The sequence below is a fragment of the Aliidongia sp. genome (genome assembly GCF_035943795.1).
Classification (GTDB): domain Bacteria; phylum Pseudomonadota; class Alphaproteobacteria; order ATCC43930; family CGMCC-115725; genus Aliidongia.
On the sequence record NZ_DASZBY010000027.1, the window covers coordinates 1 to 46178 of the forward strand.

Sequence of the window (46178 nt, forward strand, 5' to 3'; positions counted from 1 at the left end):
TTCGCGATTGTCTCCACTACCAGCATCCCAATCCTGGCCCCCATGATGCTCATGGAAGCCAATGTGGCCCCGACGCCTGCGGGGTCCCGATTGGAAGCCGATCACCCCGAAAACGGGGGCCTTATTCCACGCTTATTCACACCCCATTCCTGGGTCCAGCCATCGGACAGCCTCTAAATAGAAGCTAATTAGACGACAAAAATGCTTGTCGAGCGAGTCGAATCGCGACACACTACATCTTGTGTCTATGTCGTGCAGAATCGCAAAATACCCAAAATGAGTACAATTTGGTGATTTGCGTGATATGAAAAGAAAGAGGGTGCCCTTCGGGGCACCCTCTAGTGTCGCTCCACGTTTCTCCGATCAAGCCCCCTGGCAGGGGGGCTTGGTCAGTTTTCCTCTAGAACCGAGTTCTAGCGGTTAGGCCAGCTCCGGTAGTGCGAGCACACATGCTCCAACTGCCCGAAACGCCAACGAACGTACTCCCGCACATACACGGGTTTCGTATTAAAGTACCGCACTGATATCACCCCCTTCCACCTGATCAGCAAGACTAGATCTTGCTGGTGATGACGCCCTTGCGCGGCGCGCTTAGGCGCCGAAATCGGGTTCAGGTCGTAGAAGCTCTGCCAATGCAGCACCCGATCCATCGTCTATAGATGGATCAGAACATCAGCCTGCCACAAAATATGGGGGATGCAATGCCCTATATGGCGAGATTTTGTCAAAAATCTTCTTGCCAAGTTTGGCGGAGTCGTTCTCGCGGCGGAAACGCCTTGCTTTTCTACATATGGTATTAAGAGTGCGTGAAGCTTACCAGCCGGATGAGCGACTTCATTTTATTTCGACTTAGCCCAACCACACGCCGCATCACTGCGATCTGCGCTGAGCTAAATTTCGTGGTGAGTTTGCTACCTAATACCGAACGCCTCCGCCGGATCGAGCGGCGGCAGCAGGCCGGGCAGGCGCGCCGCCAGCATGGATTTGCCGGAGCCGGGCGGCCCCATCATCAGCAGATGATGCCCGCCGGCCGCCGCCAGCTCCAGGGCGCGCTTGGCCGTCTCCTGGCCTTTGATGTCCTTGAGGTCGGGCGGCGCCGGACCATCTGCCTCCAGCCGGGGTTTCGGCGGCGACAGCACCTGCGTGCCTTTGAAATGATTGATGAGCGCCAGCAGGTTGGCCGGCGCCAGAACCTCGATCGTGCCGGCCCAGGCCGCCTCGCCGCCGCAACCGGCCGGACAGATCAGCCCGCGCTGGCGCTCGGCCGCTCCCATGGCGGCGGGCAGGGCACCCGCGACCGCTGTCAGCGACCCGTCGAGCGCCAACTCGCCGAGGGCCACATAGCCCTCGAGCTCGTCACCGGGCAGGACGCCCATCGCCACCAGCAGACCGGCGGCGATCGGCAGGTCGAAATGCGAGCCTTCCTTCTGCACGTCGGCCGGCGACAGGTTGACCACGATGCGTTTGGGCGGCAGCGCCAGACCGATCGCATTGAGCGCTGCCCGCACCCGCTCCCGCGATTCCGCCACGGCCTTATCGGGCAGGCCGACCACGACGAAGGCGGGAAGCCCGGCGACGATCTGGACCTGGACCTCGATCGGCAGAACCTCGATGCCCTGAAAGGCGACCGTGTGAATGCGCGCGACCATGCCGAGGTTAATGTCCCTTTGGTTAAACCATGAGGCGAGCGTACAGAGGCGTGGGCATGAGCACCAGTACCGCGCCGCTATTCGCCGCAGTCATCATCGCCAAGGCCTTTGACGTTCGCTATGCGAGGGTGATCTAGGCCGCCAGCAATCTCGAATTCGAAGGTTCCGGCGTCATCTGTCCCCATACAAAGCGTCTTCCGATCGCCTTGCGTCATGGCTTTCCAGCTCAAGAGCATGCCCATGTTCGGCGGATAATGCCCGGCCACGGCTTCGGCTCGGGCGGCGTCGACTTTTGCCTGTAAGGCCGCCGCGACCGAGGGTTCGGCGAGGTTCGCCGTCGAGTGGCCGTCCAGTAGCTCGGTGAACAGCGCGTCCACCAGATCAAGCTCGGGAGTCATGCTCCGCTCGCCCAGATCTTGGATGCGATCCGGCAAGATCGCGATGGTCCAATCCACCTGTCGCCCTTCGCAGGAACCGCAGGCATAGAATGATTTGAACCACTGTTTCACGTTAATATGGAGCGTGCTGTCATCTCGCCGAACGAACCACTTCTGGTCATCCATATAGGTATAGAGCTTGACGAACAACGGCACCGATTCTCTGCCGCTCCAGCTCCAGATGGTTAATTGAGCGCCCACGGTGGCACCCATTGCCTGGGCATACGTCCCGATCACGTAGAACCGGCGATTTCCATGTATGTCGTCGGCAAGCTTGCCCAGGTCTGCATACACAGGACCGCATGCGCCGCCGTTCGGGTGGGTTCGGCAATCACTCGTCGCCCGGACCGGCGACCAAGCCCCGAGCGGCTCAAATCCCTTGGGAGCGACCTCACCTGAATCGGCGATTCGCCAGACAGCCTCGAAACCCGCGCCGCGATCGGCCTCCAAGAATACGGTGCCGATTTCCCCTTGGGTCACCGAAACCAAGATGGCTTTATGATCCAGCGCAACGGCGGTGACACCGAATCCATCCGCCACAGCCTTTACGGCTATCTCCAGTTCTGCTGCCGACACGGTGGCATGCGAACGCAAATAACTCGTCGTCCACTGCTCCAGGATTGACCACTCCGCCTTCAAAAGCCTAGTCGATTCCGGCGAACCGTCGATCGAGAACCCGTCCGAATGCTTTGAAAGCTCCACCAGCACATGTTGGAGCGACGCCCTCGTCGATGACGCGGCGTCTTGGGCATGGCTGCCGCCGACCGGAATCACCAGGAAAACCAAGAAGACACCGAGCGATCGTATCAGGCAGCCAGCCGAAATTAGGCGACGTTTAATACTACCGAACATGACGAAGCTCGGCAGCCCCGGCGCCATCTGGACCTGCACCTCGATCGGCAGGACCTCGATGCCCTGGAAAGCGACCGTGTGAATGCGTGCGACCATGCCTGGCAAGGTTCCCCCGATTTAACCGTGGGGCGAGCGTACAGCCGGTTGGTTCGGAGTTCCAGCGCGTCCCGCGCGGGATCGGCGTTTCAGAACAGCATGATGCCGACGACCGCCAGCAGGGCGACCACAACCCAGGAGGCCGCGGTCTCGCGGATCAGCGTGCTGTGGGCGGCGAAGCCTCGCCCTTCGCCCGGATCCGGCGCGACGGGCGTCAGGCCCGGGCGGCGTGGAAAGCGCAGGATGGTGGCGGCGGGTCGGCTCGGGCCGGCGCAGAGCGGCCAGGCGGGCGCGGATGGACTGGTGAAAAGCGGCACTGCGGCCATGGCGATCTCCTCATGCACCATCATGTAGGCCTCCGCGCTTCAGAGGTCTAAGATCGATTGGATAGGAAACTATAGGCAGAACGTCTGATGGAGCTGCGCCATCTGCGCTATTTCCTGGCAGTGGCCGAGGAGCTGAATTTCAGCCGGGCGGCCCTCCGCCTGCACATCGCCCAGCCGGCGTTGAGCCAGCAGATCCGGCAGCTCGAGGATGAGCTGGGCCTGCAGCTGCTCGAACGGGGCACACGGCCGCTGCGCCTGACCGAGGCCGGCCGCTTCTTCCAGACCGAGGCGCTGGCCGTGCTGGCCAAGCTGGACCTGGCGGTGGCTGGCGTACGGCGGATCGGCCGTGGCGAGGTCGGCTGGATCGGTGTCGCCTATGTAACCTCCGCCATGAACCTGCTGCTGCCGCCGATCCTGCGCCGGTTCCATGCCGAGCATCCTGGTGTCGAAGTGCTGCTGTACGAAATCCTGCCGTTCGAGCAGCCGGCGGCATTGCTCGAACGCCGTGTCCATGTCGGGTTCGTGCGCCCCGGCATCGACCATGCCGAGCTGGTCGAGGAGTCGCTCTATGACGAGCCGATCGTGGTGGCATTGCCGTCCGACCACCGTTGGGCGGGTCGGGCCCAGCTCGAGATCGCCGATCTGGTCGACGAGCCGGTGATACTCTTCGGCGGCCGCATGACGCGCGGCGTCGATAGCAGTTTCCTGCGGTCGCTGTTCCGTGCCGCCGGGGTCGAACCCAAGGTGGCGTTCCAAACGCAATATGCCGAATCCGCGCTGGGACTGGTCGCGGCTGGCATGGGCGTGGCGCTGGCTGCCGCCGGGTTCGGCCACGTGCCGCGCGCCGGCGTCAGCTTCATACCGCTCGCCGCCTCCGCGCCCAGCATTCCGATGAAGGTCGCCTATCGCCCGGCCGAACGATCGCCGGTGGTGCAGGCATTCCTGAAGATCACGCGGGAAGTGGCGGCCGGCCTGCCGCCCTGGCGCTGAGGGTCACAGCGCGGCGACGGCCTCGCGGATCGTCGCCGCCCGATGGACCCAGGTGTGGGCGCCCTCGAACCAGGCGCGTCCGGCCTCGGCCATGGCCTGCGCCTTGGCCGGGTCCTGCAGCAACGAGTCCGCCAGCGCCGGCACGTCGCCAAGGTCCGGGCGGGCCTGGGCCAGCACACCGACCGGTGCGGTCACCCCCAGCCAGGCGGTGGCACTGCTGAAGGCCACGGCACCGGCGGCCATGGCCTGGAACAGCCGCTCGTGGCTACCGTGGTAGGGCGTACAGCTGTTGACGACCAGCCTGGTGCGGGCCGTGAGGTCGGCGACCTCGGCAGCCGACTTCTGGCCGAGCAGCCGCGCCCGGACCGGGCCATCGGCCGCCGCGACGACCGCCTCCCAGCCCGGTCCGACCAAGGTCAGTGGCCGGTCGAGCAGTGCCAGGATCATTCGCCAGCGCACCCGGGCGCGCAAATACAGATCCAGCGTCTGGAAATACGGATAGAGCGATTGCGGCGCCGCGAGGGCCGTCACGGGATGGCCGACGCGGGCGATGATGTCAGGCAGCGGCGCGAACGGATCCGCATCATGGGCGTCGAGCATGGCGTTCAGGCGGCCCTCGACCTTCGGCCCGTGTTCGGTCCAGGCGGCGCGCAGGGCGGCCGGGTTGGCCGGTGCGGTGCCGGCATGCAGCAGTTCGATGTCGCGCGCCGCCCACGGCACCGGCGCCCTGCCGGCCGGCAGGGCCGTCGCCGCATGGGGCAGGTGCTTCAGCGGTATCGGCACGCCCAACTTGCCGCGCCAATAATCGAGATCGCCCGGCGCCGTGGTGAAGATCAGCCGGCGCCGGATCGGCGTCGCGACCTGGTTCCAATAGAGCAGCAGCGGGTCGAGGTAGATCGACACCAGCGGCTTCTCCAGGGCGTTGTACAGATTGCCCTCGGCCCGCTGGTCGAGCCCGATGCCGGAAAAGCCCAGGAAGGCATCGACCGGCCCGTCGGTGATCGCCTGTTGCAGCCGGATGATGTAGTCGGGTGCCGTCGCGTCGATGATCGGCGCCGCATCGCCCTGGGCCGTCAGGGCGACGGCCAGGCTGTCCAGCATGCGATCGACGCTGCCGTAAAGACTGCTACCACGGAACAGGATGAAGCGCATGCCGGGCTCGGGCGGAGGAAGTTCGGGCGAGCCTAGCACGCTCCGGCGGCGAGTCTTCCCCCGTGTCGATTCTTTCCGATCAAAATAGCCGGGCGGCCCGAACGATCTCGCCGGTCAGCTCGGCGATCTCGCGTGGCCCGTCGTGCTTTTGCGTGAATACCATGAACTCGACGTCCGGCAGGGCCGGCAGGCCGGCATCGGCACCCAGGGCGTCGAGCTGCGGCGTCAGCAGGCTCCGGTTCAGCGGAGTGACGGCGAACGCGGCGGCGGCGGCGGCGCGCAAACTGGCGACGCTGGGACTGACCACGGCGATACGCCAATCCCGCCCGGCTGCGGCCAGCGACGCCAGGGCCGCGTCACGGTAGGGACACGGCTCGGGGAACAGCGCCAGCGGCAACGCCGGAACGGTTTCGGGCAGGCCGCCTTTGGCATAAGCCCAGACCAGCGGCTCGCGCCACAGCAACTGGCCTGTCTGGTCGCCCCGGCAGCGGCTGCCGACGACCAGGTCGAGTTCGCCTCGTGCCAAGTCCGCCAGCAACAGCCCGGTATTGGCGACACGGACCTCCAGGGACACGCCGACCCGGACGCTCTGGAACTGCCGCAGCAGGCCGGGCAGCCAGCTGCTCATGAAATCGTCCGACGCGCCGATCCGCAGATGGATGCCGTCCGTGACCCCGGACAGGTGCCGCCGTGCATCCTCGTTCAGGCGCAGGATGGCCCGGGCATAGCCCAGCAGCATTTCGCCGGCGGGCGTCAGGGCGACCGACCGGGTGCTGCGAACGAACAGCGGCCGGGCCGCCTGTTCCTCCAGACGGCGCACATGCCCGCTGACCGCGGATTGCGTCAGGTTCAAACGCTCGGCGGCCTTGGTGAAGCTCGCTTCCTGGGCGACCGCCTGAAAGGTCCGAAGCAGCGTTGCGTCGAGCATGGTCATCTCAATCCACACTGAATATGATCATGATATATCGTTTATCAGACTGAACGAAAACTGCTTCGATCCCCTGGCCGTCACCGACCGGCTAGGAGCAGTCATGACCCATATCCTCTATATCGAAGCGTCACCGCGTAAGGCGCGCAGCGCCTCCACCGAGATCGCCCGGCACGCGCTTGCGGCCTGGCGGTCGGAGGACGCGACCGTCACGGTCGATACGCTCGATCTCTGGTCGGAATCGCTGCCGGAATTCGACGGCCCGGCGATGGAAGCGAAATATGCCGGCCTCTCCGGCACGCCGCTGACGGCTGAACAGGCAGCGGCATGGTCGCAGATCCGAGCGCTGGCGGGCCGCTTCCTTGCCGCCGATGCGCTGGTCGTGGCGGCACCGCTGTGGAACTTCTCGATACCCTACAAGCTGAAGCATCTGATCGACGTGGTTTCGCAGAAGGACCTGCTGTTCACGTTCGACGAGAGCGGCTTCGGCGGCTTGCTGCGGGGCCGCAAGGCGCTGGTGATCTGCGCCCGCGGGCTCGACTACAGCCCGAGCGCCGCCACACCGGCGGGCACCTACGATTTTCAGAAGCCGTACTTGGAGACATGGCTCCAGTTCGTCGGCATCTCCGAGATCGTGAGCGTCGTGGCGGAGAAGACGCTGTTCGGACCGGAAATCGACGGCGCTTCCCGCGCCGCCGCCTGCGCAGAAGCGGTGAAGGCCGCGCGGAAGTTCGCGCGGCCTGCCTGACAGGCCCGACTATCCGAGGGTGGGATAGTCGGTGTAGCCGACCGAGGTGCCGCCGTAGAAGGTCGCGGGGTTCGGCGTATTCAGAGCCGCATTGCGCTGCAGCCGCTCGACCAGGTCGGGATTGGCCAGGAACGCGGTGCCGAACGCGACCAGATCAGCGCCGCCGTTCTCGATCGCCGCTTCCGCCTTGGCCCGATCATAGCCGCCGTTGACGATGAAGGTGCCGCCGAATGCCTTGCGCAGCTGGCGCCAGTCGAACGGTTCGGTGCCGGCCTGGAAGACGTGGAGATAAGCCAGGCCCCGGCCGCCCAGCTGCGTGGCGACATAGTCGAAGGTCGCCTGCGGGTTGGAATCCTCTATGTCGTTGAACGGATTGATCGGCGACAGGCGGACGCCGACCCGGCTGGCGCCGAACACGGTCGAGACGACCTCGACCGCCTCGAGCAACAGGCGGGCGCGGTTCTCGACCGAGCCGCCATAGGCATCCGTCCGCTTGTTGGACCCGTCGCGCAGGAACTGGTCCAGCAGATAGCCGTTGGCGCCATGAACCTCGACACCGTCGAAACCGGCTTCCTTGGCATTGATCGCGGCCTGGCGGAAGGACGCGATGATGCCGGGGATTTCCTCCAGCGCCAGCGCTCGGGGCTCGACGAACGGAGCGGGGCCTTCTGCCGTCATCGCGTCGCCGGCCGGCTTGATCGCCGACGGTGCGACCGGCAATTGGCCGCCTTCCTGCATCGACGGATGCGAGATGCGGCCGACGTGCCACAGCTGCAGGAAGATCCGCCCGCCCTTCTTGTGGACCGCGTCGGTCACGAGACGCCAGCCGGCGACCTGATCCGCCGAATGGATGCCGGGGGTGCCGGGGTAGCCCCGGCCCTGGGGCGAGATCTGCGAAGCCTCGGTGATGATCAGGCCGGCAGTCGCCCGCTGGGCGTAGTACTCGGCATTGAGCGGCTGCGGCACGGCGCCGGCGCCGGCCCGGTTGCGCGTCAGCGGCGCCATCACGAGGCGGTTGCCGAGCGTGATCGGGCCGAGTTCGAACGGCTGGAACAGAGTGGGAAGGGTGGACATGGAAGGCTCCGGCAATAAGGACCGATCGGTCCAAAAAGGGTTGGTTCGAGCCAGGATCGTTTCCTGGGAATCCCGAAGGTCAGTGCAGAAGTTTCAGGATGATTTCGACGGTCTCGTCGAGGTGCTGCCGGCCGGTGCGCGCCCGTAACATCACCTGCAGACCGCTGAGGGCGACCGACAGCAGGCGGGCCAGTGTGGCGGCGTCGTGGACACGGCCGATCGAGCCTTCGCGCTGGCCTCGTTCGATCGTCTGGGTCAATTGCGTTTCCACATCGGCGAGTGCGCTGCCCACCTGGGCTTCGACCGCGGGATCCCGCGGCCCGAGTTCGACCGCCTCGTTGCAGGTCATGCAACCGCGGGCCTGTTCGCAGGCGACGACGCCGCGGAACAGGGCCTCGATCGCGGCTCGCGCCGTGGGACCGATGGCGAGGCGCGTTTCGAGCTCCGTCGCCTGCTGGTCCTGGTACTGGGTCAGCGCACGCAGGAACAGAGCGTGCTTGGAGCCGAAGGTTTCGTAGAAACTCGACTTGCTGATCCCCATCGCGTCGAGCAGATCGGCCAGCGACGTCGCCTCATACCCCTGCTGCCAGAACAGGTCGCGCGCCTGGGCCAGTGCTTGGGTCTCGTCGAATTCGCGGGGTCGGGCCATGAACCGTATATGGGGTTCCGGACTGGTTAGTCCAGAACCCTGATCTGAAATTTTTCAGACCCTTGATGCCGTAGTCCCCGCGCAGGCGGGAATGACGGGAAGATGCTACCGCCGGTTCAGTTTCGCTTCGATCGCGTCCCAGATCTTGGCTTCGAGCTTTACTCCGTCGAAGCGGTTGATCTCCTGCAGGCCGGTCGGCGAGGTGACGTTGATCTCAGTGATGTAATCGCCGATCACGTCGATACCGACGAAGATCAGGCCCTGGGCCTTCAGCGCCGGGCCGATCGCGGCACAGATCTCGCGCTCGCGCGTCGTGATGCCGGTTTTTACGGCCGTGCCGCCGACATGCAAGTTGGCGCGCGCCTCACCCTTGGCCGGCACGCGCAGCACGGCGCCGGCCGGTTCGCCGTCGATCAGGATGATGCGCTTGTCGCCCTGGCGCACTTCGGGCACGTAGCGCTGGATCATCAGCGGCTCGTTGCTGATGCTGGCGAACATCTCCAGGAGCGAGCCCAGGTTCTCGTCGCCGTCGCGGATACGGAACACCCCGGCGCCGCCATTGCCGAACAGCGGCTTCACGATGATGTCGTGATATTCAGTCCGGAATGCATCGATCTCACGCCGGTCCGACGTGATCAGGGTCGGTGGCATCAGGCTGGGGAACTGGGTGACGAACAGCTTTTCCGGTGCGTTGCGTACGGCGGCCGGGTCGTTCACCACCAGGGTCTGCGGATGGATCCGTTCCAGCAGGTGGGTCGCCGTGATGTAGGCCATGTCGAACGGCGGATCCTGGCGCATCAGCACTACGTCGACGCCGGCCAGGTCGAGCGACTCCGGTGCGCCCAGGCTGAAATGACTGCCGCGCTCGCGCCGGACCTTCAGCGGCCGTGCCCAGGCATGGACCCGGCCGTTCTTGAACGCCAGGTTCCGCGGGCCGTAGTGATACAGCAGATGGCCGCGCGCCTCCGCCTCCAGAGCTAGAACGAAGGTCGAGTCGGCATCGATATTGATGCTCTCGATCGGGTCCATCTGAATGGCGACGGCGAGACTCATGGCATTATCCCCTGGTGGTTGCCGGCACTATATGGTGACGACACCCCGGCGCCCAAGCCCGACGATGGTCGATGCGAATGGAGCGAATCAGGTGTCGGTATCCATGGATGATTCGCGAAAGGCCCTGTGTCTTACTGGATCGTCATAACCGAAGGAAATCGTCGTGCCTGGATTGGAGAATCGCGTAGCCCTCGTCACGGGCAGCTCGCGCGGCATCGGCAAAGCCATCGCAGTGGCGCTGGCGGAGGCAGGCGCCCTGGTTGCCGTGAATTATCTTACGCACGCGGACGAAGCGAAGGCCGTCGTCGAATCCATTGGCGGGACAGGAGGCCGCGCCGCGGCGTTTGGCGCGGACGTTTCGTTCGGGGCTGAGGCGCAGCGCTTGATCGGCGAGGTGGAAAAGCGCCTCGGCCCGATCGACATACTGGTCAATAATGCCGGCGCGGCGCTGGTGCGCGGCTTGGACGACATCACCGAAGACGATTTCGACCGTACCATCGCAAGCAATCTGAAGTCGGCGTTCCTCTGTACACAAATGGTCTTGTCGGGGATGCGGGCGCGGAAATGGGGGCGGATCGTCAATATTTCCTCGATCGGGGCGCGCATCGGCGCGGGCTCCGTCAGTGTGGCCTATGGCGCTTCCAAGGCCGGGATCGAAGGCCTGACCCGCGCCTATGCGCTACGGCTGGCGCCGGACGGCGTGACGGTCAACGCGGTGGCGCCGGGCCTGGTCGATACCGATATGGGGAAGCCGCTTATCGAAGCGGGCGTGCCGGCGCGCATTCCGGTCGGTCGCGCAGGGACAGGCGACGAGATCGCCCAGGCGGTCCTGCTGCTGGTCGGCAATGGCTACATGACCGGTCAGACGATTTCTGTAAACGGCGGCTCGCTGTTTTCCTGAGCTCGGGAAGCGCCATGCGAACGAGCTTCATCGATCGCCGGCGGGTGCTTTCTAGTTGAGGCGGCCCTTGAGCTGCTGCAGCAGCAGGGCCGCCTCGTGGCGCCACTCGGCCGCGGGATCGAGGCGGATCGCGGTCTCGAGCGCCGCGATGCCGGCGGTCAGCCGGCCGATATGGTTGGCCAGCATGCCGGTCTCGCGCCACAGGTCGGCATGGCCGGGCGCCAGCAGCCGCATGCGGCGCAGCACCTCGAACGCGGCCTCGCTGCCGCCGGCCTGCAGCAGACGCAGCTTGATGTTGTTCTGCAGGCGCAGCAGCACTTCGCGGTCGGCGACCATCCGATAATGCTCGGGCTTCAGCTCGGCCGAGCCCCCGCCATCGCGGCCGCCGCCAAGCAGCTGCATCAGCTTGCGCAGCTGGGCAGCGCTGCGCAGCTCGCCCCCGGCAAACGGGTCGAGGATCGCGCGCTCGCCGCCGGCGTCGATCCGCACCAGGAAATGGCCGGGGAAATTCAGGCCGCCGGCCTGCCAGCCCTGGGCGCGGGCGGCGTGGATATAGAGAATGCCCAGCGCCACCGGCAAGCCGCGTCGCCGGTCGATCACCCGCATCAGGTCGGCGTTGGCCAGGTCGTCGTACGTGGCGCCGTCGCCCTGGTAGCCGTGATTGCCGACCATGACCTGGACCAGGGCGGCGACCCGCTGCTTCAGCGGCGGCGCGCTGACCCCGCCCAATTCGGCCGCCAGCTCGTCGGCCAGCTGGTCCAGATGGGCGCGATAGCCTTCCGGATCGACCTCGGGCCGGTCGAGCCGCGCGAAGGCGAGCGCTGCCTCGGCCAGCGGCAGGATCATTCCGTCCGCCCGGCCCAGTTCGATCAGCAGCGCCTCCGCGCCCTCGCCCATGACTGCGGGTTCCGTCCTATTGCAGCGGGGTAACCTGGATCGGCCCTGACCGCGGTGGACTGTTCAGCGCCGGATCGCGGCTGTCGCCCGATCCGATGCCGCCGCCGGTTGCGCGCTGGCTGACACCCGGCTGGCCCGCATCCGGCGCGCTGAGCGCGCTCGGCTGGGTATTGCCGCCGCTGGTGCCCAACTGGGTGCCGCCATCCTCGCCGATCCCGCTGCGAATGCGGATGTAGTTCTTGACCTGCCGCACGTTCGGGATGTTGCGGGCATAGTTCAGCACGTGGTCCAGCTCGTTCTGGGTGCGCGCGATGCCCAGGATGTAGACCGTGCCGTCGACGCATTGCAGCGAGTAGTTCGGCGTCCGGACCGCGCCGTCGAACACCATGTCGCTGTTGAGCCGCGCCAGGATCCAATTGTCGCTGGCGGCGGTCGAGAAGCTGGCGCCCTGCGCGACCTGGATCTCGTTGATCACTTCCTTGACGCCGCTGGCCTTCCATGCGCCGGCGACCGCCTGGTCGCGGATCTTCGGATCGGGCACGCCACCGGTCAACAGCACGCGACCCTCGAAGATGTTGAGGTCGACGTAGGACGGGATCTGGCCGTTGTCCTTGGCCCAGATCGCGTTGATCTCGGTCTTGATGCCGGTATCGCTGGCGGTGCCGCCGATGCCGCGCTCGTTGCCCATGGTATAGCCGCCCGCACCGGCGGCGGCACCGACCGCCGCGATGAAGCAGCCGCCGAGCGGCAGGGTCGCGCTGGCCAGCGCCGTCAGACTGAGCGCCAGGGAAAGAACGCGCTGATGGGACAAGGTCACTCTTCTGAGCCTCCGGTTGGATCTTTCATTCACGCTATAGAACGGCTGAATTGTGGCGACAACCGGACATCCGTCGGTAAGGGGCCGATCGAACCTCTCAGCCATCGGCACGCCAGGCGTCGGGCAGGTGCCGGGGCCAGGTGCGCCGCACGATCAGCAAGGCGTCGAAACGCTGATCGAGCGCCGCCAGGTCCGGTCGTGCGGCCAGGAACTGGGCAGCCGCCCGGGCGATCCGGTGCCGCTGACGCGGGCTGACCGCGTCGGCGGCCGACCGGAAATCGGCCCGTGCCTTGACCTCGACGAACACCAGCACCCGGCCGCGGCGCACGATCAGGTCGATCTCGCCCGCGGCGGTGCGATAGCGCCGGGCGACGATGCGGTAGCCCTTGAGCCGCAGCCACCAGGCGGCGATGGTTTCCGACCGGTGGCCATGCTTTTCTGCGACCACGCGGTGCTGCCGGGTCATCGCGCCGCCGTTCCGGCCAATTCGAGCGCGCGGGCATAGACGTCGCGCCGCTTCAGGCCGAGCGCCTCGGCGACCTCGCTCGCGGCATCGCGCACCGACAGGTGGGCCAATGCCGCCGTCAGATGGGCATCCAGGTCCTCGGCACTGGCGGCGACGGCCGGCAGCGGCGGACCGACGACGACGACGATCTCGCCTTTAGGCGGCCCGGCTTGCTCGTAATGACGGGACAATTCGCCGAGCGTGCCGTGGCGGACCTCTTCATAGAGCTTGGTCAGCTCGCGCGCGACCGCCGCCGGCCGATCGCCGAGCTCGGCCGCCATGTCGGCGAGCGAGCTGGCGAGCCGCTGAGCAGATTCGAAGAAGATGAGCGTGGCCCGGACCGCACTGAGCTCGGCCAGATCCCGCCGGCGCGCGATCGTCTTGGAATCGAGGAAGCCCGCGAACAGGAACCGGTCGCTCGGCAAGCCGGACAGTACCAGTGCTGCGATCGGCGCCGAGGCGCCCGGCAGCATCTGGATGCGCAGCCCCTCCGCGATCGCCTGGCGGACCAGCTTGAAGCCGGGATCGGACACGAGCGGGGTGCCGGCATCGGAAATCAGCGCCACCGCCTGGCCCTGCGCAACCCGGCCCAGCAACAGCGGCCGCATGCGCTCGGCATTGTGCTCATGGTACGGCAGCAGCGGGGCGTCGATGCCGTGGCGCTGTAGCAATTTTGCGCTCACCCGCGTGTCCTCGCAGGCGATCACGTCGACCTCGGCTAAGATATCCAGGGCTCGAAGCGTGATGTCCGCGATGTTGCCGATCGGCGTGGCGATAATATAGAGCCCGGCCGATGCACGTTTTCGCCCCTCGACGCGTTCATCCGTCGGGGATCTTCCTGGGCCCGGTCGTTCGGGTGCCGATTGTTTTAGCGTGCGTTTACTTGACGCGGGCGCCCGGCTAGTGTCCGGCCGCGCCTCCTCGGTCGCTTCGGAGAATGTGCTTGAACCGTCCGTCTCTCGCGAACCCGGTCTTGCGGCCTTTGGCCCTCGCATCTGTGGTGACCTTCGCTCTGAGCTTGGCTGGCTGCGGAACTCAGACCGTAGCGGTGAAGCCGCCGGTACAGCAACCCCCGGTCGCCGTGCTGACCGGCCCTGTCGTCGAGCCGCTGCTGCCCGTCGTAGCACCACCGAAGCCGACTAATCTGGTCGATGTCGGTGGCCGCAAGGACGTGGCGCTGCTGCTGCCCCTGAGCGGGCCGACGGCGCCGCTCGGCCGCGACATGCTCGATGCCGCCCAGCTGTCGCTCATCGAGCTGGGTGCCGACGACATGGTGCTGACGCCCAAGGATACCAAAGGCACGGCCGACGGTGCCGCCGCCGCGGCCCGGCTCGCCATCGCCGAAGGGGCCCGGCTGATCGTCGGCCCCTTGACCGCGACCGAGGCCGAGGCGGTGAAGCCGATCGCCCAGGCCGCCCACGTCAACGTGCTGGCGTTCTCCAGCATCGCGTCGATCGCCGGCGACGGCCTGTTCGTCATGGGTATCCTGCCGCGCGAGGAGCTGAACCGGATCGCCGGTTACGCCCATTCGACCGGCATCGATCATTTCGCGGCCCTGGTGCCCAACAATACCTATGGCCAGCTCGCGGCCGAGCAGTTCGGCCAGGCAGTCGCGGCGGCGGGCGGCACGCTCGACGACACCGAGGTCTACGAGCCCGGCGGCTCCGACCTGAAATCGGTGATCCGCCACATGGCGGCCAACGGCAAATTCACCTTCACCGCCTTGCTGGTGCCGGAGAGCGGCGCCAAGCTCAAGAATACCGTGGCCCAGCTGCAGCTCGCCGACGTTAACCAGCAGAAAGTCCGGCTGCTCGGCACCGGCATCTGGGACAGTCCCGACCTCGGCAGCGAACCGTCGCTGATCGGCGGCTGGTACGCGGCCCCGCCGCCCGACGCCCGCGCCGGCTTCCAGGACCGGTTCCGCCAGGCCTACGGCCATGCGCCGCAGCGGCTGGCGACGCTCGCCTATGACGCGGTCGGCGTCGCGGCGGTGCTCGATCGCACACCCGGCAGCGAATTTTCGGTGGCGGCCCTGACCAACCCGAACGGCTTCGCCGGCGCCGACGGCATCTTCCGGCTGCGCGACGACGGCACGGCCGAACGCGGTTTGGCCGTGCTGCAGGTCGAACACAGCGGCACCAGCGTGGTCAGCCCGGCGCCGGAAAGCTTCGGCGAGGCCGGGCAGTAAGGGCTGGCGCCCCTCGGCGGATGAAATCGAGCTTCGCCAGATCGATCAATTCCCGCGCCCTGCCGTCCAGCACCGCCTTCGTCATGACCATGCAGAACGGATAGGCCTCGCCCGCCGTCGTCTTCGGCGGCATCGCCGCCGCCCGAATGTGATCCGCTGGCAGCGTCAGCCAGGGAGCGCCCGAGTGGACCAGCAATCTTTCCAGGAAGTGGGCCTTCGCGGCGGCACGGCAGCCGGCCTACATGATCGGATGCGGTTCGAACCGGATCGCAGGCGCAAGGCGCCCTTAGCCCGGCAGGTCCACCGATGAAATTGCAAGAGACGATCGATTGTCGTTCTTGGGCGAAGCTCGCGCTCGTGCTGTGCTGCCTCGCGACCGCGCCGGCGCTTGCGCGGGCGGACGAGCCCAACGCTTCGGCTCGGGACGGTGCGCGCGATTTCGATTTCGATATCGGCGTCTGGCATACCCACATCCGACGGATCCTGGATCCGTTCGCGGGCGGTCAGCATGTCATCGAGCTGGACGGGGTGGTGACGGTAAGCAAGGTGTGGGACGGACGCGCGTCGTTGGAAGAGATCGAGGTGGACGGGCCGACCGGCCATTGGGAAGGGATGAACCTTTTCCTGTACAATCCCGTGGCGCACCAGTGGAGCCAATCCTATAGCAACAGCAAGGTCGGCACGATCGGCGCACCATTCGTCGGCGAATTCAGGAACGGTCGCGGCGAACTCATCTCGCCGGACACTCTGGACAATCGCGCGGTCCTCGTGCGCGCCGTCTGGTCGAACATCGAGACGAACGCGCATGATTACAGCGAGTCCTACTCGGAAGATGGCGGCGCGACGTGGCAGCTTTCCTTCGCCGCGCATCTGATCCGCGCGGCATCGTGAGCGGGGCGGTGGCAGGCGTGCTTTCCGCTAACGCAGCAAGGCTGCCAATACGGCGTTCAGGCGCTGGCGGCCGGCGTCGGTCGCCACCAGCCGCTCGTCGTCGAGCGCCACGAAGCCGCCCTCGGTCAGATGGCGGAGCGCCGTGGCATCGATCAGATCCTCGGGCTCCAGGCCCAGTTCCTCGCGGAACCGCCGGCGCGGAATGCCTTCGGCCAGACGCAGCCCCATCATGACCAGCTCCTCGGCCCGGGCGGTCGGATCGATGGTTTCGGTCTCCTGGGTGCCATGCCCTTGGGCCTCGACCCGGGCCAGCCAGGTCTCGGGCGCCTTGGCCTGGCGGGTCGCAGTCTTTTCGCCGTTTAGGGTCAGGCGGCCATGGGCGCCCGGTCCGACGCCGACATAGTCGCCATAGCGCCAATAGGTCAGGTTGTGCCGGCTCGCCTGTCCCGGCCGCGCATGGTTCGAAATCTCGTAGGACGGCATGCCCGCGCCCGCCAGATGGGCCTGGGTCATCTCGTAAAGCTCGCCGGCGAGCTCGTCGTCCGGCAGCACGAAATCGCCCCGCGCGTGGAGAGTCGCGAAGGCGGTGCCCTGCTCGATCGTCAGCTGGTAGACCGACAGGTGATCGGTGGCAAAGCCCAGCGCGCGATCCAGCTCGGCCGCCCAGGATTTCACGGTTTGTCCCGGCCGTGCATAGATCAGATCGAAACTGTAACGATCGAAATGCCGGGCCGCAAGGTCGATCGCGCCGAGCGCTTCCTCAGCGGAATGCTGGCGGCCCAGGAATTTGAGCGAGGCATCGTCGAGCGCCTGGATGCCGAGCGAGACCCGGTTGACTCCGGCGGTGCGGAAACCCTGGAACTTGTGGGATTCGACCGAGGTCGGATTGGCCTCGAGCGTGATCTCGATATGGGGGTCGAGCGTCCAGCGCCGGCCGATGCGATCGATGACCGCGCCGACGGTCGCCGGCTCCATCAGCGACGGCGTGCCGCCGCCGAAAAAGATCGAGGTGACGACGCGGCCGGCGGTCTGCCCGGCATAATGGTCGAGTTCGGTCAGCAGGGCGGCGCGCCAGCGATCCTGCTCGATCCGGTCGCGCACGTGGCTGTTGAAATCGCAGTAGGGGCATTTCGACAGGCAGAACGGCCAATGGACATAGATCGCGAAGCCCGGGGCGTCGGCCGTCCCGGGCGCCGCCGCTGCCGTCACCAGGCTCATGACGCGAAGCAGGCCTCGACCAGCTGGCTGAACGCTCGGGCGCGGTGGCTGATGCGGTGCTTGGTCGCCTCGTGCATCTCGCCGAACGTCTGGCTCAGGCCGTCGGGAATGAAGATCGGGTCATAGCCGAAGCCCCGGTCGCCGCGCGGGGGAAAGCTCAGGGTCCCGGACACCCGGCCCTCGAAGCTCTCGAAATGGCCGTCGGGCCAGGCGAGCGTCAGGGCGCTGACGAAATGGGCGCGGCGATTGTCGGTGCCGCGCTCGGCCAGCTCGCGTTCGATGCGGGCCATGGCGAAGCCGAAATCCTTCGACGGCCCGGCCCAGCGTGCCGAATAGATGCCGGGTGCGCCGTCGAGCGCATCGACCGACAGGCCGCTGTCGTCCGACAGTGCCGGCACACCGGCGGCCAGCGCCGCGGCCAAGGCCTTCAGTTCGGCATTGGCGAGGAAAGTCGTGCCGGTCTCCTCCGGCTCCGGCAGGCCATGCTCCGCGGCCGAGCTGACATGGATGCCATAGGGCGCCAGCAGCTCGACGATTTCGCGCAGCTTGCCCGGATTGTGCGTGGCCACGATCAGGCCGGTGCCGGTGAAGCGGCGGCGCGGAGTGGCGGCGCACATGGGATCAGAGCCCGCCCAGGCCGACGGCGGCGCGCTGCAGGCGGGCCAATTCCGCGATGCCCTTGCGCGCCAGCTTCATCATCTCGGTATATTGCTCCTCGGGGAAGGGCGCGTCCTCGGCGGTCGCCTGGATCTCGACGATCTTTCCGGTCGCGGTCAGCACGAAATTGGCGTCGGCATCGGCCGCGGAATCCTCGACATATTCCAGGTCGAGCACCGGCACGCCCTTGTAGATGCCGCAGGAAACGGCAGCGACCTGGTCGCGCAGCGGCAGGGCCGGGATCAGCTTGGCATCGACCAGGCCACGCAGCGCTAGATGCAGTGCCACATAGCTGCCGGTGATCGAGGCGGTCCGCGTGCCGCCGTCGGCCTGCAGCACGTCGCAATCGATCTTGACCTGCCGCTCGCCCAGTGCCTTCAGGTCGACGACCGCGCGCAGCGATCGGCCGATCAGCCGCTGGATTTCCTGGGTCCGGCCCGACTGCTTGCCCCGCGCCGCCTCGCGGTCGGTGCGGGTATGGGTCGAGCGCGGCAGCATGCCGTATTCGGCCGTGACCCAGCCGGCGCCGGTGTTGCGCAGGAACGGCGGTACCTTCTCTTCGACCGAGGCCGTGCACAGCACGTGGGTCTCGCCGCATTTCACAAGGCAGGAACCCTCGGCATACTTGGAAAAGCCGGGGGTGAGCGTCACCGGGCGGAGCTGGTCGACGGCGCGACCGGAGGGGCGTGACATGGGCTGGGCGCTACTTTCGCGAAGGCGGATCTGGATGAAGGGCGTCAAACTACTCCGCCGCCCGCCCGCGCGTCCAGGCTTTGGCGGGAATTGCTCCTGTGCGTTCCACGGGCCAAAGGTTGACGCTCGCCCCGGTCGTCCCTAAGTTTCGGCTCGCCCTGTCGCGATGGCAGGCTCCTATCCATCACTGTCTCACAAGGGACGATCGTCGACTTTGAGCGACCGCGACATCCCCCGCGCGCGAACGGAGACCCTGGTCGGCGCGCTGAACGAGCGCAGCCGGGACATCTTCCGTACGATCGTCGATGCCTATGTCGAGACGGGCGAGCCGATCGGCTCCCGCACCATCTCGCGCCGGCTGGGGCTGAACCTGTCGCCGGCGACGATCCGCAACGTGATGGCCGACCTGGAAGAGGCCGGCCTGCTGTTCGCGCCCCACACATCGGCGGGCCGGCTGCCGACCGATGCCGGGCTGCGCCTGTTCGTCGATGGCCTGCTGGAAGTCGGCCGCCTGTCCAAGGAAGAGCGCGACAATCTCGATGCGCGCTGTGCCGCCGGCGGACGCTCGTTCCCGGCGCTGCTGGAACAGGCGACGCAGACCCTGTCCGGCCTGTCGCGCTGCGCCGGGCTGGTGCTGGCGCCCAAGACAGAACGCGCGCTGAAGCATGTCGAGTTCGTGGCGCTCGGGCCCGGCCGCGCGCTGGTCGTGCTGGTGACCGAGGATGGGCTGGTCGAGAACCGGGTGATCGAGGTGCCGGTCGGCGTGCCGACCTCGGCCCTGGTCACGGCGGGCAATTTCCTGTCGGCGCGGCTGGTCGGGTTCACGCTCGACGAAGCCAAGGCGGCGCTGGTCCAGGAACTGGCGGCCAACCAGGCCGAACTCGACGAGTTGACGACCAAGCTGGTCCAGGCGGGGCTGGCATCGTGGGCCGGCGCGCCGGTCGGCTCGTCGGGCGGTTCGCTCATCGTGCGCGGCCAGGCCAACCTGCTCGAGGACATCAGCGCGCTCGAGGATCTCGACCGGGTCCGCCGGCTGTTCGAACTGCTGGAGACCAAGGACACGATGATGCGCCTGGTCGAGGCGACCCATCGCGGCGAGGGCGTGCAGATCTTCATCGGCTCCGCCAACTCGCTGTTCGGCATCGCCGGCTGTTCGATGGTGATCGCACCCTATATGAACAGCCGCGAACAGATCGTGGGCGCGATCGGCGTGATCGGCCCGACCCGCATCAACTATGCCCGGATCATTCCGATGGTCGACTACACCGCCAAGGTGATCGGGCGCTCAATTGGCTAAAGCAGGACCCAGACAGCAATGACCGAAGCCCCCAACACTCCCGATACCCCCAACGAGGCCGATACCGTGGCGGAAACGGTCGATATCGAGATCGCATCGCCCGAGGCGCGGATCGCCGAGCTCGAAGCTGAAGTTGCGAAGTTCAAGGATCAGGCGCTGCGGGCGCTGGCCGAGCAGGAGAATGTCCGCCGCCGCGCCCAGCGCGACCGCGAGGATGCGCTGAAGTTCGCGACCTCCGCCTTCGCCAAAGACCTGGTGACCGTCGCCGACAACCTGCGCCGCGCGATCGACAGCGTGCCGGAGGCCCAGGCGGCGGGCGACGAGCTGCTGAAGGGCCTGCTGTCGGGCGTGTCCGCGACCGAGCGGGAGCTGCTGGGCGCGTTCGAGAAGCACGGCATCCGCAAGCTGGATCCGCTGGGCGAGAAGTTCGACCATAATTTCCATCAGGCGATCTTCGAGCTGGAAAATACCGGCAAGGTCGCGGGCACGGTCGTCCAGGTTCTGCAGGCCGGCTATACGCTGCATGACCGGCTGCTGCGCGAGGCAATGGTCGGCGTCGCCAAGGGGCCGGTCGCCGACGGTGCGGCGACGGACGGCAAGCCTGCGGACGACAAGGGCACCGACGGTCATCAGCGGGTCGATCGCACCGCCTGATGCGGCTGGGGTGCGGCTTTTCAGGTTTTGGTCACGATTCCGTGACAGGAAAGCCCTTCACCCCGTTGCAGGGCCGGGAAGCCGCCCATATATAACGGCGGGCGTTCGGCAGTTGCCGCGGCGTCCAGGTTCAAAATTTGGGGGACGGCAAGGAGCGCTCTTCGGGGGCCCTCGCGTCCTGCTTGTTCGAGAGGCAGTAATGAGCAAAGTCATCGGTATCGATCTCGGCACCACCAATTCCTGCGTCGCCGTCATGGACGGCAAGACCGCCAAGGTCATCGAGAACAGCGAGGGCGCCCGCACGACGCCGTCGATGGTCGCGTTCACGGAAAGCGGCGAGCGTCTGGTCGGCCAGGCCGCCAAGCGCCAGGGCGTCACCAATCCGGAAAACACCTTCTCCGCGATCAAGCGCCTGATCGGCCGCCGCTTCGAGGATGCGGTCGTCAAGAAGGACATCGGCCTCGTTCCCTATAAGATCATCGGCGCCGACAACGGCGACGCGTGGGTCCAGAGCCGCGGCGAGAAGTTCGCGCCGTCGCAGATCAGCGCCTTCATCCTGCAGAAGATGAAGGAAACCGCCGAGGCGTATCTGGGCGAGACGGTGACCCAGGCGGTCATCACCGTGCCGGCCTATTTCAACGACAGCCAACGCCAGGCGACCAAGGATGCCGGCAAGATCGCCGGTCTCGACGTGCTGCGCATCATCAATGAGCCGACGGCGGCAGCGCTCGCCTATGGCATGGAAAAGCGCGGCTCCGGCACGATTGCGGTCTATGACCTGGGCGGCGGCACGTTCGACGTCTCGATCCTCGAGATCGGCGACGGCGTGTTCGAGGTGAAGTCGACCAACGGCGACACGTTCCTGGGCGGCGAGGATTTCGACAAGTCGATCATCGACTATCTGGCGGACGAGTTCAAAAAGGAGCAGGGCATCGACCTGCGCGCCGACAAGCTGGCCCTGCAGCGCCTGAAGGAAGCCGCGGAAAAGGCCAAGATCGAGCTGTCGTCGTCGATGCAGACCGAAGTCAACCTGCCGTTCATCACGGCCGACCAGTCGGGCCCGAAGCATCTCAACATCAAGCTCAGCCGCGCCAAGCTCGAGAGCCTGGTCGAGGATCTGGTGCAGCGGACGATCGAGCCCTGCAAGGCGGCGCTGCGCGATGCCGGCCTCAAGGCCTCGGAAGTCGACGAAGTGATCCTGGTCGGCGGCATGACCCGCATGCCCAAGATCGCCGAGACGGTGAAGCAGATCTTCGGCAGGGAGCCGAACAAGGGCGTGAACCCGGACGAAGTCGTGGCGATGGGCGCCGCGATCCAGGCCGGCGTGCTGAAGGGCGAGGTCAAGGACGTCCTGCTCTTGGACGTGACGCCGCTGTCGCTCGGCATCGAGACGCTGGGCGGCGTGTTCACCCGCCTCATCGACCGCAACACGACGATCCCGACCAAGAAGGCCCAGACCTTCTCGACCGCCGAGGACAACCAGACCGCGGTCACGATCCGCGTGTTCCAGGGCGAGCGCGAGATGGCGGCCGACAACAAGATCCTGGGTCAGTTCGACCTGATCGGCCTGCCGCCGGCACCGCGTGGCCTGCCGCAGATCGAGGTCGGGTTCGACATCGACGCCAACGGCATCGTCCAGGTTTCGGCCAAGGACAAGGGCACCGGCAAGGAGCAGCAGATCCGCATCCAGGCGTCGGGCGGCCTGTCGGACGCCGAGATCGACAAGATGGTCAAGGAAGCCGAGCTCAACGCCGAGGACGACAAGCGCAAGCGTGAGGTGGTCGAGGTCAAGAACCAGGCCGAGGCACTGATCCACACGACCGAGCGGACCTTGAAGGAAGAGGCCGCGGCGAGCGTGCCCGAGGCCGACAAGACCGCGGTCGAGGCGGCGATCACCGAGCTGAAGGCGGCGCTGTCGGCCGAGGACGTCGAGGCCATCAAGGCCAAGACCGAAGCCTTGACCCAGGCGTCGATGAAGATCGGCGAGGCGATCTACAAGGCGAAGGCGGCGGAAGGTGCACCGGCCGGCGAAGCGCCCCATGCCGGGCCGGAAGCCGGTCAGGCCGCCGGCGGCAATGCCGATGATGCGCGCGTGGTCGATGCCGACTTCGAGGAAGTCGACGAGCGCAAGAAGGGTCACCAGGGCTAAACACCCGGTGTCCGATCTTTAGAGAGGCAGGGGGGCGGCTCGAAGCGATTCGATGTCGCCCCCCGGTTCGTCGGGATCCGACCATATGGCGAAACAAGACTTTTACGAGCAATTGGGTGTCGGGCGCGAGGCGAGCGCCGACGACCTGAAGAAGGCCTATCGCAAGCTCGCGATGCAATATCACCCGGACCGCAATCCGGGCGACAAGGCGGCCGAGCTCAAGTTCAAGGAAATCAGCGAGGCCTATGACGTCCTGAAGGATGATCAGAAGCGCGCGGCCTACGACCGGTTCGGTCACCAGGCGTTCGAGAACGGCGGCGGCGGCCGGGCCGGTGCGGGTCCAGGCGATTTCGGCTTCGCGAGCGGCTTTGCCGATATCTTCGACGAGATGTTCGGCGATTTCGTCGGCGGTCGGCGCGGCCAGTCGGGGTCGCGCGGTTCCGACCTGCGCTACAATCTCGAAATCAGCCTCGAGGATGCGTTCAAGGGCTCGACCGCGCAGATCCGCGTGCCGACGTCGCAGGCCTGCGACAGCTGCAAGGGCAGCGGCAGCGAGGCGGGATCGAAGCCGGTCACCTGCACCACCTGTCAGGGCGCCGGCAAGGTCAGGGCGCAGCAGGGCTTCTTCACCATCGAGCGTACCTGCCCCAGCTGCGGCGGCGCCGGTCGCGTGATCGAGAATCCCTGCAAGTCCTGCGGTGGCCAAGGTCGCGTCCGCAAGGAAAAGACCCTGTCGGTCAACATCCCGGCCGGTGTCGAGGAGGGGACGCGCATCCGTCTGGCCGGCGAGGGCGAAGCGGGGATCCGGGGATCGCAACCGGGCGATCTCTACATCTTCCTGTCGGTGACGCCGCACCGGATCTTCCAGCGCGACGCCGCCAACATCCATTGCCGCGTGCCGATCCCGATGACGACCGCCTCGCTCGGCGGCCAGATCGAGGTGCCGACGATCGACGGCGCCCGCGCCCGGGTCACCATCCCGGCCGGTACCCAGTCGGGCCATCAGTTCCGCCTGAAGTCGAAGGGCATGTCGGTGCTGCGCTCGCCATCGCGCGGCGACATGTATATCGAGGCTGTGGTCGAAACCCCGGTCAACCTCACCAAGCGCCAGCAGGAACTGCTGCGCGAGTTCGAAGGCGAAGGTGGCGGCGCCAAGACCAGCCCGGAATCCGAAGGCTTCTTCGCCCGCGTCCGGGAATTCTGGGACGATCTCAGGGACTGAGACACGCGGTATGCGTTGCTGTGCAGGCGGCACGGCAACTCATCCCACGCCTGCGTCAGGCTCCGTCGATCACAATTGCTTGCAACGGAAAACCAGTCTGGGAAAATCCGACTGATTGGCACTTCACAATCACATGGAGGCCCGCATGGGCAAGGTGCGCGTATCGGGTTTTGGAGTCTCCATCGACGGCTTCGGGGCCGGCCCGGACCAGGGCCTGGAGCATCCGCTCGGCAAGCGGGGCGGGGAGTTGATGAACTGGTTCTTCCCGACCCGGGCCTTTCGATCGATGATCGGAAAAGACGGCGGGACTGACGACCGCTTCGCCGGCGCCGCGATGGAAGGCTTCGGCGCCTTCATCCTCGGCCGCAATATGTTCGGCCCGATCCGCGGCGAATGGCCGGACGACACGTGGAAGGGCTGGTGGGGCGACAATCCTCCGTATCACGCGCCGACCTTCATCCTGACCCACCACGCCCGGGCACCGATCGTCATGGAGGGCGGGACGACCTTCCATTTCGTCACCGACGGGATCGAGGCGGCACTCGCCCAGGCCAAGGCCGCCGCAGGCGACCTGGACGTGAAGATCGGCGGCGGCGTTTCGACGGTCCGCCAGTACCTGCTCGCGGGAGCGATCGACGAGGTGCAACTGGCGCTGTCGCCCGTCGTTCTGGGGCGCGGGGAATCCCTGTTCGCCGGCATCGACCTGCCGGGCCTCGGCTATCGGGTGACGGAGACGGTCCCCATGGAGCTGGCGACCCACGTCGTGCTGACGCGCTGATCCGAACACTTCCGAAGCCGGCCGGGGCTGGCGGGAGGGTTTGCCCCTACCCCGGGAACGCGCTCTCCGGCGGGAAATCCTGGCGGTCGTCCCAGGTCTTGCCCTTGACCGTTCGCTGTTGGCGGACCCAGCCGCCCTGGCCGTCGGCGCGGTAGCGGATATAGTCGACCACATCCGGCAGATCGGCCGGCAGGGCCTCGCCGGGCTTCACGGCCTGGAACCGCGGGTCGGTGAAGTCCGGGTGGCAGCTCACCTCCAGGATGCTTTCCGCCCGGTCCTTCGGTCTCAGGTGCCAGGTGATGCGGGCGGCCTGGACCAGCGTCATTTCTTCGTTTTCCCGGCTCGCGGCATCGACATAGCGCTGCCAGACGAACTTGTCGCCTTCGACCGTGACGAAGCGGGTGATCAGGCCGGCATAGAGCCCGTCGCCGGTCGAGCAGTCGTTGCCGACCGCCCAGACCGTGCGGCCACCGGCCTGCGGCAGCGCATGGTCGCCCATCGCAGCCAATTCGCAATCGAGCTGGCGTTCGGCCAGCACCTTGCCGCCGGCATCGGTCAATCGCACCAGCGCGCGGCGCGGTTCGGTCTCGGCGAAGCTCTTCTTCAGTGCGGCATCGGCGGTGACGCCGGGGGCCGTCAGGAAATCGGCCGAGTCCTTGCTGCCGCCCCACATGGCAGCGCGCATCGCCGGCGTGAAGCGAGCATCCTCCAGGATCTGGATCCGACGTTCGGCCGGCTTGCCGGCGTCGGCGACCACGGTCGATTGATGGACGACGAACTCGATCGGCTTGGCGGGCGAGCAGGCGGCGAGCAACAGCAGCAGTGACAAGGCGTAGGGGCGTGACATCGGCGATCCGCAACCAGGAAAACGTCGCGCACCCTAGAGCGATTCTCGATCACGAGGGATCGAGAATCGCTCAGACGTTATAAATCTGGAGCGATTTCTCGTCGTTCAGATGACCCCATCTGAACGGGAAGCGCTCTAGGCGACGCCAGCCGGACCCGCAATCATGCCGGACCGAACTGGGTCGCGACGTCGCCCTGGAAGGTCAGCGGCCCGGTATGGCTGAGCTTGCTCGCGAGATCGGCCCAGATCTCGCCGCCCATCGCGGTCCAGCGCTGGCAGAAGCTGAAATCCTCGGACAGGTAGGCGCCGGTCTTCCGGTCGATCAGGCAGTCGAACAGCGCGTAGCGGTGCGGACTGTCCTTCAACGGGTCGTGGGCCTGATGTTCCCGGGTATATTGCAACTCGGGGTAATGGGCCTGCATGCGCTCCAGCACAGACCGGCGGATCATCAGGAAACCGGTGCCGGCATAACGCACCTTGGCGAAACCGTCCTTCACGCCGATCCGGCCGGGCTCCAGGAACTCGATGACATAGGACAGTGCCGCCGCCTCGATCGGCTCGCGCCCTTGGGCCGCGATTGCCTTGACCTTCGGCCAGTCGATCTTCTTGGTCGGATAGATGCCCGCGGCCATGTCGGCGCCGAAATCCAGCAACCGGAATGCTTCCTCGGGCTCGAAGCCGATGTCGGCGTCGATGAACAGCAGATGGGTCGCGGACGGATTGCCGAGGAAATGTGCCACGACGTTCTGGCGCGCGCGGGTGATGAGTGCGTCGCCGCCCTGCAACAGCACGGTGAGGCCGATGCCGCGCCGGTCGCAGGCGCGCTGCAGCTTCAACAGCGAGGCAGTGAACTGACTGGTGACCTGTCCGCCATAGCAGGGGGTGCCGATGGCGAGATGGATCGGGCGATCTTCGCTCACGCCGCCTTCTCCTCGGGCAGTTCCATGGCCAGCAGGCGGGCCAGCCGCTCGGCCGACGGGGAACCAGGGGCGGCGGAATAGACGATGACGTTCAACTCGCTGGCCTCGCTCACGTTCAACACGGTGTGGTCCAGCTCCATATAGCCGACGGCGGGATGGTTGAACCGTTTCAGCCCGTCGCTTGGCGCCAGCACATCGTGCTGACGCCATAGCGGGCGGAATTCCGGACTGGCGGCCAGCAGGGCGTCGACCAGGGCCTGGAACGAGGGATGGCCGCCGGAGCGGGCGAAATTCGTGCGGAACCGCGCGATGCAGCGCCGAGCGTCGTTCTCCCAGTCCGGCAACACGCGGCGGAACCAGGGGTCGGTGAACAGCAGCCAGATCAGGTTCTGCTCCGCCTTCGGCCGCTTCGCGAAATCGGTGATGAGGCGCGCGGCACCCCGGTTCCAGGCAACCGCATCCCACCGGCCGTTGCGTACGAAGGCCGGCTGATCGTGCAGGCCGTCGATCATCCGTAAAATCAGCGGGCTGACCGAAGTGGTGGTGTCGATGAGGGCGGCCGGGGCCGAGCGGCCGGCCAGCACGAACAGGTGCGCGCGCTCGGTCGCGTCGAGCCGCAAGGCCGCTGCGATCCGGTCGAGCGCCGCCGTCGAGACCTGGATGTCCCGGCCTTGCTCGAGCCAGGTATACCAGGTGACCCCGAGGCCGGAGAGCTGGGCCACCTCTTCCCGCCGCAGGCCGGGCGTGCGGCGCCGGCCGCCGGGCGGCAACCCCACGGTCTCCGGGCGCAGCTTCGCCCGCTGGCAGACCAGGAATGCGCCGAGCCCGGGGCGGTCGACGGCGATCATGTCCATCATGGTACCTCCAATACCAGGATAAATCGTTAGATTGTCATAGTAGCACTGGACACCAATTCTGTCTCCATCGCGCTTCCGCCTCTCGTGATGTCCAGCGGGCGCCTGGGTTCGAGGAGATAGACAATGTCCGATCACGCAGCGACGCCCCGCTTCTGGGCGCCGATCTCGGTGCTGCTGTGCGGCGCCTTCGTGGTGGCGCTCGACAACTTCATCGTCAATGTCGCGATCCCCCATCTCAAGACCGATTTCGGCGCCAGCTACGCCTCGGTCCAGCTGATCGTCGTGGCCTATGGGCTGGCGTTCGGCATGACGCTCATCACCGGCGGGCGGCTGGGCGATCTCTACGGTCGCAAGCGCACCTTCCTGCTGGGGCTCGGCGGCTTCACGCTCGCTTCGCTGGTGTGCGGGTTGGCGCCGTCGCCGGCGATCCTGATCGTCGCGCGGCTGCTGCAAGGCGCGACCGGCGCGGTGCTGCATCCGCAGATCGTCGCCATGCTCCGCGTCCAGATCGCGCCCGCGCGCCGGCGCTTCGCCTTCGCGCTCTACGGCTCGGCGCTCGGCCTGGGCGCCATCGCCGGTCAGTTGTTGGGCGGCGCGCTGGTCGACTGGGACCTGTGGGGTTTGGGCTGGCGGCTCGTGTTCCTGGTCAACCTGCCGGTCGGGCTCGTGGCGCTGCCGCTCGCGGGCCTGTTGCTGGAGGAGACGCCGCGCCTGGGGCGGGTCCGGTTCGACCTGGTCGGCACCCTTCTGGCCGCCGCAACGCTCGGTGCCGTGCTGACGCCGCTCATTGTCGGCCGCGAGGCCGGCTGGCCGCTTTGGACCTGGGCGCTGCTGGCCGCCAGCGTGCCGCTCGGTATCGGTTTCGTACGCTGGGAACAGGAATTGACCTGGCTGGGCCGGGCGCCATTGGTCGATTTCCGGCTGCTGAAGGCGCCGGCCTTCGTACCGGGACTGATCCTGGCCGCGACCTTCTATACAACGCTCAATTCCTTCTATATGGCGCTGACGATGCTGCAGCAGCTGGGTCTCGGCGCCACGGCGTTCGCGACCGGCATGGTGTTCCTGCCGCTCGGCATCTGCTTCCTGGTCGGGACCCTGGCGGCGATCCGTGTCGGCGGCCGGCGCACGCTCGACCTGGGTCTGGGCCTCACCCTCGTGGGCTACGCGCTGCTGGCGTCGCTCGGTTCGGTCGCCGGGGCGGATTGGCATCCCGACGCCCTGGTGCCGGGCCTTGCCATCCTGGGGTTGGGCCAGGGCCTGTTCCTGACGCCGCTGCTCAACGTCGTGCTGACCCGGGTGCCTGCCGTCGACGCCGGTAGTGCTGCCGGCATCCTGGCGACGGCGCAGCAGGCGGGCGGTGCCCTGGGCATCGCCATCATCGGTCTGCTGTTCTTCGGCGCGCTCGACGGCGGGGCCGACGGGTTCCGGCACGGGTTCGAGCTGGCGGCGCGCTATGCGTTCGGCGCGTCGATCCTGTGTTTCGTTCTGCTGCGCCGGCTGGGCGCGTCCCAGCGGCGGGCGGCACCGCTCGGCGAAACTGAACTCGCGTGACGGGTCAGGCCGACAGCTTGGCCTTGGCGGCGGCCGGCTTCACCGCCGGTTCGCCGTCGGGCTCGACCAGCACGCGGACCAGCGCCTCGCGGATCTCGCGGATCTTGCTCTCATGCTCGATCTTCAGGCCGAAGATGTCCTTCACGTAGAAGACGTCGACGACCTTCTCGCCATAGGTCGTGATCTTGGCGCCCGAGATCTGCACGCCCTGGCCGGTCAGCGCCCGCGTCAGGTCGAACAGCAGGGCCGGCCGGTCGCGGCCGTTGACCTCGACGACCGTATGTGCCGTCGAGGCCTTGTTGTCGATCAGCACGCGCGGGGCGACCGTGAAGACGCGGGTCCGGCTCGGGAAGGCGGGTCGGCGCTTCAGTTCCTGGCGCGGGTCGAGCTTGCCGCCCAGCACATTCTCGAACAGCACGGCCAGGCGCGCCAGCTTGTCGGGCCGGTCGAACGCGCCGCCGTTCGTGTCCTGGACCCAGAACGTGTCGAGCGCCATGCCGTTCACCATGGTGGCGATGCGCGCGTCGACGATCATGGCGCCGGCCAGCGACAGCGCGCCGGCGATGCGCGAGAACAAGCCCGGGTGATCGGCGGTATAGACCGTGATCTCGGTGACGGCACGGGCCTGGTCGACCCGGTTCGCCACGGTCAGCGGGGCGGCCGACCGGTCGGCCTCGCGCATCATCCTGCCGTGGCGGGCGAGTGTCGCCGGGTCGTGCGACAGCCAGTAGAACGGATAGCCGCGCTGGGTGAAGGCCGCGAAATCGGCCGGGCTGAATTCCGGCAGCAGGTCGCGCATCTGTTCCTGCACCTTGGCGATGCGCACGTCACGGGGATCGGCGATGACCGCGCCCGACATGACCTCCTGGGAGCGATGATAGAGCTCGCGCAGCAGGGCCGCCTTCCAGCCGTTCCAGACGTTGGGGCCGACCGCCCGGATGTCGCAGGCCGTCAGGATCAACAGCAGCTTCAACCGTTCGGGCGATTGTACCAGTCCGACGAAATCCTGGATCGTCTTCGGATCGTCGATGTCGCGCTTGAAGGCGGTCCGGCTCATGACGAGGTGGTTCAGCACCAGCCACGAGACCGTCTCCGTCTCCTCGGCGTCGAGGCCGAGCCGGGGCCCGAGCTTCAGCGCGATCTTGGCGCCCAGTTCCGAATGGTCGCCCGGGCGGCCCTTGGCGATGTCGTGCAGCAGCAGCGCCAGGTAAAGCGCGCGACGCGACGCGATCCGGTCGATGATCGAGCTGGCGAGCGGCAGCTCTTCCTTCAGCTCGCCCGCCTCGATCTTGTGCAGCTGGGCCAGCGCGAAGATCGTGTGCTCGTCGACCGTGTACACATGGTACATGTCGTATTGCATCTGGGCCACGACCCGGCCGAAATCCGGGATGAAGCGCCCGAACACGCCGGCTTCGTTCAGCCGGCGCAGGCTGGTTTCCGGATCGATCCGCGACGTCAGGATCTCCATGAACAGCCGGTTCGCCTCGGGATCGATGCGCAGCTTGCCGTCGATCAGCTTCAGCGACTGGGTGACGAGCCGCAGCGCATGGGGATGGATGTCGAGCCGGTGGCTCTCGGCGACCTGGAACAGGCGCAGCAGGTTGACCGGATCGTCCTCGAACGCCCGGTCGGACACCAGCGACAGCCGTCCGCCGTCGATCTTGAAGCCCTCGATCGATTTGGTGCCCGGCAACAGGCGGCGCCACAGCGAAATCGGCTTGCGCTTCTGGTCGGCCTCCAGGGCCGCGATGAAGATGCGGGTCAGGTCACCCACGTCCTTGGCGATCAGGAAATAGTGCTTCATGAAGCGTTCGACGCCGCGCGTGCCGGCATGGTCGGTATAGCCCATGCGTTCGCCGATCTGGGTCTGCACGTCGAAGGTCAGCCGCTCCTCGGGCCGGCCGGTCAGGTAGTGCAGGTGGCAGCGCACCGTCCACAGGAAGATCTCGGCGCGGTGGAACCGGTTCGCCTCGTCCTTGGACAGGATGCCGCGCTCGACCAACTCGTCGAGGCTGCGGACGCGGAACAGGTATTTGGCGATCCAGAACAGGCCGTGGAGGTCGCGCAGGCCCCCCTTGCCCTCCTTGATGTTCGGCTCCAGCACGTAGCGGCTGTCGCCCAGGCGCTGGTGGCGCTGGTCGCGCTCGGCCAGCTTGGCATCGACGAAGCCGATACCGCTGCCTTCGATCACTTCCTGGTCGAAGCGCTTCTGTAGGTCGGCGAACAGCGCCTCGTCGCCCGAGACCAGGCGGGATTCCAGCAGGGCGGTGCGGATCGTGATGTCGCCGGTCGCCTGGCGCAGCGACTCATCGACCGACCGGGTGGCGTGGCCGACCTTCACCCCCAGGTCCCACAGGACATACAGCAGGAATTCGACGACCTGCTCGGTATGCGGCGTCGCCTTATAGGGCAGCAGGAACAGCAGGTCGATGTCGGATTGCGGCGCCAGCTCGGCCCGGCCATAGCCGCCGACCGCCACGATCGCCAGCTTCTCCCCCTTGGTCGGGTTGGAGACGGGAAACAGCGTGACCGTTGTGACCCGGTGCAAGGCGCGGACGATGGTGTCGATCAGCCAGGAATTGCCGGCCATCGCCGCGGCGCCGTCCTGGCTCGCCACGAAGCGCGCCTCGATCTCCGTCCGGCCCTGCTGCAGGACGGCCTTCAGCTCGCCGACCAGCGCCAGCTGGGTCGATGCCTTGCCGCGCCGCTCGATCGCGATGTCGAGCATCGTATCGAGCGCAACCGGATCGACGATCCGCTCGGGGTGGGTCACGTGCTGCATCCGGTCATTTCGCCGGGGAATCCCGATCGGCGCAACAACCGCATGGGAGGCGGGCGCCTTCTTCCGGCTGAATCGGACGCGCGGGCGCGACAGGGAACGCATGATCGGAGGGGTTCCGGATATCGATGACGGTCAGGCTCGAGGATGTGATGCGGCCCCTGGCCGATAAGAAGCGCCGAAGCCGCAGGGCGGCCTCGCCAAATCCTGTCAGCTTCGGCTCAATCCCACCAGACGATAGACGAGGTCGAGTGCCGCTTTGGGCGTCAGTTCGTCGGGATTGACCGCCTTGACCGCTTCCTCGACGGCCGAAGGCTCCGGCGGTGCGAGCTTCGAGGTCGGGCGGCGGGCGGCGCTGAACAGGGGCAGGTCGTCGGCGAGGCGGGTGAGCGCGCTGCCGGCCTCGCCCTGCTCCAGCAATTCCAGCACTTCCTCGGCCCGCGCGATGACCGGCTTCGGCAGGCCGGCCAGCTTCGCCACATGGATGCCGTAGGACCGGTCGGCGGCGCCTGGTGCCACCTCGTGCAGGAACACCACGTCGCCCTGCCATTCCTTGACCCGCATGGTATAGCAGGCGAGGTCGGCGAGGCGCGCGGCCAGCGCCGTCAGCTCGTGGTAATGGGTCGCGAAAAGGGCGCGGCAACGGTTCGCCTGGTGCAGATGCTCGACGGCGGCCCAGGCTATCGACAGGCCGTCATAGGTCGCGGTACCCCGGCCGATCTCGTCCAGGATGACCAGCGCCTTGATGCCGGACTGGTTCAGGATCGCCGCGGTCTCGACCATCTCGACCATGAAGGTCGATCGGCCGCGCGCCAGGTCGTCGGCGGCGCCGACCCGGCTATAGAGCCGGTCGACGATGCCGATATGGGCGCGCTCGGCCGGGACGTAGGACCCGATCTGCGCCAGCACCGCGATCAGCGCGTTCTGGCGCAGAAACGTGCTCTTGCCGGCCATGTTCGGGCCGGTCAGCAGCCACAGACGCCGGCCGGCTTCGAGCGTGCAGTCGTTGCCCACGAATTTCGCGCCGGTCGGCAGGCTGGCCTCGACGACCGGATGGCGGCCGCCCACGATCTCGAACGCGACGCTGCCGTCGATCTCCGGTCGGCAATAGCGCCGCTCGACCGCCAGCTCGCCATGGCCGGATGCCACGTCGAGCTGCGCCAGTGCCGTCGCAGCGCGCTGGATCTCTTCCGCCCGCTCGACCGTCTCGCACACCAGATCGTCGAACAGGGCGAGTTCGAGGGCCAGCGCCTTGTCGCCGGCCTGGCCGATGCGCGTCTCGATCTCGGCGAGCTCGATCGTGGTGAAGCGCATGGCGTTCGCCATGGTCTGGCGATGGATGAAGCGGCCGCCGGCGCCATAGTCGAGCTTGGACGCGTGGGTCGGCGTCACCTCGATGTAGTAGCCCAGCACGTTGTTGTGCCGGATCTTCAGGCTGGCGACGCCGGTCTCCTCGACGTAGCGCGCCTGCAGCGCGGCCATCATGCGCCGGCTCTCGTCGCGCAGGGACCGCCATTCGTCGAGTTCGCTCGAATAGCCGGCAGCAATGAACCCGCCGTCGCGCGCCAGCAGCGGCAGCTCGAGGCCGAGGGCGCGGGCCAGCCGGTCGACCAGGATCACATGTTCGCCCAGGTCGACGCCGGCAGCGCGCAGCAGGCTGCCGGCGACCGCCTCGGGGCGGGCCAGCACCAGCGGCCGGATCCGCGCCGTCGCGGCCAGGCCGTCGCGCAGGCCGGCCAGGTCGCGCGGGCCGCCGCGGCCGAGTGTCAGGCGCGACAATGCCCGCGCCATGTCCGGGCATTCCTTGAGGAAAGCGCGGATGTCGGCGCGGAACCGCTCGTCGCGCACGAAGATCTCGACCAGGTCGAGCCGCGCATTGATCAGGCCGGGATCGGTCAGCGGGCCGGCCAGCTCGGCGGCGAGCCGGCGCGCACCGGCGCCGGTAACGGTCCGGTCGATGACGGCCAAAAGGCTGCCGCGCCGCTCGCCGGTCAGGGTCTGCGACAGTTCGAGGTTGCGGCGGGTCGCGGCATCGATCTCCATGACCGCGCCGGCCGAGATGCGGCGCGGAATGCCCAGCTTTGGATGCTTGCCCTGCTGGGTCAGGTCGATGTAGTCGAGCAATGCACCGCCGGCGGCGTATTCGGCGCGCCCGAAGGTGCCGAAACCGTCGAGCGTACCGACGCCATAGAGCTGCGCCAGGCGGCGCCGGCCGCTCTCGCTGTCGAACCGCGCACCGGGCAACGGGGTCAGCACGGATTTCCAGTCGCTTAAGATATCGAACAGGTCGGGCCGCTGCAGCAGCCGGTCGGCGATCAGCAGTTCGCCGGGCGAAAGGCGCGCCAGTGCCGCGCCGACCTGGGCGGCATCGACCGGCTGAAACTCGACCTCGCCGGTCGACAGCTCGACCGAGGCCAGTGCCAGCTCCCCCGCGGCTTCGGCCAGCGCCGCCAGGAAATTGTGCCGGCGCGCGTCCAGCAGATTATCCTCGGTGATGGTGCCGCCGGTGACGATGCGCACCACGCCGCGCCGGACCGGCTGCTTGCCGCCGCGCTTCTTCGCCTCCGCCGGGTCCTCCATCTGTTCGCAGATCGCGACGCGGAAGCCCTGTCGGATCAGGCGCGACAGATACGCGTCGGCAGCGTGGACCGGCACGCCGCACATGGGAATGTCGGCGCCCTCGTGCTTGCCGCGCCGGGTCAGCGTGATGTCGAGCGCCGCCGACGCCTTGACCGCGTCGTCGAAGAACAGCTCGTAGAAATCGCCCATCCGATAGAACAGCAGGTGGTCCGGATGCTGCCGCTTGATGTCGAGGAACTGCGCCATCATCGGCGTGATCGGGCCGGAGGCGGCCTCGACCTCGGGTTCGGGAAAATCGGTTCTGCTATCGGATTCTGGCGGCATCAGGCTCTGACGGTATCGAGGCGTGGCGGGACCGCCTCGATAGCATGGTGCGTCAATTTCCACGAGACCGCCGTGATCGGCTTCCGTTAGGCTCGATCCCCAACAGGTGCGATCCGGACGGAGACCCCGGGCGGCCCAGGGGAGGATTTCAGGGCATGCGGGATTTCACGGGCAAGGTCGCGGTCGTCACCGGCGGAGCCGAGGGCATCGGCCGCGCGATCGCCGAACGGGCGGCCGCGGCGGGCATGAAACTGGTGCTGGCCGACATCGACCGCGCCCGGCTCGACGCGGCACTGGCCGACTTCGCCGGGCGCGGGATCGAGGCGATCGGGCTCGAAACGGACGTGTCCAAAGCCGACCAGGTCGACGCGCTGGCCGCCCTCGCCTTCGAACGGTTCGGCAACGTCCACCTGCTGGTGAACAACGCCGGCGTCGCCCACAACCGGCCGGTCTGGGAAACCACCCAGGCCGATTGGGACTGGGTCATGGGTGTGAACCTGTATGGCGTCATCAACGGGCTGCGGTCCTTCATCCCGACCATGCTGAAGCACGGCGAGGAGGGCCATATCGTCAATACCGCCTCGATGGCGGGCCTGCTGTCCCAGCCGGGTCTCGCGATCTATAACGCCAGCAAGCACGCGGTCGTGACCGTGTCCGAAGGGCTGCACCATGACCTGACCCTGCGCCAGTCGAAGCTGCGCGTGTCCGTGCTGTGCCCCGCCTGGGTCAAGACCCGGATCCATCAGTCGGAACGCAACCGCCCAGCCGGCCCCGGGACCTCGCCGTTCGACGGCCTGGATCCGGTCGCCAGCAAGGTCGGCCACGCGATCATGAATGCGGTCGAGAACGGCATCCCGGTGGAAGACGTTGCGAACTGCGTGTTCGACGCGATCGCGGCCCAGCGTTTCTACATCCTGACCCATCCTGCCTATAAAGATGCCATCAAGGTCCGGATGGAGGACATCCTGGAGGATCGGCCGCCGACGCTGCGTGCGGCACTTTAGGTCGACGGAAGCCTTTACCCGGGCGGCCGATCCGGGCAAAGCTCGTTGCCGATGCATTCAATCAGCCCCGCGAATGGCGTAACGGTGCCGAAAGCGGCCGTGCCGGTGCGATGAGGCTCGGGAGGAAACGAGGACATGGACGACACCACCCGTCGGGTAACGGAAGAGGAATCGCTGCGATTTCACTCGGAGGGCAAGCCCGGCAAGATCGAGATCGCGCCGACCAAGCCGCTGACCACCCAGCGTGACCTGTCGCTCGCCTATTCGCCCGGTGTCGCCTATCCGTGCCTGCATATCGCCCGAGATCCGGCGACAGCCTACGACTACACCGCCAAGGGCAATATCGTCGCGGTCATCTCGAACGGCACCGCTGTGCTGGGCTTGGGCGACCTGGGCGCGCTCGCGTCGAAGCCGGTGATGGAGGGCAAGGCGGTCCTGTTCAAGCGCTTCGCCGACATCGATTCGATCGATCTCGAGGTCGATACCCGCGACGTGGACGAGTTCATCGGCGCGGTCCGCTACCTGGGACCCAGCTTCGGCGGCATCAATCTCGAGGACATCAAGGCGCCGGAATGCTTCATCATCGAGCAGCGCCTGCGCGAGTTGATGGACATCCCGGTGTTCCATGACGACCAGCACGGCACGGCGATCATCGCGGCCGCCGGCCTGATCAACGCCTGCAACCTGACCGGCCGTACGCTGAAGGACGTGAAGCTGGTGGTGAACGGCGCCGGCGCCGCGTCCATCGCCTGCATCGAGCTGCTGAAGGCCATGGGCGTCGGCCATGACAATGTCATCATGTGCGACACCAAGGGCGTCATCTTCCAGGGCCGCACCGAAGGCATGAACCAGTGGAAGTCGGCCCACGCGGTCAAGACCGACCGGCGCACGCTCTCGGAGGCGCTCGACGGGGCAGACGCGTTCTTCGGCCTCTCGGTCAAGGGAGCGGTGACCCAGGACATGGTGAAGAAGATGGCGAAGCAGCCGATCATCTTCGCCATGGCGAACCCGGATCCGGAAATCACGCCGGAGGACGTCAAGGAAGTCCGGCCCGACGCGCTGGTCGCGACCGGCCGGTCCGATTATCCGAACCAGGTCAACAACGTCCTGGGCTTCCCCTACATCTTTCGCGGCGCGCTCGACACCCGGTCCTCGACCATCAACGAGCCGATGAAGATCGCTGCCGCCGAGGCGCTGGCGGCGCTGGCGCGCGAAGACGTGCCGGACGAGGTCGCCGCCGCCTATTCCGGGCGGCGCCTGACCTACGGCCCGGAATACCTGATCCCGTCGCCGTTCGATCCCCGGCTGATGTCCCACGTGCCCGCGGCGGTTGCCAAGGCGGCGATGGACTCGGGCGTCGCGCGCAAGCCGATCGCCGATCTGGCCGCCTATGCCCGCCAGCTGTCGGCCCGCATGAACCCGGTCGCGGGTTCGCTGCAGGGCATCTTCGAGGCGGTGCGTTCCAAGCCCAAGCGGATCGTGTTCGCCGAAGGCGAGGAAGAGAAGGTCATGCGCGCGGCCCTCGAATTCAAAAATGCGGGCTATGGCCTGCCGATCCTGATCGGACGCGAGGAGCGGGTGCACGCCACCTTGAAGTCGATCGGCCTGTCGGCGCCGGACGGCCTGGAAATCCACAACGCGCGCCTCAGCCACGCGAACAAGACCTATACGGATTTCCTGTTCAAGCGGCTGCAGCGCAAGGGTTTTCTCTATCGCGACTGCCAGCGCCTGGTGAACCAGGACCGCAACGTGTTCGCCGCCTGCATGGTGGCGATGGGCGATGCGGATGCCATGGTGACCGGGACCACGCGCAGCTATGCCGCCTCGTTCGAGGAAATCACCCGCGTGCTCGATGCGAAACCGGGCAAGCGGCTGCTGGGCCTGATGATGATGATCGCGCGCGGCCGGACCGTGTTCGTCGCCGACACGACGATCCACGAGCTGCCGACACCGGAGGAACTGGCCGACATCGCCGTGCAGGCGGCGGAGACGGCGCGCCAGATGGGCGCCGTGCCGCGCGTGGCACTGCTGTCTTTCTCCAATTTCGGCAATCCGCTGCGCGAGAAGGCCCAGCGCGTGCGCGAGGCGGTCGACGTGCTCGATCGCCGCAAGGTCGATTTCGAGTATGACGGCGAAATGTCGGCCGACGTGGCGCTCGATTTCGACCTGATGCGCAAGAGCTATCCGTTCTGCCGCCTGACCGGGCCGGCGAACGTGCTGGTCATGCCGGCGCTCCACACGGCCAATGTCGCATCCAAACTGCTGCAGCAACTGGGCGGCGGCACGGTGATTGGACCGATCCTCCTCGGCCTCGAAAAGCCGGCCCAGATCGTCGAGATGGCGGCGACCGTGTCGGACATCGTCAATCTGGCGGCGCTGGCCGCCTACGAAGCCATATCCTAGATTGTGTTACAGGTGTTTTGCGACCGTTCGATGAAATATCGGACGGCCGTCACGAAACGGTAACGGCGGTGACGGATATCTCCAAGCCACGCGGATCGGACCCGATCGTCGGGACGGAGGGGCAGGACGCCGCTTCGACAGCGATGCCGCGTCAGGAAGGTCCCCGTTCGCCCATGCCGCTGCGCCGTCTCGTCGTCTCCACGGCCCTGATGGCCAGTGTCGTATTCCTGACTTTCGCGGCGCTGGTCATTTCCGGACGCCTGCCGGTCTGGCCGGCGGTCGTCGCCTGTCTGGTCGTCGTCGGGCTGCATGCCCTGCTGCTGCGGGCCTTTCTGGATGGACTGACCCGCATCCGGACCGGCGTCGAGGAAATCCTCGTCGAGCCGGAGCGGGCGGTGCCGGTCGTGCGCTCGTCCAGCCCGGCGGTGAACGACCTATGGCTCGCCATCATGCGCCTGACCCGGGCGTGGCGGCATCGCATCCGCGGGCTGGAAATCGAATTGGCCGGCTCGAATGCGGTGCTGGCTGCCTTGCCGGACCCGCTGATCCTGGTGAACGAACGGCGCGAGGTGGTGCGCCAGAACGCCGCTGCCCAGGCGCTGTTCGGCGACCATGTGCTTCGTCGCGACCTGGCCGTGGCGCTGCGCCAGCCCACCTTGTTGGCCGCGGTCGATGCCGTCGTGGCCGGCGGCGGTGGGCGGCTCGTCGAGTTCGAGCTGACGAGTCCGGTCGAGCGCCACATGACGGCCCGGATCGACCCGTTGCCGGCCCGGACCGAGGATGGCGTCATCCTGCTGGTATCGTTGCACGATCTCACCTCGGCCAAGCGCGCCGAACAGATGCGGGCCGACTTCGTCGCCAATGCCAGCCACGAGCTGCGCACGCCGCTGTCGACCCTGGTGGGGTTTATAGAAACCCTCCAGGGGCCGGCGTCCGACGATGAAGAGGCGCGGGTCAAATTCCTCGCCATCATGCAGCAGCAGGCGTCCCGGATGGCGCGCCTGATCGAGGACCTGCTGTCGCTGTCGCGTATCGAGATGAACGAGCATCAGCCGCCGACCACGCCGATCGCGGTGGTGGCCGTGCTGCGCCATGTCGGCCAGACATTGGAAATGAAGGCGGCGGCGCGCGGCATGCCGATCGAATACGACATCGCGGACGAACAGGCCCAGGTCGTGGCCGATGCCGACGAGCTGGCGCAGCTGTTCCAGAACCTGATCGACAATGCGATCAAATATGCCCGGCCCGACACGGCGATCACGATCGGCGTCGGACCGTCGCGGCGCTTCAAGGACGGCCTCGCCATCAAGGTCCGCGACCGGGGCGAGGGCATTCCGCGCACCCATCTGCCGCGCCTGACCGAGCGGTTCTACCGGGTCGATACCGCCCGCTCGCGCGAGATGGGCGGCACCGGCCTGGGGCTGGCCATCGTCAAGCACATCATCAGCCGTCATCGTGGTCTTCTGGAGGTCGACAGCGAGATGGGCGAAGGCACGACCTTCACCGTGCATCTGCGCGGATCGATGCCGGGCGCGGCCGCCCTGCCCCCACCCGCGCCGAAATCCGACGAGAACCGCGTCATCGGGTGAACGAAGCCCCGCGCCGGACGCGGATCGGCCTTCACCAAACCAGCTTCAAACTGTCATCCAACTGTCATCTGCCGCCTGTATCTCCTCGGTCGTGAGGCAGCGCGCCGTTCGGGCTGTTAGCGTCTCACGAGAAAACTTTGGGAGATCGTCTCATGAATGCACTCAGCAGGAAGCTGATCGGGGCCGCAGTGTTCGGCACCGTCTCGCTGACCGCCGTCGGTGCCCAGGCTGCCGATATTTCCGGCGCCGGCTCGACCTTCGCCTATCCGATCCTCTCCAAGTGGGCCGAAGCCTACAAGGCGAAGGCCAGCATCGGCATGAACTACCAGTCGATCGGGTCGGGCGGCGGCATCAAGCAGATCAACGCCAAGACCGTCGATTTCGGCGCCACCGACATGCCGCTCGAGCAGAAGGATCTCGACGGTCCCGGCCTGGCCCAGTTCCCGATCATCATGGGCGGCATCGTTCCGGTCATCAACGTCAAGGGCATCGACGCCGGTAAGCTCAAGCTGACCGGCAAGATCCTGGCCGACATCTATCTCGGCACCATCACCAACTGGAACGACAAGCAGATCGCCGCGGTCAACCCGGGCCTGAAGCTGCCGGACCTGGCGATCGCGCCGGTCTATCGGTCGGACGGGTCGGGCACGACCTTCAACTTCACCTACTACCTGGCCGAGGAATCGCCGGCGTGGAAGGACAAGATCGGCGTCAATACCGCCGTGCAGTTCCCCTCGGGCATCGGCGGCAAGGGCAACGAAGGCGTTTCGGCCTTCACCAGCCGGACCGACGGCGCCATCGGCTATGTCGAATATGCCTACGCCAAGCAGAACAAGCTGGCCTACGCACTGGTCCAGAACAAGGATGGCGCGTTCCCAGAGCCGAACCTGAAGAGCTTCCAGGCGGCAGCGGCCAACGCCGATTGGGCCCATGCCGTGGGCTTCCGCGTGATCCTGGCCAACCAGCCGGGCAAGGACAGCTGGCCGATGACCGCCTCGACCTGGGCGCTCGTCTACAAGAACCAGGACAAGGCCGAGACCGGCAAGTCCGTGCTGACCTTCTTCGACTATGCCTACAAGAACGGCCAGCCGGCCGCCGAGGCGCTCGACTACGTCTCGATGCCCGAGAACGTGGTCAAGCTGATCGAAGACAGCTGGGCCAAGGACGTCAAGGGCGACGGCAAGCCGCTCTGGCCGTAACGGCCCGACCAAGCCGGGGTTTGAAAAGCGCGGGGGAAGGGCGGCTCATGCTACCCTTCCCCTTGCGTGCATGAGGAGCGAACGCGACCGTGGTCGATATTCCCAGCAGCGACAGCAGTCCCCGCCTGCGCGGCCCCCAGCATCTGTTCGATGGGTTGTTCCGCGGTGCCACGCTGTTCTTCGGATTATTCATCCTCCTGATCCTGGGGGGCGTGGCGGTCTCGCTCGTCGTCGGCTCGTCCACGGCGTTCAGCAAATTCGGCTTCGCGTTCCTGGTGACCGACACCTGGAACCCGGCGACCGACAAGTTCGGTGCGCTGGTGCCGATCTACGGCACGCTCGTGACGTCGGTCATCGCCATGGTCGTGGGTGTTCCCCTGAGCTTCGGCGTCGCGGTCTTCATTACCGAGCTGTGCCCGCCGCTCTTGAAGCGGCCGCTGTCGATCGCGATCGAGCTCCTGGCCGGCATCCCCAGCATCATCTACGGCATCTGGGGCCTGTTCGTGTTCGCACCCTTTCTGCAGGCCACCGTGCAGCCTTTCCTGATCCATACCCTGGGCGCGGTCCCGGTGCTGGGCGCGCTGTTCGCCGGGCCGCCGTTCGGCATCGGCATCCTGACCGCCGGCCTGATCCTGGCGATCATGGTGCTGCCGTTCATCTCGTCGATCATGCGCGACGTGTTCGAGACCGTGCCGCCGATGCTGCGCGAATCCGCCTACGGCCTCGGCTGCACGACCTGGGAAGTGGTCTGGCGCGTGGTGCTGCCCTACACCAAGGTCGGCGTGGTCGGCGGCATCATGCTGGGCCTGGGCCGCGCCATGGGCGAGACCATGGCCGTCACCTTCGTCATCGGCAACGCCCACCGCATCACCACCTCGCTGCTGGCGCCGGGCACGACGATCTCGTCCGCGCTCGCCAACGAGTTCACCGAGGCGTCGGGCGACACCTACCAATCGTCGCTGATCGCGCTCGGCCTGATCCTGTTCATCATCACCTTCATCGTGCTGGCGGCGGCGAAATACATGCTGATCCGCATGCAGCGCCAGGCGGGGAGCTGAGCCATGGCCAAGGACCTCGCGCGCTACGCCCGGCGCCGGCGCAAGAACTGGGTCATCCTCAGCCTGTCGCTGGTTGCCACCGGCATCGGCCTGTTCTTCCTGGGCGCCATTCTCTACGCGCTCCTGACCGAAGGCGTGGCCGCGATCCGGCCATCCCTGTTCACCCAGATGACGCCGGCGCCCGGCAGCGACGGCGGCTTGCTGAACGCGATCTACGGTTCGGCGATCATGACGCTCGTCGGCACCGTGGTCGGCACGCCGATCGGCATCCTGGTCGGGACCTATGTCGCGGAATACAGCCGCGGCAACAAGCTGGGCCAGACGATCCAGTTCATCAACGACGTGCTGCTGTCGGCGCCTTCGATCATCATCGGCCTGTTCGTCTATCAGCTGATGGTCGTGCCGATGGGCCATTTCTCCGGTTGGGCCGGCAGCATGACCTTGGCCATCCTGGTCGTGCCGGTGGTGACGCGCACCACGGTCGACATGCTGGTGCTGGTGCCGAACGCGTTGCGCGAGGCGGCGGCGGCGCTCGGCACGCCGAAATGGAAGATCACGGTTTCGGTCTGCTATCGCGCGGCGCGCCAGGGCATGCTGACCGGCATCATGCTGGCGGTCGCGCGCATCAGCGGTGAAACTGCACCCCTTCTCTTCACCGTGCTCTCCAACCAGTTCTGGAGCACGGACATGAACAAGTCGATCGCGAACCTTCCGGTGGTGATCTCGAATTTCGCGCTCAGCCCCTATCCGGACTGGCAGCGGCTCGCCTGGGGCGGGGCGCTGCTGATCACGCTGACGATCCTGATCCTGAATATCACCGCTCGGTCCCTCGCCTCTTTCGGTGGTGCCAAACAATGAGTTCGGAACCCATGAAGACGATCCCCGGCAATCAGGCCTTCGCCGATGCCACCAAGCCCACCCTCAGCACGACGCCCGTGCCGCCGACGCGCGATCCGGTCGCGGCCGGCCAACTGGTCGAGAAGATCCAGATCAAGGACCTGCGCTTCTACTACAAGAAGTTCGAAGCGTTGAAATCGATCAGCCTCAACCTCGCCGACAAGAAGGTCACCGCCTTCATCGGTCCGTCGGGCTGCGGCAAGTCGACCCTGCTGCGGGTGCTGAACCGCATGTATGCGCTCTATCCCGAGCAGCGGGCCGAGGGCGAGGTGCTGGTCGACGGCGCCAACATCCTCGATCCCAAGATCGACCTCAACCTGCTACGCGCCAAGATCGGCATGGTGTTCCAGAAGCCCACGCCGTTTCCGATGTCGATTTTCGACAACATTGCCTTCGGCATCAATCTGTACGAGGACCTGCCGCGTTCCGAGCTCGAGGACCGGGTGGAGCAGGCGCTGCGCAAGGCGGCACTCTGGACCGAGGTCAAGGACAAGCTGAAGCAATCGGGCCTGGGCCTGTCGGGTGGCCAGCAGCAGCGCCTGTGCATCGCGCGCGCCATCGCGGTCAAGCCCGAGATCCTGCTGCTGGACGAACCCTGCTCGGCACTGGATCCGATCTCGACTCAGAAGATCGAAGAGCTGATCTCGGAACTGAAGACCGACTATTGCATCGTCATCGTCACCCATTCGATGCAGCAGGCGGCGCGCAGCTCCGACTTCACGGCCTTCATGTACCTGGGCGAGCTGATCGAATTCAACGATACCGAGACGGTGTTCACGAACCCGCACAACAAGCGCACCGAAGACTACATCACCGGCCGGTTCGGCTGAGGAGCAGGCCATGCCTACCGATCACATCATGAAGAGCTACGACGAGGAACTGACCCGCCTCAACAACGCCATCATCCGCATGGGCGGATTGGCGGAGAGCCAGGTCGCCGCCGCGATCCAGGCGACGATCAAGCGCGACAGCGAACTCGCCCACGAGGTCGTGCAGAACGATGCGGCGGTCGACGCGCTCGAGGCCGAGGTCGAGGCGCTGGCCATGCGGCTCCTGGCACTGCGCCAGCCGATGGCCCGCGACCTGCGCGAAATCGTTTCGTCGCTCAAGATCGCGGCCGACCTCGAACGGATCTGCGACTATGCCGCGAACGTGGCCAAGCGCTCGATCGCGCTCAATCAGGCGCCGGTCGCGAAGCCGGTCTACGCCATTCCGCGCATGGGCAAGCTGGCCCAGGCGCTGATCAAGGACGTGCTCGACGCCTACGTGCAGGGCGATGCCGACAAGGCCATGCACGTCTGGCTGAGCGACGAGGAACTGGACGAGCTCTACACCAGCCTGTTCCGCGAGCTGCTGACCTACATGATGGAAGATCCGCGCAGCATCACCGCCGGCACGCATCTGCTGTTCATGGCCAAGAACATCGAGCGGATCGGCGACCACGCGACCAATATCGCCGAGACGATCTATTACCTGATTCACGGCAAGCCGCTGAAGGAGACCCGGCCCAAGCGCGACCGGTCCAGCTCCTCCGTGGTCCTTCCGGGCCCGATGGCGGTCGCCACCAACGAGAGCGAGCACGAGGCGAAATGAAGCCCCTGGTCATGATCGTCGAGGACGAGGCCCCCCTCGTCACCCTGCTGAAGTACAACCTGGAAAAGGAAGGCTTCGGCGTCTGCGAGGCGACCGATGGCGAGGATGCCCTGGTCCAGATCGCCGAGCGCAAGCCGGACGTCGTGCTGCTCGACTGGATGCTGCCGCTGGTCTCGGGCATCGAGGTCTGCCGCCAGATCCGCCGCTCGCCGGCGTCCCGCACCCTGCCGGTCATCATGCTGACCGCGCGCGGCGAGGAAACCGACAAGATCCGCGGCCTGAACAGCGGCGCCGACGATTACATCACCAAGCCGTTCAGCCCGTCGGAGCTGATCGCCCGGGTGCGCGCCGTGATGCGGCGGGCCAAGCCCGACAGTGCCGAAGAGACCCTGTCCTTCGCCGACGTCTCGATGGATCTGGCAGCCCATCGTGTGACCCGCGGCGGTCGCCCAATCCACTTGGGCCCGACCGAGTTCCGCCTGCTGCGTTTCCTGCTGGAGCATCCGGGCCGGGTGTTCTCGCGCGAACAGTTGCTGGATGCGGTCTGGGGCCACGACGTCTATGTCGAGCCGCGCACTGTCGACGTGCACATTCGCCGTCTGCGCAAGGCGCTGAACGGGCCGACCGAGATCGACATCATCCGCACCGTCCGTTCCGCGGGCTACGCACTGGACGAAGCGCGGGATTGACCGCATTACGCAAGGGGCCGGGCATCCCCGGCCGGCTCCTCCGCCAGGCCTTCCTGCCGGCGCAGCATGAGCCACGCCAGCAGCACGAGACCGGGCAGCGGAAGTCCGATCGAAATGATGAAGAACCATAGCCAGCCGAGCCAATCGGCGACCGCCCCGCCGGCGGAAACGAAGAAGTTGCGGGCGAACGCCGCCAGCGCCGACAGCAGCGCATATTGCGTAGCCGTGTAGGTGCGGCTGCACAAAGCCGATAGGTAAGCGACGAACGCCGCCGATCCGATCCCGCCGGCGATGTTTTCGAAGGCGATGGTCAGGGTCAGCAGGGTCAGATCATGGCCGGCGAGCGCCTGCAGCACATACATGGCGTTGGACCCCATCTGCAGGATCGCGCCGATCAGCAGGGTTTTGAAGGTCCCGAACCGATAGACCAGCGCGCCGCCCAGGGCGATACCGCCGATCGTGGCGATGACGCCGAACACCTTGCTGATGCCGGCGATCTCGCCCAGAGAGAAGCCGAGCGAACGATACAGCAGATTGGCGTAATGGCCGGTTACCGCGTCGGCCATCTTGTAGACTAAAACGAAGACCAGGATGCCGATCCAGCCGCGATGCCGGGCGAAATCACGGAACGGGGCCAGCACCGTCGCCGCGAAGCCGCCGCGCGGCGGCCGGTCGACCGTGGGCTCGGCCGTGGCGAGCACGGTCGCCACGCCGACCAGCATCAACCCGGCCATGATCCGATAGGCGATCTGCCAGCCCCAGGCCTCGGCGGCATAGAGCGCGCCGGCACCGGCCGCGATCATGCCCAGGCGATAGCCGAACTGGGTCGCGGCCGCGCCGGCACCCTGCTCCTCTGGTAATAACAGCTCGACGCGATAGGCATCGACGACGATGTCCTGGCTGGCCGAGAAGAAGGCGACGAGCACGGCCATCGCCGCCGTCGCGACCGGTGCCGTCGCCGGGTCGGTCAGGCTGATGCCGACCAGACTGGCGGCGACGCCGATCTGGAACAGCAGCGCCCAGGACCGGCGCCGGCCGAGGAGCGCGGTCAGGCCGGGAATACCCAG

General features: G+C 66.7%; 41 protein-coding genes and 1 pseudogene. 20 read left to right on the forward strand and 22 right to left on the reverse strand.

All coding sequences use genetic code 11. The features are described from left to right. Positions 1-917: 917 nt before the first annotated feature. The 3 genes and pseudogenes from VGV37_RS04055 to VGV37_RS04065 all read right to left on the reverse strand — a co-directional run. Positions 918-1649 (reverse strand): annotated as a pseudogene (locus VGV37_RS04055) (magnesium chelatase domain-containing protein); the annotation flags it as partial. A gap of 77 nt (positions 1650-1726) precedes the next feature. After that, on the reverse strand, positions 1727-3034 hold the full coding sequence (locus VGV37_RS04060) for a hypothetical protein (RefSeq protein ID WP_326878339.1): 1308 nt from the start codon (positions 3032-3034) through the stop codon (positions 1727-1729). An 89-nt stretch (positions 3035-3123) separates the two neighbouring features. Continuing rightward, positions 3124-3384, reverse strand: coding sequence for a hypothetical protein (locus tag VGV37_RS04065; protein WP_326878340.1), 261 nt, complete (start codon positions 3382-3384; stop codon positions 3124-3126). A gap of 63 nt (positions 3385-3447) precedes the next feature. Here VGV37_RS04065 and VGV37_RS04070 point away from each other — a divergent pair, with 63 nt between their 5' ends. Continuing rightward, positions 3448-4350 (forward strand): LysR substrate-binding domain-containing protein, encoded by a 903-nt coding sequence (locus VGV37_RS04070; protein WP_326878341.1) that lies wholly within the window; start codon positions 3448-3450, stop codon positions 4348-4350. A gap of 3 nt (positions 4351-4353) precedes the next feature. Here the strand turns inward: VGV37_RS04070 and VGV37_RS04075 are convergent, their stop codons facing one another. Then, the gene (locus VGV37_RS04075; protein WP_326878342.1) at positions 4354-5502 is read right to left on the reverse strand and encodes a glycosyltransferase; all 1149 of its coding nucleotides are present in this window, start codon (positions 5500-5502) and stop codon (positions 4354-4356) included. A gap of 79 nt (positions 5503-5581) precedes the next feature. Beyond that, on the reverse strand, positions 5582-6430 hold the full coding sequence (locus VGV37_RS04080) for a LysR substrate-binding domain-containing protein (protein WP_326878343.1): 849 nt from the start codon (positions 6428-6430) through the stop codon (positions 5582-5584). Here VGV37_RS04080 and VGV37_RS04085 point away from each other — a divergent pair. Beyond that, a complete protein-coding gene (locus VGV37_RS04085) occupies positions 6429-7178 on the forward strand; it encodes an FMN-dependent NADH-azoreductase (protein WP_326878344.1) in 750 nt (249 codons plus the stop codon). The genes VGV37_RS04080 and VGV37_RS04085 overlap by 2 nt on opposite strands. A 9-nt stretch (positions 7179-7187) precedes the next feature. Here the strand turns inward: VGV37_RS04085 and VGV37_RS04090 are convergent, their stop codons facing one another. From VGV37_RS04090 to gshB, 3 genes are all read right to left on the reverse strand, one after another. Next, positions 7188-8252 carry an alkene reductase gene (locus VGV37_RS04090; RefSeq protein ID WP_326878345.1) on the reverse strand — a complete coding sequence of 355 codons (1065 nt, stop codon included), beginning with the start codon at positions 8250-8252 and terminating at the stop codon, positions 7188-7190. A 79-nt stretch (positions 8253-8331) separates the two neighbouring features. Continuing rightward, complete coding sequence (locus tag VGV37_RS04095; RefSeq protein WP_326878346.1) at positions 8332-8901, reverse strand: TetR/AcrR family transcriptional regulator; 570 nt, start codon at positions 8899-8901, stop codon at positions 8332-8334. Between the two features lie 105 nt (positions 8902-9006). Further along, a complete protein-coding gene (gene gshB / locus VGV37_RS04100) occupies positions 9007-9954 on the reverse strand; it encodes a glutathione synthase (RefSeq protein WP_326878347.1) in 948 nt (315 codons plus the stop codon). Between the two features lie 163 nt (positions 9955-10117). Between gshB and VGV37_RS04105 the strand changes: the two genes are divergently transcribed. After that, positions 10118-10855 carry an SDR family NAD(P)-dependent oxidoreductase gene (locus tag VGV37_RS04105; protein ID WP_326878348.1) on the forward strand — a complete coding sequence of 246 codons (738 nt, stop codon included), beginning with the start codon at positions 10118-10120 and terminating at the stop codon, positions 10853-10855. A 51-nt stretch (positions 10856-10906) separates the two neighbouring features. Here the strand turns inward: VGV37_RS04105 and VGV37_RS04110 are convergent, their stop codons facing one another. The 4 genes from VGV37_RS04110 to rsmI all read right to left on the reverse strand — a co-directional run bounded on the left by VGV37_RS04110 (position 10907) and on the right by rsmI (position 13853). Beyond that, positions 10907-11752 carry a transglutaminase-like domain-containing protein gene (locus VGV37_RS04110; protein ID WP_326878349.1) on the reverse strand — a complete coding sequence of 282 codons (846 nt, stop codon included), beginning with the start codon at positions 11750-11752 and terminating at the stop codon, positions 10907-10909. Positions 11753-11768: 16 nt separating this feature from the next. Next, positions 11769-12569, reverse strand: a complete 801-nt coding sequence (locus VGV37_RS04115; protein ID WP_326878350.1) for a BON domain-containing protein — start codon at positions 12567-12569, stop codon at positions 11769-11771. A gap of 97 nt (positions 12570-12666) precedes the next feature. Then, positions 12667-13035, reverse strand: coding sequence for a YraN family protein (locus VGV37_RS04120; protein WP_326878351.1), 369 nt, complete (start codon positions 13033-13035; stop codon positions 12667-12669). After that, positions 13032-13853 (reverse strand): 16S rRNA (cytidine(1402)-2'-O)-methyltransferase, encoded by an 822-nt coding sequence (rsmI, locus tag VGV37_RS04125; RefSeq protein ID WP_326878377.1) that lies wholly within the window; start codon positions 13851-13853, stop codon positions 13032-13034. The genes VGV37_RS04120 and rsmI overlap by 4 nt, the downstream gene beginning before the upstream one ends. A gap of 269 nt (positions 13854-14122) precedes the next feature. Between rsmI and VGV37_RS04130 the strand changes: the two genes are divergently transcribed. Then, a complete protein-coding gene (locus tag VGV37_RS04130) occupies positions 14123-15262 on the forward strand; it encodes a penicillin-binding protein activator (RefSeq protein ID WP_326878352.1) in 1140 nt (379 codons plus the stop codon). Here the strand turns inward: VGV37_RS04130 and VGV37_RS04135 are convergent. Beyond that, positions 15222-15395 carry a hypothetical protein gene (locus VGV37_RS04135; RefSeq protein WP_326878353.1) on the reverse strand — a complete coding sequence of 58 codons (174 nt, stop codon included), beginning with the start codon at positions 15393-15395 and terminating at the stop codon, positions 15222-15224. The genes VGV37_RS04130 and VGV37_RS04135 overlap by 41 nt on opposite strands. 173 nt (positions 15396-15568) lie before the next feature. On the opposite strand from VGV37_RS04135, the gene VGV37_RS04140 reads away from it, so the two are divergent. Continuing rightward, the gene (locus VGV37_RS04140; protein WP_326878354.1) at positions 15569-16153 is read left to right on the forward strand and encodes a hypothetical protein; all 585 of its coding nucleotides are present in this window, start codon (positions 15569-15571) and stop codon (positions 16151-16153) included. A gap of 27 nt (positions 16154-16180) precedes the next feature. Here VGV37_RS04140 and hemW read toward each other — a convergent pair whose 3' ends face one another. Genes hemW through rph form a run of 3 tightly spaced genes read right to left on the reverse strand, consistent with a single transcriptional unit; the run spans position 16181 to position 18721 of the window. Continuing rightward, entirely contained in the window at positions 16181-17371 is a 1191-nt protein-coding gene (gene hemW / locus VGV37_RS04145) for a radical SAM family heme chaperone HemW (protein ID WP_326878355.1), read from the reverse strand. After that, positions 17368-17988, reverse strand: a complete 621-nt coding sequence (gene rdgB / locus VGV37_RS04150; protein WP_326878356.1) for an RdgB/HAM1 family non-canonical purine NTP pyrophosphatase — start codon at positions 17986-17988, stop codon at positions 17368-17370. Before rdgB ends, hemW begins: the two co-directional genes overlap by 4 nt. A gap of 4 nt (positions 17989-17992) precedes the next feature. Next, entirely contained in the window at positions 17993-18721 is a 729-nt protein-coding gene (gene rph, locus VGV37_RS04155; protein ID WP_326878357.1) for a ribonuclease PH, read from the reverse strand. A 214-nt stretch (positions 18722-18935) separates the two neighbouring features. Between rph and hrcA the strand changes: the two genes are divergently transcribed. The 5 genes from hrcA (at position 18936) to VGV37_RS04180 (ending at position 24821) form a co-directional block, all read left to right on the forward strand. Then, positions 18936-20018 (forward strand): heat-inducible transcriptional repressor HrcA, encoded by a 1083-nt coding sequence (hrcA, locus tag VGV37_RS04160; protein ID WP_414637914.1) that lies wholly within the window; start codon positions 18936-18938, stop codon positions 20016-20018. A gap of 18 nt (positions 20019-20036) precedes the next feature. Beyond that, positions 20037-20672: a nucleotide exchange factor GrpE gene (gene grpE, locus VGV37_RS04165; protein WP_326878358.1), complete on the forward strand. Its 636-nt coding sequence runs from the start codon at positions 20037-20039 to the stop codon at positions 20670-20672. Positions 20673-20871: 199 nt separating this feature from the next. Continuing rightward, positions 20872-22821, forward strand: a complete 1950-nt coding sequence (gene dnaK, locus VGV37_RS04170) for a molecular chaperone DnaK (RefSeq protein ID WP_326878359.1) — start codon at positions 20872-20874, stop codon at positions 22819-22821. 85 nt (positions 22822-22906) lie between these two features. Continuing rightward, complete coding sequence (gene dnaJ / locus VGV37_RS04175) at positions 22907-24043, forward strand: molecular chaperone DnaJ (protein WP_326878360.1); 1137 nt, start codon at positions 22907-22909, stop codon at positions 24041-24043. A gap of 115 nt (positions 24044-24158) precedes the next feature. After that, positions 24159-24821 carry a dihydrofolate reductase family protein gene (locus tag VGV37_RS04180; protein WP_326878361.1) on the forward strand — a complete coding sequence of 221 codons (663 nt, stop codon included), beginning with the start codon at positions 24159-24161 and terminating at the stop codon, positions 24819-24821. Positions 24822-24867: 46 nt separating this feature from the next. Here the strand turns inward: VGV37_RS04180 and VGV37_RS04185 are convergent, their stop codons facing one another. From VGV37_RS04185 to VGV37_RS04195, 3 genes are all read right to left on the reverse strand, one after another. After that, positions 24868-25668, reverse strand: coding sequence for a hypothetical protein (locus tag VGV37_RS04185; protein ID WP_326878362.1), 801 nt, complete (start codon positions 25666-25668; stop codon positions 24868-24870). Between the two features lie 161 nt (positions 25669-25829). Next, complete coding sequence (locus tag VGV37_RS04190) at positions 25830-26588, reverse strand: hypothetical protein (RefSeq protein ID WP_326878363.1); 759 nt, start codon at positions 26586-26588, stop codon at positions 25830-25832. Continuing rightward, complete coding sequence (locus tag VGV37_RS04195; RefSeq protein WP_326878364.1) at positions 26585-27445, reverse strand: helix-turn-helix transcriptional regulator; 861 nt, start codon at positions 27443-27445, stop codon at positions 26585-26587. Before VGV37_RS04195 ends, VGV37_RS04190 begins: the two co-directional genes overlap by 4 nt. Positions 27446-27568: 123 nt before the next feature. On the opposite strand from VGV37_RS04195, the gene VGV37_RS04200 reads away from it, so the two are divergent. After that, positions 27569-28996: an MFS transporter gene (locus tag VGV37_RS04200; protein WP_326878365.1), complete on the forward strand. Its 1428-nt coding sequence runs from the start codon at positions 27569-27571 to the stop codon at positions 28994-28996. Positions 28997-29000: 4 nt separating this feature from the next. On the opposite strand, the gene VGV37_RS04205 is transcribed toward VGV37_RS04200, so the two are convergent. Together VGV37_RS04205 and mutS are read right to left on the reverse strand one after the other, a co-directional pair. Next, positions 29001-31778: a [protein-PII] uridylyltransferase gene (locus tag VGV37_RS04205; RefSeq protein WP_414637915.1), complete on the reverse strand. Its 2778-nt coding sequence runs from the start codon at positions 31776-31778 to the stop codon at positions 29001-29003. 207 nt (positions 31779-31985) lie between these two features. Next, positions 31986-34679 (reverse strand): DNA mismatch repair protein MutS, encoded by a 2694-nt coding sequence (gene mutS, locus VGV37_RS04210; protein ID WP_414637916.1) that lies wholly within the window; start codon positions 34677-34679, stop codon positions 31986-31988. 155 nt (positions 34680-34834) lie between these two features. Between mutS and VGV37_RS04215 the strand changes: the two genes are divergently transcribed. From VGV37_RS04215 to phoB, 9 genes are all read left to right on the forward strand, one after another. Next, the gene (locus tag VGV37_RS04215) at positions 34835-35683 is read left to right on the forward strand and encodes an SDR family NAD(P)-dependent oxidoreductase (protein WP_326878367.1); all 849 of its coding nucleotides are present in this window, start codon (positions 34835-34837) and stop codon (positions 35681-35683) included. A gap of 135 nt (positions 35684-35818) precedes the next feature. After that, entirely contained in the window at positions 35819-38086 is a 2268-nt protein-coding gene (locus VGV37_RS04220; RefSeq protein ID WP_326878368.1) for an NADP-dependent malic enzyme, read from the forward strand. A gap of 173 nt (positions 38087-38259) precedes the next feature. Then, a complete protein-coding gene (locus tag VGV37_RS04225; protein ID WP_326878369.1) occupies positions 38260-39675 on the forward strand; it encodes an ATP-binding protein in 1416 nt (471 codons plus the stop codon). Between the two features lie 152 nt (positions 39676-39827). Then, entirely contained in the window at positions 39828-40874 is a 1047-nt protein-coding gene (pstS, locus tag VGV37_RS04230; protein WP_326878370.1) for a phosphate ABC transporter substrate-binding protein PstS, read from the forward strand. Positions 40875-40963: 89 nt separating this feature from the next. Then, complete coding sequence (gene pstC, locus VGV37_RS04235) at positions 40964-41932, forward strand: phosphate ABC transporter permease subunit PstC (protein WP_326878371.1); 969 nt, start codon at positions 40964-40966, stop codon at positions 41930-41932. 3 nt (positions 41933-41935) lie between these two features. Then, positions 41936-42790 carry a phosphate ABC transporter permease PstA gene (gene pstA, locus VGV37_RS04240; protein WP_326878372.1) on the forward strand — a complete coding sequence of 285 codons (855 nt, stop codon included), beginning with the start codon at positions 41936-41938 and terminating at the stop codon, positions 42788-42790. A 113-nt stretch (positions 42791-42903) separates the two neighbouring features. Next, positions 42904-43659, forward strand: coding sequence for a phosphate ABC transporter ATP-binding protein PstB (gene pstB, locus VGV37_RS04245; RefSeq protein WP_414637918.1), 756 nt, complete (start codon positions 42904-42906; stop codon positions 43657-43659). 10 nt (positions 43660-43669) lie between these two features. Next, positions 43670-44422: a phosphate signaling complex protein PhoU gene (gene phoU, locus VGV37_RS04250; protein ID WP_326878374.1), complete on the forward strand. Its 753-nt coding sequence runs from the start codon at positions 43670-43672 to the stop codon at positions 44420-44422. After that, on the forward strand, positions 44419-45111 hold the full coding sequence (phoB, locus tag VGV37_RS04255; protein WP_326878375.1) for a phosphate regulon transcriptional regulator PhoB: 693 nt from the start codon (positions 44419-44421) through the stop codon (positions 45109-45111). Before phoU ends, phoB begins: the two co-directional genes overlap by 4 nt. 5 nt (positions 45112-45116) lie before the next feature. On the opposite strand, the gene VGV37_RS04260 is transcribed toward phoB, so the two are convergent. Further along, on the reverse strand, positions 45117-46178 hold a 1062-nt coding region (locus tag VGV37_RS04260), incomplete at its 5' end, for an AmpG family muropeptide MFS transporter (protein ID WP_326878376.1).

Coding starts and splice junctions, on each gene's coding strand:
- gshB (WP_326878347.1), bottom strand. CDS start 9,954: ATGAGTCTCGCCGTCGCCATTCAGATGGACCCGATCGAGAGCATCAAT.
- rdgB (WP_326878356.1), bottom strand. CDS start 17,988: ATGTGCGCCGCCACTCCGCGCCGCCGCTTCACCGGCACCGGCCTGATC.
- VGV37_RS04095 (WP_326878346.1), bottom strand. CDS start 8,901: ATGGCCCGACCCCGCGAATTCGACGAGACCCAAGCACTGGCCCAGGCG.
- VGV37_RS04195 (WP_326878364.1), bottom strand. CDS start 27,445: ATGATGGACATGATCGCCGTCGACCGCCCCGGGCTCGGCGCATTCCTG.
- VGV37_RS04060 (WP_326878339.1), bottom strand. CDS start 3,034: ATGGTCGCACGCATTCACACGGTCGCTTTCCAGGGCATCGAGGTCCTG.
- VGV37_RS04085 (WP_326878344.1), top strand. CDS start 6,429: ATGGTCATCTCAATCCACACTGAATATGATCATGATATATCGTTTATC.
- grpE (WP_326878358.1), top strand. CDS start 20,037: ATGACCGAAGCCCCCAACACTCCCGATACCCCCAACGAGGCCGATACC.
- VGV37_RS04215 (WP_326878367.1), top strand. CDS start 34,835: ATGCGGGATTTCACGGGCAAGGTCGCGGTCGTCACCGGCGGAGCCGAG.
- VGV37_RS04200 (WP_326878365.1), top strand. CDS start 27,569: ATGTCCGATCACGCAGCGACGCCCCGCTTCTGGGCGCCGATCTCGGTG.
- VGV37_RS04080 (WP_326878343.1), bottom strand. CDS start 6,430: ATGCTCGACGCAACGCTGCTTCGGACCTTTCAGGCGGTCGCCCAGGAA.
- VGV37_RS04140 (WP_326878354.1), top strand. CDS start 15,569: ATGAAATTGCAAGAGACGATCGATTGTCGTTCTTGGGCGAAGCTCGCG.
- VGV37_RS04220 (WP_326878368.1), top strand. CDS start 35,819: ATGGACGACACCACCCGTCGGGTAACGGAAGAGGAATCGCTGCGATTT.
- VGV37_RS04090 (WP_326878345.1), bottom strand. CDS start 8,252: ATGTCCACCCTTCCCACTCTGTTCCAGCCGTTCGAACTCGGCCCGATC.
- VGV37_RS04110 (WP_326878349.1), bottom strand. CDS start 11,752: ATGGGCGAGGGCGCGGAGGCGCTGCTGATCGAACTGGGCCGGGCGGAC.
- phoB (WP_326878375.1), top strand. CDS start 44,419: ATGAAGCCCCTGGTCATGATCGTCGAGGACGAGGCCCCCCTCGTCACC.
- VGV37_RS04070 (WP_326878341.1), top strand. CDS start 3,448: ATGGAGCTGCGCCATCTGCGCTATTTCCTGGCAGTGGCCGAGGAGCTG.
- VGV37_RS04205 (WP_414637915.1), bottom strand. CDS start 31,778: ATGCAGCACGTGACCCACCCCGAGCGGATCGTCGATCCGGTTGCGCTC.
- VGV37_RS04185 (WP_326878362.1), bottom strand. CDS start 25,668: ATGTCACGCCCCTACGCCTTGTCACTGCTGCTGTTGCTCGCCGCCTGC.
- mutS (WP_414637916.1), bottom strand. CDS start 34,679: ATGCCGCCAGAATCCGATAGCAGAACCGATTTTCCCGAACCCGAGGTC.
- hemW (WP_326878355.1), bottom strand. CDS start 17,371: ATGAGCCTGGTGACGGCAGCGGCGGCGCCCGGGACGGCCGACGCCCCG.
- dnaJ (WP_326878360.1), top strand. CDS start 22,907: ATGGCGAAACAAGACTTTTACGAGCAATTGGGTGTCGGGCGCGAGGCG.
- dnaK (WP_326878359.1), top strand. CDS start 20,872: ATGAGCAAAGTCATCGGTATCGATCTCGGCACCACCAATTCCTGCGTC.
- VGV37_RS04135 (WP_326878353.1), bottom strand. CDS start 15,395: ATGCCGCCGAAGACGACGGCGGGCGAGGCCTATCCGTTCTGCATGGTC.
- VGV37_RS04075 (WP_326878342.1), bottom strand. CDS start 5,502: ATGCGCTTCATCCTGTTCCGTGGTAGCAGTCTTTACGGCAGCGTCGAT.
- VGV37_RS04120 (WP_326878351.1), bottom strand. CDS start 13,035: ATGACCCGGCAGCACCGCGTGGTCGCAGAAAAGCATGGCCACCGGTCG.
- VGV37_RS04225 (WP_326878369.1), top strand. CDS start 38,260: ATGCCGCTGCGCCGTCTCGTCGTCTCCACGGCCCTGATGGCCAGTGTC.
- pstA (WP_326878372.1), top strand. CDS start 41,936: ATGGCCAAGGACCTCGCGCGCTACGCCCGGCGCCGGCGCAAGAACTGG.
- pstS (WP_326878370.1), top strand. CDS start 39,828: ATGAATGCACTCAGCAGGAAGCTGATCGGGGCCGCAGTGTTCGGCACC.
- VGV37_RS04065 (WP_326878340.1), bottom strand. CDS start 3,384: ATGATGGTGCATGAGGAGATCGCCATGGCCGCAGTGCCGCTTTTCACC.
- phoU (WP_326878374.1), top strand. CDS start 43,670: ATGCCTACCGATCACATCATGAAGAGCTACGACGAGGAACTGACCCGC.
- rph (WP_326878357.1), bottom strand. CDS start 18,721: ATGTCACGCCCCTCCGGTCGCGCCGTCGACCAGCTCCGCCCGGTGACG.